A 57671-nucleotide genomic window follows, 5' to 3' on the forward strand; every position below is an offset into this window, starting at 1 on the left:
GAAGATATCATAAAAAAACTTCAAAAACATGAAATTTATACAATTGGAACTGCGACAACAGTTGAGGAAGCGATATTAGTGCAAGATCATGGTTTGGATGCAGTTGTAATGCAGGGAGAAGAGGCAGGCGGCCATCGTGGTTCATTTACTGAGCCTGAAGAATTAGTTTCTTTACAAGAACTACTCGAAGGCGTTAAAGAGAAAGTGAAAATTCCTGTAATTGCTGCAGGAGGAATTGCTACAAAAAAACAAATTCAAGCAGCTTTAGAATCAGGTGCAGATGTGGTTCAGATTGGAACAGCATTTTTGGTGAGTGAAGAAAGTGGAGCACCAGAAATCCATAAACAACAAATTTTAAATGCAGAAGAAAATGTAACAGCTTTAACAAAAGTCTTTTCAGGAAAACTAGCAAGAGGGATAGAAAATGATTTTATGGTTTTCATGGAAGGTAATAAGATTGCTCCTTACCCATATCAAAATGACCTAACTATTAGTATTCGTAGAAGAGCTCAGGAATTAGATATATATAGTTTAATGGCGATGTGGGCAGGAAGTAATTTACATTTGGCTGAAGCAGGGTCTGTTCAAGAAATTGTTAACCGTTTAACAAAATAAAATATGAAAAAAAGGAAAGGCAGATGATGTGTTTTGCCTTTCCTTCTTTAATAAGATTTTTAGTTTTGTATGCCTAAACACCCATAATATTATAGCCGCCATCTACATAAATCACTTCTCCAGTAACTCCACTAGATAATTGACTTAGCATAACAACAGTCATATTGGCAACTTCTTCAGGTGTAACATTACGTTTAAGTGGTGCAGTTTCTTCCATTTTGTTTAAAATCTGATTGAAAGAAGGCACACCTTTTGCAGCAAGTGTTTTAATAGCTCCTGCAGAAATAGCATTTACACGAATACCATCAGCACCAACATCAGAAGCCAAGTATCTTACAGAAGCTTCTAGCGCTGCTTTTGCAACACCCATTACATTATAACCTTCTAGCACTCGTTCAGCACCTAAGTAAGACATTGTAACGATTGAACCGCCTTCTGTCATATAAGGTCTTGCAGCGTTAGCAACAGCGATTAATGAGTAAGCACTTGTATCTTGTGCAAATGCGTAACCTTCACGAGATGTTTCAATAAAACGATTTTTTAAGTCTTCTGCATGTGCAAATGCAACTGAGTGAACAATCCCATGAATTGTACCAACTTTTTCACCAATTTCTTGGAATGCTTGTTGAATACTTTCATCACTATTTACATCACATTGCACCACATGTGGTTGCAAATCTTCATACTTAGCAAGTTGTTTTTCTAATTTCATTAAAGAGCGTTCTTTACGATATGTGAAAATAACGTTAGCGCCAACTGACATTAATGCTTTAGCAATTCCCCAAGCAATACTTCGATCATTTGCAACGCCCATTACCACGATATTTTTATCTTTTAATTGTAATAAATTATCCATAATAGCCTCCTGTAATAGTTACTATTAGTACCTGATACTAAAATAGTACCTTATACAGAGTGAGAATGCAATAAAGAAATTAATGTATCTTGAATACTAAATGTGTTTGAAGCTTATCAATAAAAAAACACATGAGAAAAGTCAATTCTTTTCCCATGTGCTTGTTGAATACTTTATTATAAAACTATTCGTATTTTAGTGCGTCGCCTTCGAAAGATTCATCTGCTACTTTAATAGAATCAGTTGGGCAACCTTCGAATGCATCTTCCATATCTTCCATTAAATCTTCTGGAACTTCAGTAGTACCCATGTTATTATCTAAAATAACGAAGGCAATACCTTCATCATCATAATCATAAATATCTGGTGCTGCTGCCCCACATGCACCACATGCGATACAAGTATCTTTATCAACAATGGTAAATTTCGCCATTCTACTTCTCTCCTTTTACGATCAATCCCTATAGCTACTTATTTATTCTAAAACGCTTTTCCTCACATTTCAACCTAAATTACTTTTTATCGGAGGAATCTTGATGTATCTACAGCAATTATTATTACATATTTTCCAAAAATTCAATGGTCAACGTTCAGAATCAGCAGCATATCATTTACTGCGTGGAAAACGTTCAGGGCAAACGATACAAGATGTTGGGACGTTTGGATTGCACGAATATTTCTGTATTATACCGAAGCTTTCAAAAGATAATTATAAGGATGCATTTGACCAATTAATTGAAAATGGCTGGATATTTTATGATGAAAATAAAATGTTACAACTATCGACAAGAGGAAAAGACGTTTTAGTAAAATCTCCTACATTTCACTTTAATGGTTGGTTTTATAGAGGAAATGAGCGTACATTCTTTAAACGATTATCATTAGTAGTACAGACATTATCACATATTCATGCTAAAGATTGGCGTTTTATACCCATACAAAAAGAGGAAGAAATCCAACAGTGGGTAAAAAATTTTTTAAAGCATCATGCATATAAAAATGTGGATTTTCGCTTACAATTAAGAGAAGAGATAGAAGTTTCATTCAAACAGTTACAAATTTCTGAGGAATCGAAGCAGATTGCCATGCTTCGATTGACTGGATATCAACTTACAGGTTGGACATGGCAACAACTTGCTAGGGAGTTTGATTGTTCGGAATTAGATACACAACTTATGCTTGTGGAGTTATTACATATATGGCTCGACTGTATTACTAATGCATCAAATCCATACCCTCTATTACACCAAATATCTGAAAATATAAGGATTGAACTCTTGTTAACAGATTCTACAAAAAAAACGGTAGATTTATATGAAAGAGGATATTCACTTGAACAAATCGCCTATATGCGTCACTTAAAATCGAGTACGATTGAAGATCATTTTGTTGAAATGGCTATGACGGACCCACGTTTTCCTCTTGTTCAATTTATAAAAGAAGAGGATGTTCAAAAAGTGATAAAAGTACTAAACGAAACAGGGAGTAAAAGATTAAAGGTAATACGTGAACAACTTCCGCAATTATCTTATTTTCAAATTCGTTTAGTCATCGCTGCAAAAGGAGGAAAATAATATGGTAGAGCTGGAGCAATTATTACAGCAATATTTTGGCTATACAACATTTCGACCAGGTCAAAAAGAAGTCATTGAAGCGGTGATTCAAGGGAAAGATGTCATTGCTCTTCTTCCAACTGGGATGGGAAAATCGCTTTGTTATCAGCTACCAGGATATATTTTAAATGGTCCTGTATTAATCATTTCTCCGTTACTTTCCTTAATGCAGGATCAGGTAGAACAGTTAAAGCGATTTGGAGAAAAACGAGTAATTGCGTTAAATTCGTTTTTGCAAGGTACCGAAAAACGGTTGGTATTAGAGAATCTTAGTAAATATCGCTTTATCTTTACTTCACCAGAGATGCTTGCAACGCAAGCTACTCAAAATGCTTTTCAAATGGTCCAATTCTCACTTATTGTTGTAGACGAGGCACATTGTATTTCTCAGTGGGGATTTGATTTTCGACCAGATTATTTGAAAATTTCGGAATGGATTCCAAAACAGCAACGTCCACCAATATTAGCATTAAGTGCAACAGCAACGAAGACAGTTGTGGAAGATATAAAAACATATCTAAATATGTCTAATCCATTTGAATATATTCATTCTGTAGAAAGAGCTAATCTACATTATGACGTTGTGAACACTCAATCTGTTGAAGAAAAATTTGAGTGGATTATCAATCATATAAGGCAAACGGAAGGACCAGGAATTATCTATTCTCAATCGCGGAAAAAGACTGTTGCCTATGCTGAAGCATTAATAGGCAATCATATTCGGGCAGCAGCATATCATGCAGGAATGGGGAATGAAGATCGTCAATTTATACAGCAACAGTTTTTATCAGGTGAATTGGAATGGATTTGTGCGACAACTGCTTTTGGTATGGGTGTTCATAAAGAAAATGTACACCAAGTTATTCATGATCATATTCCGGCGACAATGGCCAATTATATGCAAGAAGTAGGTAGAGCTGGACGTGACGGTGAAGATGCATTAGCAATCTTAGTATATAGCCCAAGAGATGAAGATTATACGCAATATGTAGTAACAGAAGATTTACCAGAGGCATTTCATGTTACATTATATGAAGAGTATGTAAGACGAGGGGAAAACCCGAAAAAAATGCTGGATATACAACAGATAAATGAAACAGGATATCGTGTACTATCTTATTGGATGGAACAGCTTCCTGCAGAAGAAGTTATCCAAAAATTAAACAGTCTAAAACAACAAAAAATTCAACAAATCATGCAAGTAGCGACTTTCATAAAAGGGGAGCATTGTATGCGTGAACAATTAGTTGCTTATTTTGATCAGGAATTGGAACAAAAACCTACAAATTGCTGTCATTATTGTGGAATAAAATATGATGATATTATTGATGAAAGAAGTTCGGATTATGGATATAAAGAACTATCTAACTGGGCGGAAAGACTCTGTTCAATACTTCCATAGTTGTAACTGAACGTACATTTACATTTTACTAGTAATTCGTCATAATAATGTTATATCAAAATTGGGGGGATATTGATGTCTCAAGAAGATTATCGTGAGAAAATTGAGGAACATCGACAAGCTGTTAATATTGAGCCTGAACATGAGACAAACCCTTCGAGAATGACTAGAAGTCAACTTCATGGCAATCAGAATAAGAAAAAAAAGAAAAATAATCGCAATAATAAATTACTAACGGTTTTAGCTTTTATTTTTATCTTAATTCCTGTGTCATTGCTTGTATACTTCGGTTATTTTGCTAAAGATCCTAATAGCGAAAAAACGGAGATTGATCATGGCGGAGTTCAAATAGAAACAAACGAAGATAACCCATCAAAAAAGATGATAAATACTTCAATTAACGAAGACAAGAAACTAACAGCTCAGGATCAAGCAAAAAAAGAAAATGCTGAGAAAATAGCTGCTGAGAAGAAAGCTGCTGAAGAAAAAGAAGCGCAAGAAAAAGCTGCTCAAGCAGAGAATGAAGCAGCAAAAGCACAAGAAAAGCAGCAACAAATCTATAATGAGGCAAAAGCTGCAGGACGTCTGTATAATGTCAAACAAGGTGAAACAATTAAAAGTATAGCAATTGATTTCTATGGTAGTGATGCTGGTATTGCCATTATTAAGGAAGCAAATGGTATTACAGGAGATAGTATTCCACCAGGTACAACGATTGCAATCCCTGAACAATAAAAAAACAGGTATGTGAAAGAGAACACATGCCTGTTTTTTTATTGTTCGTAAGCGTATAATATACAATTATGATAATTCGACAACATCTCTAAAAAAATTTAGAGATGTTTATTAATATAAGGAGTGACGGTTTTTATGCGTCAAGAAGATGCAATTATTGTCGGAGGTGGCCCTTGTGGCTTAGCGGCAGCTATGTCATTACAAGAAATTGGATTAAACCCCATTGTTATTGAAAAGGGTAATATTGTTAATGCAATCTTTAACTATCCAACTCATCAAACATTTTTTAGCTCAAGTGAAAAATTAGCTATTGGCGATGTGCCATTTATTATTGAACAACAAAAACCAAAGCGTAACCAAGCGCTTGTATATTATCGAGAGGTAGTAAAACGAAAAGATATCAAAGTTCATCGTTTTGAAAAAGTAGAAACGGTAATCCCTCAAAATGGTAAATTCATTGTTAATACCGATAAGGAAGTTTATGAAACTCCCTATGTAGTTATTGCTACTGGTTATTATGACCATCCAAATTATTTGAATTTACCAGGTGAAGAGTTGCCTAAAGTGAATCACTATTTTAAAGAAGGTCACCCTTATTTTGATACAGATGTTCTCATAATTGGTGGGAAAAACTCTGCAATTGATGCTGGACTAGCTCTTCATAAAGCAGGGGCTCGAGTGACGGTTGTTTATCGTGGGGCGGAATATTCCCAAAGCATTAAACCATGGGTATTACCCGATTTTGCAGTACTTGCAAGAGATGGTGAAATTAATATGATGTTCAATACGAATGTTATAGAAATTAAAGAGGATGAAGTAATTCTGATTCAAGAAGGCAAAGAAATTACTGTGAAAAATGACTTTGTATTTGCTATGACAGGTTATCATCCAGATCATACGTTTATTCAAAATATGGGAGTTACAGAAGACCAGGAAACTGGACGCCCTACATTTAACCCTGAAACAATGGAAACAAATGTACCAGGTTTGTTTATTGCAGGGGTCATTGCTGCTGGCAATAATGCAAATGAAATATTCATTGAAAATGGCCGATTCCACGGCGACTTAATTGCTAAATACATTCAAACAAAACAATAAAGTTATCAATATAAAAACATAAAAAAGCAAGGTATTTCTGAAGTGAATTTGCCTTGCTTTTATTTTATAGATTTTTTTATTGAAAGCATCTGCCGCTATTAGATAAAAAATTTCTTCACATCAATTGGTTTATGAACTTGGTTAAGCCCGATTAATAATTTTAAACGTGCTTTTTGTCCGCTCAATCCTGTTGCGAAAATAACACCCATATCTTCTAACATTTTACCGCCACCTTCGTAACCATATACACCCTGCGCAATCCCATTAAAACATCGAGATACAAGAACTACAGGGATCTGACGTTTTAATAATTCTTCTATTGTTGGTAAAACTGCTGGCGGAATATTTCCTTGTCCAAGTCCTTCCAAAACTACTCCATCATATTGATAATCAATTGCTGAACGAATTAAATCAGCATCCATACCAGCATATACTTTAAATAAAGCAACTTTTTTATCAAGATTTGAAACTTCTACATATTCTCTTTTCAATGGAGCTTGGTGAAAATGAATCATCGTTTTGGTAACAAGTCCAAGTGGACCATATTGTGGTGATTGAAATGTTGCAACTGAACTTGTGGAAGTTTTCGTAACGTTTACCGAAGAATGAAGTTCGTCATTCATCACTACAAGTACACCTTTATTTTTTGCATCTTCAGAAGAGGCTACGCGAACAGCTTCAACTAAATTGTATACACCATCTGCACCTAATTCATTTGATGAACGCATTGCACCTGTTAGTACAATTGGAATCTCTAAATCTGTCGTTAATTCAAGAAAATAAGCAGTTTCTTCTAAAGTATCTGTGCCATGTGAAATAACTACACCATCAATATTGTTTTTATCTACAGTATCTAATATAATATCTCGCAACTCTAGCATTTTTTGAGGAGTTATATGTGGAGAAGGTAGATTAAATGCCTCAAGTTCAATGATATGAGCGATTTTTTCTAACTTTTTACTTTCTTTTGTTAAAGGATTTGTTGAATCAGGTACAACAGCTCCAGATTCTTCGCTGACATGCATTGAAATAGTACCACCAGTATGAACAAGTAAAATCGTTTTTTTCATAACAAATCCTCCTTAAATTTTCTTTCTCAATCTTATAGAATGGTATAATATACGGAGATGGATTGAAAGGAGCAACTAAATGTTCGTACTCTTATCAGTATCCATTGCTCCTGCTCTAGCTCTCTTTAGCTTTTTCTATCTAAGAAATCAAATGGCAACGGAGCCTAGAAGAACATTGTTTCACACATTTTTATATGGTGCAATATTAACGTTTCCTATTTTATTTTTGCAATATGTTATTAAAGAGGAACAAATATTCCCTAACATTATCGTTCAAGATGTATTTTTTTCAGGAGTAGTGGAAGAATTTTTTAAATGGTTTATTTTAATGATAGCAATTTATCATCATATAGAATTCGATGATCCTTACGATGGCATTCTTTATGGGGTTAGTATTTCTTTAGGATTTGCAACAGTCGAAAACATCTTATATATGCTATCATTTGGCGTTAACACAGCATTTATGAGAGCATTGATGCCAGTTTCAAGTCACGCCTTATTCGGTGTAGTTATGGGGTATTATTTTGGAAGGGCTAAATTTTCAAAAAAAGACTTGTCAATACAATTTCGCATACTTGCCCTTTTTGCACCAATGATTTTGCATATTATTTATAATTTCATTTTCACTATCGAAGGAAGATGGACTTATATCATGATTCCTTTCATGCTTTTTTTATGGTGGTTTGCACTAAGCAAAGTAAAAAGAGCACATCAACATTTAGTACAAATGTTATTTGCAGAAAAAAGAATATAAATAGTATGAACTGAGAGTATAAAAATACTCTCAGTTTTTTTGTATAAAAAAAACATATTAAACCATGCTAAAGAAAAAGGAGATATGAAATGAGACGCTATAAAATTTTGGTAGTTCTGATTCTCAGTTTATTCCTGTCAAGTATAGTACCTCAAAATAGTGATGCTTTTTCGGATCAAGTTGTTTCTAGAGGTGCGTTTGGAGATGATGTGATTGAATTACAATCGAGGCTACAATATATCGGCTATTACAACGGTACGATTGATGGGAAATTTGGATATGGAACGTATTGGGCATTAAGGAATTTCCAAGAACAATTTGGTTTGCCTATTGATGGAATAGCAGGTACCACTACAAAAAATAAACTTAGTTCTGTTACCCAATATGATAAAGCTTTTGTAATGGATCAACTAAACAAAGGAAATAAATTTACTTATTATGGTGGAGATAAGCAATCTTCTTCGGGAACAGGCGCAGGAAACAATATGCAAGTGCCTAGCAAATTTACCAATGAAGATTTGCAATTAATGGCTAATGCAGTATATGGAGAAGCGCGAGGAGAACCATATGAAGGTCAAGTGGCTGTAGCAGCAGTTATATTAAATCGACTCGATAGTCCAGATTTTCCAAATACAATATCAGGAATTATATTCCAACCAAGAGCCTTTACAGCAGTTGCTGATGGTCAAATTTGGTTAACTCCAAACAAGCAGGCTATGGAAGCCGTTCTTGATGCTATGAATGGTTGGGACCCTTCACAACATGCATTATATTATTTCAATCCAAAAACAGCTACAAGTTCTTGGATTTGGACAAGAAAACAAATTACACAAATTGGCGAGCACATTTTCTGTATTTAAAGGAGGATAGGGATGAAAAAAACAATTTTTTTGTTAACGTATGCTTTCGTTGCTTGCCTCATATTTAGTTTTGCATCTAATCGAGAAAACAAGGAATTAAAGTATTTATTACACGGACAATATACTGGTAAAATGGCTGATGCTTCAACACAATTAAACGAATTACAACAAGCAGTTCAACAATCTCTATTATTCAAAGATCCTACTGCATTTCAAAATTCATTGCAGGACATTTGGCGATTATCTTCAGACATCCGCTACTCTATTGCAGATTTACCTTTAGATAGTGGATTTACAACGGAATGGATGAATTATCTAGGAAGATTAGGTAATAATGCGAAAATGACGTTAACCTCTCAAGAAAATGCTGCTAATTGGCATGATAACGCAAAACAAGTATCCAATAATTTAACGAGTTTTTCATCTGATTGGCAGATTGCAACTGCCCATATCTTACAAGCAGACAATGATTATAAACACTGGTTAGAAGAACAAACGACAGGTAAAGATTCATCAGGATTTAATAAGTTATCACAGTCTGTGAAAACTTATACAGAAAGTGATTTTCCTCTAACAGCAAGTGAGACAGACTATGAAAAAAAGAAAGAATTAAAAGAACTTAATGATAAGCTAATCACAAAAGACGAAGCAATTGAACGCTTTAAGGTAATGTTCCCTGAACTTGCAACTGCCACAATATCTGTAAACCAAAGTAAAAAGGGAGCACCATATCCTTTCTATAAAATTGTTTTTCATAAAGGAGAACGAACAGGATATGCGGACATTACTCAAAAAGGGGGATATCTACTCTCTTATATAGTGGAAAGACCTTTTGATAAAAAATCAAAGTCATTAGATCAGTTAAAACAATCTTCTGACCGACGATTAAAAGAATTAGGATATAAAGACGTAATCGAAACGGATGCAAGAGAAAATAGTGATGTTTGGCATATAACTTATGCAAGAGTAGATGAAAAGACGAAGGCAAAAGTTTACGCAGATGGAGTACAAGTGAAAATTGCAAAAGATACGGGTGAAGTAGTTGGCTTAAATGGAATTGAATATATCCAAAAAGAAAAACTTAAACCACAATTAATGAAGAAAATAAATTGGAATGAATTTTTCAATAATGAAGCAAAAGTTGTTAATGAAGACTTAGCATATACCGAAAATAAAGATTATGTAGAAAGACTATGTTATGAATTAACAGTCCGTATGGATGCATCTCCAGTTCCACATACTTACAAAATTCTAGTGGATACCGAGACGGGTGAAGTTATTAAGAATGAGAAGCTATCTTAGAGTTCATAGCCTATATTTTGATTAGATATAGCTAAATTGACTATTCCATGGCATAATAAATACAACTAAAGAATCATAAAGGGAGATTGCAATGGAATTGAAAATAGGCACAAATATTATTTTAGAATCAATTTCTTCAGAATCGTCTGAACGTTTTCGCTGCAAAATTGTAGAGCAAAAAAACAATGCGATCTATATAGACTATCCTATTAGTGTTGAAACAAATAAAACGTCTTTTCTACTTGAGGGTGGCCAATATCGAGCATCTTTTGTAGATGAATCAAAAGATGCACATGCGTTTAAAACCCAAGTATTAGGCAGGATCAAATCTAATATCCCAATGATTATGCTTTCTTTTCCTACAGATGATGAGATTATTAAAATTCAAAGACGTGAATTTGTAAGGGTCATTACTCCAGTTGATGTAGCTGTTGAATATGATAATCAATTTTTTCAGTTTATAACAGAAGATATTAGTGCAGGCGGTTTGGCTATTCTAATTAATCAACCTGTTCCTTTTAAAGAGAATGATGAATTACAAATTACAATTGTGTTACCGTTTAATAATTCAAATGATGGAATTAAGTATGTTCAAACAACAGCACGTTTAGTTCGATTTATTGAAAGAGATAATACGATTATTGCGCCACTTCAATTTACAAATACGGATGATATTGATCGACAAAACATTATTCGCTTTTGCTTTGAAAGACAGTTGCAAATTCGGAAAAAAGAAACCGTTTTTTAGTCCTCGATTTGAGGGCTTTTTTCTTTTGGAGTGAGAAAAAAAGATGAGTCTAGGAAGAACGAACCGCCTCCGCTTTTGATTGTCCAGCTGCGGTGGCTAGACTCTCGAGTCATTTCAGTCTCTCGGTCGAAAGCTGAAAAAACGCTTTCGATTCGAGCCTTCCAATGATTTTCGAGTCTGAACGAGCCGCCTTCGCTTTTCTTGATCCAGCTCCGGGCGCTTGCTACTCGAGACACTTCACCTCCTCGGTCGAAAGCTGAAAAGATGCTTTCGATTCGAAGGTTCCAGTGCTTGTCGCAGCAGAACGAGCGCCCTCTGCTTTTCTGTGTTACAATATTACGGAAAGAAAGGGTTGATACCGTGAAAAAGAATATTCAAATCGCTATTGATGGTCCTGCAGGGGCTGGTAAAAGTACAATTGCTAAGATTGTAGCAGAGAAACTAGGCTACACTTATATTGATACTGGTGCAATGTATCGTGCACTTACATTAAAAGGATTGAAAGAACATATAGATTTAGAGAATGCAGAAAGTGTAACCAATTTATTGGCTAAAACTACCATTGAACTAAAACCATCTGAACGAGGTCAACTTGTATACCTTGATGGACAAGATGTAACAAAAGAAATTCGTTCGAATGAGGTTACAGGAAATGTTTCACGAGTTGCATGTCATGCTACAATGCGTGAAATTATGGTAGAACTTCAACGTGGAATGGCAGAACTTGGTGGCGTAGTCATGGATGGAAGAGACATTGCTACAGCAGTATTACCTAACGCTGAATTGAAAGTTTTTATGTCAGCAACAGTAGTAGAACGTGCTCGTCGTCGTTATGAAGATAACAAGAAAAGAGGCATTGACTCTTCATTTGAAAAATTACAAGAAGAAATTGCTTTACGGGATAAAATAGATAGTGAACGTGAAGCATCTCCACTTGTGCAGGCTCCAGATGCAATTTTCCTAGATACTACTGATTTAACAATAACACAAGCAGCCGATGCTATTTTAAATTTAGCGAGTGAAAGGATGGCATAAATTATGGACTTTTATCAATTTGCTAAGTCTGTTGTTTTTACTGTGTTGAAGCCGATCTACCGTATGGAAGTTATTGGATTAGAAAACTTCCCTAAAGAAGGTGGAATTCTACTATGTTCTAATCATATCGATAATCTAGATCCACCAATTGTAGGTATCTGTGCTCCAAGACCTGTTAATTTTATGGCAAAAGAAGAACTTTTTGAAGTACCAATTTTAAAAAGTATCTTGCCAAAGGTTCATGCATTTCCAGTAAAACGAGGACTTAGCGATCGCCAAGCCCTCCGAATAGCAATCAATACCTTAAAAGAGGGTCAAGTTGTTGGTCTTTTCCCAGAAGGAACACGTAACAAAACTGGCAAACTTGGTAAAGGCTTCACAGGTGCAGGTTTTTTTGCATTACGAGGAAATGCGGATGTTGTACCATGTGCGATCATAGGTCCATATAAACCATTTCGAAAGTTAAAAGTTGTATTCGGTAAACCGATTGAAATTGAACCTTACCGTGAAGAAAAAGCTAAACCTGAAGAGGTAACTGAAGTCATAATGGCGAATATACAAACGTTATTAGACGAACATCACCCTGATAATAAAAAATAATTGTATTTAAAGGGTTAATTTTTGTCTTTACTAGCAAATTCTAATAAAATAGAAAGTGAACATTGTGAAGGAGGATTACATATGTCTGAAGAAATGAACTTAAACGAAGTAAAAGAAATCCGTGAAGGCGATATCGTTACAGGAAAAGTAAACAAAGTTGAAGACAAAGTTGCTATAGTAACAATCGCTGGTGCACCTTTTGATGGCGTAGTACCAATTAGTGAGCTTTCAAGCTTACATGTGGATAAAGCTTCTGACGCTGTCTCCGTAAATGATGAAATAGAATTATTAGTAACAAAAATTGAAGAACCTGATGATAATAACCCAGGACAATACGTACTTTCAAAACGTCAAGTAGATGCAAAACGCGCATGGAAAGTATTAACTGAAAAATTCCAAAATGGAGAAGTTATTGAAGCAGAAGTTAAGGACGTGGTAAAAGGCGGCCTAGTAGTTGACTTAGGCGTTAGAGGCTTTGTTCCAGCTTCCTTAGTTGAAGATCATTTCGTCGAATCATTTGATGATTATAAGGGAAAAACTTTAACTTATAAAATTGTAGAAATGGATCAAGAAAAAAATCGTCTAATCCTCTCACATCGTGCTGTTGTAGAGGCACAAAAAGCAGAGAATAAAGTAAATGTTATCAATAATATTCATGAAGGTGATGTTATTGAAGGCACTGTTCAACGCTTAGCATCATTCGGTGCATTTATTGATCTTGGTGGTGTTGATGGTCTTGTGCATATTTCACAAGTTTCACACGAACACATTGATGATGTTTCAACAGTACTTTCAGAAGGACAAAAAGTAAAAGTAAAAGTAATTTCAGTTGATCCTGAACAAGAACGTATCTCTTTATCTATAAAAGAAACTCTAGAAGGTCCATGGTCACATATAGAAGAAAATGCTCCAGTTGGTGCAGTATTAACAGGTACTGTAAGACGACTTGTTACATTCGGTGCATTTGTAGAAGTTTTCCCTGGTGTAGAAGGTCTAGTGCATATTTCTCAAATTTCACACAACCATATCTCAACACCACATGAAGTGTTAAAAGAAGGCCAAGAAGTTCAAGTAAAAGTACTTGCTGTCAACATAGGAGAAAAACGTTTATCTCTTAGCATCAAGGCTTTAGTCGAAAATGAGAACGAGCCAGAGTTGGAAGAGTTTGAATTCCCTGAAGAAACTACCGGCTTCTCGTTTGGTGATGTAATTGGTGATAAACTAAAAAATTTCAATAAATAAAAAATGAAAAGTAACAAGAGCAGGCGGTGGCTAATATGCTTTCGTCTGTTTTTTCTTGCATTACAGTCAAATTTTGATAAAATAAGTATACAAAATGACTTTAATTGTAGGTGATGGTGAACTTATCAGGTACCATCATCTTTTTTGTTGTATAATAACACTTATTAGAAGTCGGAAGGATGTAGAAAGTTATGACGAAACCGATCGTAGCAATTGTCGGCCGTCCAAATGTCGGTAAATCGACTATATTCAACAGAATCGTAGGAGAGCGTGTCTCAATCGTGGAAGATATTCCAGGTGTAACGCGTGATCGTATATACAGTTCTGCGGATTGGCTAACACATGAATTTAATATTATTGATACAGGTGGTATCGATATCGGAGACGAACCTTTCTTAGACCAAATTCGTCATCAAGCAGAAATCGCAATGGATGAAGCTGATGTCATTATTTTAATGGTCAATGGTCGTGAAGGCGTTACGTTAGCAGATGAGCATGTAGCGAAAATTTTATATAAAACAAAGAAACCAGTTGTTTTAGCAGTGAATAAGATTGATAACCCTGATATGCGTGATATGATTTATGACTTTTATTCATTGGGCTTTGGTGATCCATTCCCTATCTCAGGTTCTCACGGTCTAGGACTTGGGGATTTACTCGATGAAGTAGCAAAGCATTTTCCAAATGAAGATGAAGAACAATATGATGAAAATGTCATTAAATTCTCATTAATCGGCCGTCCAAATGTTGGTAAGTCTTCTCTTGTAAATGCATTTTTAGGTGATGAACGCGTTATTGTAAGTGATGTAGCAGGTACGACTCGTGATGCAATTGACTCTAACTATGAATATGATGGACAAGAATATGTCATCATCGATACAGCGGGTATGCGTAAAAAAGGGAAAGTGTACGAGTCTACAGAGAAATACAGTGTTCTACGTGCACTAAGAGCTATTGAACGCTCAGACGTTGTTCTTGTCGTTTTAAATGGCGAAGAAGGTATTCAAGAGCAAGACAAGAAAATCGCTGGATACGCTCACCAAGCAGGAAAAGCGGTTATTATTGTGATGAATAAATGGGATACCGTTGAAAAAGATGAAAAAACAATGAATGAAAAAACAAAAGAAATAAGAGAACAATTTCAATTTTTAGAATATGCACCAATTGTATTTGTTTCAGCAAAAACGAAAAAACGTGTGCATTCACTTTTACCAGTTATTAATCGTGTTAGTGAAAATCATGCAATGCGTATTCAATCTAGCATATTAAATGAAGTAATCTCAGACGCAGTTGCTCGTAATCCTGCACCAACAGATAAGGGGCGCCGCTTACGTATTTACTACGTAACACAAGTAGCTATTAAACCACCAACATTTGTGGTATTTGTAAATGATCCAGAGTTGATGCATTTCTCATATGAACGCTTCTTAGAAAACCGTATACGTGAAACATTTGATTTTGAAGGTACACCAATAAAATTAATCACTCGGGCTCGTGATTAATCATAAAAGAGGCCACTGAAAAAGTAAAAAAAGCTAGATTTTTATCATAAAAATCTTGTATTGCCATCTTAGTTGAAGTGGAACTAATTCCACTTCATTCAGGTAGAAGATATAAACTATAAATAATCGTATAACTATACTTTTTCAATGGCTTAATCATTAAAGAATATGTAGTCGAAGGGGGATTTCAACATGAATCGTGTAGCTGTCTTAGGAGCAGGTTCTTGGGGAACATCTTTAGCCATTGTCTTAGCAGAGAATGGCCATAATACTTTACTTTGGTCACATCGTAAAGAGCAAGCAAATGAAATTAATATCCAACATACAAATGCAAAATATTTACCAAGTACTATTTTGCCGAATAATTTAAAGGCTACTTCAGATATTGCTGAAGCTGTAGAACATGCAGAAATTATTGTAATGGCAGTGCCGACAAAGGGTATTCGAGAAACATGCCAAAAAATGTTACAAACATTAGATAAAGAAATTTTATTTGTACATGTTTCAAAAGGGATTGAACCAAATACATTATTGCGAATTTCAGAAATTATGCGTGAAGAAATTCCTGCAAAATATATTGAAGATATCGTCGTTCTGTCAGGTCCAAGCCACGCTGAAGAAGTTGTACAACATCATCCAACGACTGTTGCAGCAGCATGTGAAAATATAGAGAGTGCTGAAAAAATTCAAGATCTTTTCATGAATCAATACTTCCGAGTATATACAAACCAAGATGTAGTCGGCGTTGAAATTGGTGGAGCATTGAAAAACGTTATTGCATTAGCAGCAGGGGCTGTTGATGGTTTAGGATTTGGCGATAATGCCAAAGCTGCACTTATTACTCGTGGATTAGCGGAAATTTCACGTCTAGGCGTGAAAATGGGTGCTAACCCTTTAACATTTGCAGGACTAGCTGGTATGGGCGATTTAATCGTTACATGTACAAGTGTCCATTCCCGTAACTGGAGAGCCGGTAATATGTTGGGAAAAGGGTTAACTCTAGATGAGATTCTAGAGCAAATGGGTATGGTTGTAGAAGGTGTTCGAACAACGAAAGCAGCACATCAACTATCAGAAAAATACGATGTTTCTATGCCTATTTCTGAAGCTTTATATAGCGTATTATTTAATGGTGAAGATCCTCATGAAAGTGTAGAAAAACTTATGCTTCGTGAGAAAAAAGAAGAATTGGATGCGACTTACGAATAAAAAATGTCACAAAATTGTACGAATATTAGAAGGGCATTCTAGAATTAGCCAATTACTATACTAGTGCTCTATTAGAAAACAAGAGGTGAGCACGAGTCATCTCTTGTTTTTTTATGTTATACTGTCATCTGTGAGAAACGATCCTCGCTGTACATATGAAAGGTGGTTGTACTGTTGACAGATTTAGTGCTACTTGCAGGCACAGGTATATCGCCAATGGATATGATGTGGATATCCTTTTATTCTATCGGCTTTTTGCTGATTGCTTCAGGGTTGATATATTTAAGCAGACAAAAAATTAATAATAGGTTTTTAAGTACAATAGTGGCATTAATCGCCTATATTTTCCTCATCATTGGATTTTTAACCATGGTGTTTGTTGTTATGACTTTTTAATCATCAAATAAATGAGGGTAGTACATGAAAAAAATTAAATTATTATTATTTTTATCCATGATTACGATGTTACTGTCAGGTTGTATGTATCCTGATAAAGAAAAAGTGGAAAATCAGGTGCCAGATGAGGCACAATTATTAATCGTTCAAAAAGCAGTTGATCAATTTAGAAAAGATACGGGTGGCTTATTACCTATCCAAAACCGTGATCAAGATGTAGATCAATATATCAAGTACCCGATAAATTTTGAAAAGTTAACACAGGGATACATTGCCAAAGCGCCGGGGAATTCATTTGAAAAAGGCGGTATTTATCAATATGTAATCTGGAATGCAGAAAGCAAGAATCCAGAAGTTAAATTAGTAGATTTACGTGGTTCTGAAATGATTCGTGAATTGAATATTAAAAAAGGTGTTAATGGATTTGTGCCAATTTCAAGACAAATCAAAGATGATGTCTATCAATTAGATTATAAAAAAATGGGTTATAAACAAGCACCAACTGTTCCAAGTCCATATTCTAATACACAATTACCTTTAGTTGTTAAAGGCAGTGGTGAAATTTGTATCGATTATTCTATTGAATTACAGAGAATTCTTGATGAAGGAAAGGTTAAAGTAAAGAAAGGTGAAGATATCCGTTTTTTACTTTCGGATAAATATCCTATTCTACCAGCCTATTCTTTGCCATATACTGTAAATGATAAAAATGAAGTAGAATTTTTAACAAAATCGGATAAGAAATAGTCGATGCCCCTGTATTGCAATTTTTTGAAGTGGAATCAACGAAGACTCCTATAAAACAAGTTTTGAATAAAGTTTTACTTTATTCTTTAAAAGCGTTTCATGTCTTGTGCATGAAACGCTTTTTTTGTGCATAGGATATAGTGCTGAAAAAAAGGGGGAAGGATTATGTCACAAGAAGTGTACGAGCAAATGGCGACACGCACAAACGGTGATATCTATATCGGTGTTGTTGGGCCGGTAAGAGTAGGAAAATCAACGTTTACTAAACGTGTAATGGATATTATGGTATTACCTAACATGCATGATGAAAAGGAACGCCAACGGGCACAAGATGAACTACCTCAAAGCTCTCCAGGACCGGTTATTATGACGACAGAGCCTAAATTTGTACCAGCTAATGGTGCACAAATTTCAATTGGTGATCAAGAAATGCCGTTTAAAATTCGATTTGCAGATTGTGTTGGCTATATAATTGATGGGGTAAAAGGCTATGAGGATGAAAATGGTCCAAAATTGGTACATACCCCTTGGCATAATGAACCAATTCCATTCGAAGAAGCAGCTAAAATTGGAACAGATAAAATTATTAGAGAGCATGCTAATATCGGTGTAGTTATGACGACAGATGGTACAGTTAATGGTATCCCAAGAGAAGCTGTTCGCAAAGCTGAAGAAGAAATTATTGAACAATTACAGGAAATTGGTAAGCCATTTGTCATTGTTGTAAATAGTAAAATGCCTGCACATAATACTGCTAAAGAATTATGTCATGAATTACATGAACGATATAATGCACCCGTTATTTCAACTTCAGTTGACCAAATGTCTCTAAATGAAGTTCGACATATTCTAGAAGAAGCACTTTATGAATTTCCAATTGCGAAACTTGAAATGGATAAACCAGATTGGTTAGATGTTTTAGAGAGCAATCACGAATTAAACAAATTAATTAATCAATCGATTGATAATTGGAAGACTTCGGTTAAAAAAATTCGAGATATTGAACGCCTGACAAAGGAACTTTTACAAGAAGATTTTATTGCTTCTGCACAAGTAAAAAGTGTTGATGCAGGAATAGGCCATGCAGTTATTAGTCTGCAACTAAAAAATGAAATCTTCAAGAAAATCTGTGAAGAATGGTTAGAAGAACCAATCCTAAGTAAGAAAGATTGGTTATTATTTATTAAAGAATCGCAACAAGCGAGAAAATCCTACCAACGATTCCATAAAGCAATTGAGGAAGCTCACAAAGAGGGATACGGTGTTACTTTGCCAACGCTGCAAGAATTTGAGCCTACTAGACCGGAAATTATTAAACAAAATAATTTCTTTGGCGTTAAAATGGAAGTTAAGGCACCATCTTATCATATTTTGCGTATTGATATGGAAGCAGAGTTTGCTCCACTCATTGGATCAGAGTTTTATAGCCAGCAATTATTAAAAGATTTAACATACGCATATTTGCATGACCGCGATAAACTATGGGATACCCAAATATTCGGTACACCATTATTTGAAGTGATGAAAGAAAGTATCGCTTATAAAACGGATGCGGTACCTAAACATGCAAAAGCAAGAATGCGTCAAACTGTTGAAAAAATGGTAAATAAAGGTGAAATCGGAATGGTAACTTTTATCTTATAAACAAAAAAATATTTAATTTTAAGGTCTATTACCTATGGGTAAATAGACCTTTTTTTGTGGAATTTAGTTTTTATTTGCTTAAAGTTGGTAAAAGGAGTATAAATATTGTTGCACAGCGAAAAGGGTTGTGATAATCTTTTTACATGATTTAGTCCAGGCCCTTTGAGAGGAGGTGAATGGTGTGAATAAAACAGAATTAGTTAACTCTGTTGCAGAAACTGCAGATCTTTCTAAAAAAGACGCTTCTAAAGCAGTTGAAGCAGTATTTGAAACTATCCAAGAAGCTCTTGCGAAGGGTGATAAAGTTCAATTAATCGGTTTTGGTAACTTCGAAGTACGTGAACGTGCGGCTCGTAAAGGTCGTAACCCACAAACAGGTAAAGAAATCGAAATTGCTGCAAGCAAAGTACCTGCTTTCAAACCAGGTAAAGCGCTTAAAGATGCTGTAAAATAATACAAGCATCTGTTTTACATAGAGTAGCCAATTAGGCTACTCTTTTTTTGTTCTGTTAGGGTGTTCACAGAATTTTGTGAAATATAGTTGTAAAGTGGAGGTAAATGTCCCCGACACTTTTTCTGAAAAAACGTCGGATAATTCCACACAGAGAAAATATTTATAACTTATTTTATGAATGTGTCGTTGGATAGAATCGATGAAATGGAAATTGATAGTGAAAAAGTAATGGGGTCGGAAAAGTAAAATAGTAGCATACCTTACATAAATCAAACATAAGAACCTAGAATAATATTTCTGAGTGAAAACACTCAAAATCGATTTCATATTTTGCGAATGCAATGCTTGTATGGTACTCTCTTTTTAGACTCTTTATAGATATAATGGGGGATTTATGTTGATTGAAAAAAACTTAGAAAAAATAGATAATTCAACTCCGAATGTAGATTTAGAAAAAATAGAAAATGCTATAACGATGATTTTAGAGGCAGTAGGTGAGAATCCACTTCGAGAAGGCCTTTTAGATACACCAAAGAGAGTAGCAAAAATGTATGCGGAAATGTTCCAAGGGTTACATGAAGATCCAAGGCAATATTTTGAAACTGTTTTTCATGAAGGGCATGATGAAGTAGTCTTAGTTAAAGATATACCATTCTTTTCGATGTGCGAACATCATTTAGTACCTTTTTACGGCAAAGCACATATTGCTTATATTCCTCAAAATGGAGTAGTAGCTGGGCTAAGTAAATTAGCGCGAACTGTTGAAACTATTTCGCATCGTCCTCAATTACAAGAACGTATAACAGCCACTATTGTAGAAACGCTAATGGAAATGCTTAATCCACAAGGGGTTTATGTGGTTGTAGAAGCAGAACATATGTGTATGACAATGCGAGGAATTAAAAAGCCTGGAGCTAAAACTGTTACATCAGTCGCAAAAGGTATTTTTGAAAATGATGAAGTAAAACGTTCGGAAATATTATCGTTCATTCAAATGTCTTAAATCTCATGCCTTTTTATGATATGATGGATGGAGAAAAGTCGAAAAAAGGAGAAACTTCAAATGTCTCAAAATGATTATATTGTAATTCGTGCAAAAGAAGATGGAGTTCATGTTATTGGCTTAACTCGAGGAAATGATACAAAATTCCACCATTCTGAAAAGTTAGACGATGGCGAAGTGATGATTGCACAATTTACTGAGCATACTTCTGCAATGAAAATTCGTGGCAAAGCAGAAATCCAAACAGCTTTCGGGGTTGTTGAAAGCGATTCAAAAAAATAAAATAAAAAATATTTGAGATAAATAGATATTGTAAAATTAGACAACAGGAAACAAACTGAATGGAGAAAAGTTTATGAATGCAACGACTATTGAAGAGCAAGTATCGCAACTAAAAAATAATATTTTCACGCAATTGCATCATAGAACGCTCCTTCAATTTACGGGTCAGCCAGTTGTTGAAGATGATCTCCTGCTATATTTATTGTTACCAAAGATAAATGGTGAACAATGGTCCGAACAGCTAGATCAATCAGCGAGTGCAGTTGCAATGATTTATGCGGCTTTACATGGGCATGAACTAATCGACGAACAAGATGCCACATCTAAAAGTCAACAGCTTACAGTACTTGCTGGAGATTATTATAGCGGTATGTATTACACAACACTTGCTGCAATTCCAGATATTCAGCTGATCCGTTCTTTATCGGGAGCAGTCGTTAAAATTAGTGAATGTAAGACTGCTATTTATGAACCGGAAAAACGTAGCCTTGAAGAATGGCTTGAAGTTCTTCGGGTTATTGAAGCAATGGCTACCCAACAATTTATGAAACGTTATCATTTTGATTGTTATATTGAGATTGCAGAACTTGGTTTGGTTCTAGCAAGATTTAATCGAGAATTAAAGCACTGGCAAGAAACACATCAAAAGACACGTTTTATGAAAATTTTGGAGCAACAAGAAGAGTATGCTAGCAAGTCGTATGAGCAAATTCTTCAACATCAAATTTCTGATCTTTCATCTAAATTAATTCGAAGTATTACATCTTCTCCAATTCTACTAGATGAAGTGAAAACAATAATGTTGCAGCATGTTAAAAGTGATATGCGTGAACATCAAACGATGAGAGAAGGTTGACATAAGTGACACCAGAATCGAAAGAAGAACGTGTACATGAAGTTTTTGAAAACATTTCCGATAGTTACGACAAGATGAATTCTGTTATTAGTTTCCAAATGCATAAAAATTGGCGCAAAGATACGATGAACCGTATGGCAGTTAAACCAGGTTCTAAAGCTCTTGATGTTTGCTGTGGAACGGCAGATTGGACAATTGCATTAGCAGAAGCTGTAGGGGAAAATGGTCAAGTAGTAGGTCTAGACTTTAGTCAAAATATGTTGAATGTCGGAATAGAAAAAACAAAATCAATGAAACAAATTAAATTAATACATGGAAATGCGATGGAATTACCATTTCCGGATAATACTTTTGACTATGTAACAATTGGTTTTGGACTACGAAATGTTCCTGATTATATACAAGTACTTCGAGAAATGCATCGTGTTGTAAAACCAGGTGGTAAAGTGGTATGCCTTGAAACTTCACAATCAGAAATTCCAGGTTATCGACAATTATTTCGTTTCTATTTTCGTTATATTATGCCGATATTCGGCAAAATCTTTGCTAAAAGCTTTAAAGAATACTCATGGTTGCAAGAATCAGCAAATGACTTTCCAGGTATGAAAAAGTTAAAGAAAATGTTTGAAGAGGCTGGTTTGCAAAGAGTAACATATAAATCTTATAGCGGTGGAGCAGCTGCTATGCATATGGGCTTTAAGAAAGAAATCTAGTGTGGGAGAAGGTTTATACGCGTGGAAAAGATGAAGTTAAAACTTCTTTATGCTGATTTACAATCAGACATAAGAATCATCGAAAAAGAATTAGAAACAGCGTTGGATTCATCTTCACACTATTTGAAAGATGCCTCTTTTCATTTGCTGAAAGCTGGTGGGAAACGTATTCGTCCAGTTTTTGTTCTGCTAGGTGCAAAATTTGGTCAATATGATATTCAACAAATGAAAAGTGTAGCGGTACCGCTAGAGTTAATCCATATGGCTTCTCTTGTACATGATGACGTAATTGATGATTCAGAACTTCGAAGAGGACGGCCAACGGTAAAATCTCAATGGAATAATCGTGTTGCTATGTATACCGGTGATTTTATCTTTGCAAAAGCTTTAGAATACATGACCAAAATCGAGAATCCAAAGGCGCATGAAATTTTATCAAAAACAATGGTTGAAATTTGCCTTGGTGAAATTATTCAAATTGAAGATAAAATGCATTTGGATCAAAATATTAGAGATTATTTCCGTCGAATTAAACGGAAAACTGCTTTATTGATTTCGTCAAGTTGCCATTTAGGTGCGGTTGCTTCTGGGGCAGAAGACGAAGTTGCAAATCATTTAAAACGGTTTGGTTATTATGTTGGAATGTCCTTCCAAATTATTGATGATATTCTTGATTTAATAGCAACAGATAAACAATTAGGTAAACCAGCTGGCAGTGACCTTATGCAAGGAAATATCACTCTACCGGTTTTGTTAGTAAAAGATAATGATGAAATTCGCCCGTTAATTGATAAGGCATTAGATGGCACCATGAAAGAAGATGAAAGACAAGCTTTCTTGAAAAAAATTCGAAAATCAGATGCTATTGAGGAATCATACCGTATTAGCAATTTATACTTACAAAAAGCCCTAAAAGAAATAGATGCATTACCAAATAATTCTGTTAAGAAATCATTAAGAGATATTGCATTATATATGGGAAAACGTAAATTTTAACAGTAAATCTTGAACATTATGTCGTTCAATGATAATATTTTCAAGTGAGGGTTTAAACCCTAGATAATCTTAAGGAGTTGTAATTTTACAATGGCTATCCAAAAAACATTTTTAATGGTAAAACCAGACGGTGTTAAACGCCAATTAGTTGGTGACATCGTAGATCGTTTCGAACGTAAAGGTTTCGTACTTAAAGGTGCTAAACTTATGACAATCTCTCAAGAACTTGCTGAAAAACACTACGCTGAACACGCAGAACGTCCATTCTTTGGTGAATTAGTAGAATTCATCACATCAGGTCCAGTATTTGCAATGGTATGGGAAGGCGAAAATGTAATCGCTACTGCACGTCTTATGATGGGCGCTACAAACCCAGCTGAATCTGCACCAGGAACTATCCGTGGTGACTATGCAACTACTGTTTCAGAAAACGTTATCCACGGTTCTGATTCTCTAGCTTCAGCAGAACGCGAAATCGGTTTATTCTTCAAAGAAGAAGAATTACACTAGTCTTATATAAGAAAACTGTTCATCTTTTTGATGAGCAGTTTTTTTTTATAGGATATTTATTTGAATCAATTTCATAAAAATACATATAAAATAGTCGAACATTTCATGATATCCAATTATTCATTGCAACACATTCGACGACGCCCCCTCGAAAATGCATTCGTATTTCTTTCATACAATGTTAATTCAGTAAGGTTCATTCATAGCCTTACGGGAAAAGCTTGAGCTGAAAGCACGAAGAAGCGTAGTAAGGGTACTGAAAAAGTGTTTAAATACGAATATTAATAGTTATTAATCTGGTTTCTGCATGATGTGGAATTAGCTTCGCTTTCCGCGGGCGAACTGACGAGCCTCCTCGCTACGCTGTGGGGTCTCGTTTAGCTCGCTTTCCCGCAGGAGTCTTCGCTAATTCCACATCAAAAAGGATAGCTATACAAGATTTTTATATTATCTTTCATAATTTTTTACTTTTTCAACGCCCTCAACGTAGTGCTACTAAGTCGAAGTGTACTGCGAGATGCAGACTTTAATGAGGAGATTCGTGGAAAGTTCCATCTGTAGCGGAACATCTAAATCTAAATATGGAAAAGTAAAATGTATTGAAATGTACCTATTCAATAACCGAAAATGGATTTATGAGTTTGATTCATTTAGATACTCTAAGATTAATGCCATATACTAATGAATAGTTATCAATTGAGCGAAAGACAGGCGACTCCTGCGGGAAGAGCAAGCGAATCAAGACCCCGCACGAACGATTTTAAGGGACAAAGCCTAAGAACGCCACGTCCTGTGGCAACGGCTTCGTGACCAACATCGTGTTGGCCCGAGGAGGCTTGATGCTTGCCCGCGGAAAGCGCCTGTCTGTAGTGGAACAACCAAACTGAATAGTGAAAAGTTAATATGTTGAAATGTTCGTATTTAAAAATCGAAAATGGATTTATAAAATTTATTCATTTTAATAATCTCTCACCTGATGTTAGTGAGAAGCAGTAGAAAAGTACTCCTACACACCTGCTGAAAAAACAACTACCTTGACCCAGATTGAGTGAAAAGGGTACAGGTTTTTGAAGACATATCCCACATTTAATAATAAACCTCAATTTCTTCTATTTATGAATGATCATCTATTCGGTATAATAGATATAGGACTAAAGAGAGGGAAGAGACTCATATGACTGATTACGAAGAATTTATTACAAATATTAAACGTAAAACGGGCATTGACTTAAGCTTATATAAAGAAGCACAAATGAAAAGACGATTGACGTCTCTTTATGAAAAAAGAGGGTTCAAAAGCTTTAGTGAATTTTTTAATGGAATTGAAAAAGATCGTGAACTTCTCAATGAATTTTTAGATCGTATGACGATTAATGTGTCGGAATTTTATCGTAATGGTAAACGCTGGGAAGTGCTGAAAGACAAAATATTTCCTAGACTTCTACAAAGTAATAAAAAACTTAAAATTTGGAGTGCGGCATGTTCTACTGGTGAAGAGCCTTATTCTTTAGCGATGGTATTATCAAATTATTTGCCTTTATCACAAATTTCGATATTGGCAACAGATTTAGATGATAATGCAATAGCAAAAGCAAAAGCGGGCGTCTATCCAGAACGTTCTTTAGCTGAAGTTCCAGCTAATATTAAATCTAAGTATTTTGATCAAGAAGGCTCGTTTTATAAAGTTAAAGATGAGATTAAGCGAACTGTAACGTTCAAAAAGCATAATCTGTTAAAGGATTCTTATGATCAAAATTATGATTTAATTGTTTGCAGAAATGTTATGATTTATTTCACAGAAGAAGCCAAAGATCAAATTTATCACAGTTTTAGTAATTCTCTCCGTACAGGTGGAGTACTATTTGTTGGAAGTACTGAGCAAATCTTTAATCCATCAAGATATTCATTTGATATAGAAGATACATTCTTTTATAAAAAAATGTGAAAACTACATAGTATCAATACAAAATATTAAAGTCGCTTTTCGAATACTAACCGAAAAGCGACTTTAATATTAATTGTACGATTATTTTAAAAATTTCCGTTAACATACTGCTTTTTTACGGTAAAATATGTTATAGTGAAAAACATATACTTTAGCGAGTTGAAGGGAGAAAGTGTTATGCGATATTTAACAGCAGGAGAATCACATGGGCCACAACTAACAACCATTATTGAAGGGTTACCCGCTCAGTTACCAATAACAGCTGAAATGATTAATAAAGAGCTAAAACGACGTCAAGGTGGTCATGGTAGAGGACGCCGTATGCAAATTGAAACAGATACAGTAGAAATTACTTCTGGTGTTCGTCATGGCAAAACATTAGGCTCTCCAGTTGCTTTAGTTGTTAAGAATGATGATTGGACACATTGGACGAAAATTATGGGAGCAGAACCTCTTCCAGAGGATGTCGATCCAGATGATATAAAAAGAAAAATTACAAGACCACGTCCTGGCCATGCTGATTTAGTTGGTGGAATGAAATATGGACATCGTGATTTACGAAACGTTCTTGAACGATCTTCAGCTAGAGAGACTACTGTACGTGTAGCTATTGGTGCGGTGGCAAAGGCATTATTAAGTGAACTAGGAATAAGAATCGTATCTCACGTTACAGAAATAGGTGGGGTTATTGCAGATAGAGAAACAACTATTGGTAAATCAGCAGACGAAATTCGTGAAATTATAGAAGTAGATTCATGTTATTGCGCTGATCCAGTAGCATCAGCAAAAATGGTAGAAGCAATTGATGCAGCGAAAAAAGCAGGTGATTCAATAGGTGGTGTTGTAGAAGTAATCGTAGAAGGCTTACCGGCTGGGATTGGCTCATACGTACAATATGACCACAAATTAGATGCTAAATTAGCTGCTGCAATGTTAAGTATCAATGCTTTTAAAGGTGTAGAATTTGGCTTAGGTTTTGAAATGGCACACTTAAAAGGTAGTGAAGTTCATGATGAAATTCTTTGGTCTGAAGAAAATGGCTATACTCGCCGCACCAATCGACTAGGTGGACTTGAAGGTGGTATGTCTACAGGGATGCCAATTGTCGTTCGTGGCGTGATGAAACCCATTCCTACATTGTATAAACCATTACAAAGTGTAGATATCGATACAAAAGAACCGTTTAAAGCAAGTGTTGAACGATCAGATAGCTGTGCTGTTCCTGCAGCATCTGTTGTTGCTGAACATGTAATTGCATTTGAAATTGCAAAAGCAATCGTTGAGCAATTCCATAGTGATCAACTATCACAACTAAAAGCACAAATTGATGCAATGAAGCAATACACGAAGGAGTTTTAAAATGAATATTCCTGTAAAAGCAAAATCACATGCTTACGAAGTTCAAATTGGAAGTGGTAACTTAACGGAAGCTTTACAGACATTTGATAACATTATTGCTAAAGCAGATCGTTTAATTGTTTTTACAGATGAACATATTTGGCAAATTCATAAAGAGAAATTTACAAATGAGTTTCCATTTCCATTTGAAATTTATGTTTTACCAGGTGGAGAAGCTTGTAAAACATTTGAAAATTACTTTGCCGCCCAATCATTTCTACTTGAACAAAAATGTACACGTAAATCATTACTTTTTGCTTTTGGTGGTGGGGCTGTTGGCGATTTAACAGGATTTGTGGCAGCGACATTTATGAGGGGTGTTCCATTTATTCAAATTCCAACGACTATTCTTGCTCATGATAGTGCGGTAGGTGGTAAAACAGCTATAAACCATCCATTAGGAAAAAATATGATTGGTGCTTTTTATCAACCAGAAGGTGTCATATTTGATATTGATTATTTGGAAAGCCTACCGGAACGAGAAGTTCGTTCAGGTATGGCAGAAGTAATCAAACATGCTTTGATTTCTGACGAAGAATGGTTAAAACTGCTGATGGATTCTTCATCAATTCTTACTTTATCGAAAGAGAAGTTAGAGAAAAATTTGGAACAAGGTGTTCGTGTCAAAGCTAATATTGTGGAACAAGATGAGGAAGAGCACTCTGTTCGGAAATACTTAAACTTTGGTCATACATATGGTCATGCAATAGAGGCAGCATCCGGCTTTGGAACGTTAGCTCATGGTGAAGCGGTCATGATAGGAATGGTGTATGCTTTGCTTCTTAGCGAACGGTATGGTCAAATCAAACATGAATTCACAAAGCAATTTTTGAAATTTGCATTACGAAATGGCTATCCATTTGAAGCAGTAGCAAAATTCAATTTTGATGAACTATTAAGTTATTTGATGAAAGATAAAAAGGCAGAATATGGTGAACTACAATTTGTATTATTACAACAAGTAGGCCAACCATTTGTACAAAAGATTACTCAAGAGGAATGTCGTGAAATGGATCTTCTTTTAAGAGAATTGTTAGAGGGGGTAGCTTATGATTAGAGGTGTTAGAGGCGCCGTTACAATTAAGCGAGATGAAGCAACGCAAGTTTTACAAGAAACAACCAAATTAATGCAGGAAATTATAGCTGCAAATCATATAGATCCAGAAAATGTTGCTTCAGTTGTAATTTCTACAACACCAGATATCGTTTCTGCATTCCCCGCAAAAGCAGTTCGTACATTACCAAATTGGAGTTATGTACCTGTAATGTGTATGCATGAAATGAATGTTCCTGGCGCATTACCACTGTGTATTCGTATATTAGTACATCTAAATACTGAAATTACTCAAAAGGATATTCAACATATTTATTTAAATGAGGCCGTTAAATTACGACCAGATTTAGTAAAATAACTGATTTAAGATAGAGGAGGTATTCTAATGAAATGGAAAGAACAAATTAATGATATGAAGGCTTACCAACCAGGTAAGTCAATAGATGAAGTAAAACAGGAGTTCGGATTAGATGAAATAGTAAAATTAGCTTCTAACGAAAATCCATTTGGCTGTTCTCCAAAGGTACATGAATTTGTTGCGAAAGAATCCATTAACTTCGCGCTATACCCAGATGGTTATGCTACTGATATGCGAGCAACGATTGCAAAACACCTTGGCGTTTCAGGAGATGAACTCATTTTCGGTAATGGATCTGATGAGTTGATTAGTATCATTACTCGAGCTTTACTGCATCCTGGTGTAAATACAGTAATGGGTAACCCAACATTTTCTCAATATGCCTTAAATGCAAGAATTGAAGGTGCTGAAATTCGTGAAGTTCCATTAAAAAATGGTAACCATGATTTGGATGCGATGCTTGAAGCCATTGACAAAAATACTGCAGTAGTGTGGGTATGTAGTCCAAATAATCCAACGGGTGTTGTAGTAGAAGATGCACCATTAAAAGCATTCTTAGATCAAGTCCCACATGATGTCTTAGTTGTATTAGATGAGGCTTATTTTGAATATGTAACGAATAACAATCATAAAGACACTATTTCCTATATTCAAGAGTACCCAAATATCATTATTTTACGTACTTTTTCAAAAGCATACGGCTTAGCAGCATTCCGAGTTGGTTATGGTATTGCCAATAAAGATTTAATTGCTAAATTGGACCCAGTTCGTGGACCATTCAATAATACTGTATTAAGCCAAGCAGTTGTCCAAGTAGCATTACAAGACCAAGCGTATATTAAAAAATGTTGTGAGGAAAATATAAAAGGCAAAAAGCAATTTGAAGCATTTTGTGATGAACACGGATTACACTACTATCCAACCGACACAAATTTTATTTTAATGGAAGTTAAGACTGACAGTAATCTTGTATTCCAAAAACTTATGGAACGTGGATTTATTATTAGAAGTGGTAATGCATTAGGAACTCCTGGCTATATTCGTGTCACAATCGGTACACAAGCACAAAACGAAGGCTTACTAGCACAATTGAAAGCAATCTTAGAAAAAGAAGGCGTCTTAGCTTGAAGCAAACAGTCCTTGTTGTAGGGCTCGGTTTAATAGGCGGTTCAATTGCCTTAGCTCTTCAAAAATCACCGAATATCCGAGTAGTTGGATATGATGCAAATGATAAAACGCTTCAAAGTGCTAAAGTGTTAGGTGTTGTGCAAGATGTCACGAAACAACCAGAGGTCGCAGTGAAAAATGTAGATATCCTAATTTTTGCGACTCCTGTAAATGCCACAATTGAGTGGATGGAGAAATTGAAAACCTGGGATATACCTAAGAATTTGATTGTTACAGATACTGGAAGTACAAAATCACTGATCATGCAAAAAGCAGTTGAATTAAAAGAGTTAGGTATTACATTTATTGGAGGGCATCCAATGGCAGGATCCCATAAAAGTGGGGTACTAGCTGCAAAGCCATATCTTTTTGAAAATGCTTATTATATGCTGACACCACATGAAGATGAGGACAACAGAAAAGTTCAGCAATTAATAGATGTACTACAATATACCAGTGCAAAACTTATGACTGTTTCTGCGGATAATCATGATCAAATGACATCTGTAGTTAGCCATTTTCCACACATTGTCGCAGCTTCTTTAGTTCATCAATTAGCTCAAGAAAGCAAGGATAATTCATTGACAAAATTGTTAGCAGCTGGTGGTTTTAGAGATATTACAAGGGTCGCATCATCAAATCCGCTATTATGGCGCGATATAACACTACAAAATCGAAAACAAATTGCAACCCAACTTGCAAATTGGCAACAAGAAATGTTGAGAGTTCAAACATTAATAGAAAAAGGGAATGTTGAACAAATTGAATCTTTTTTTGCAGATGCAAAGAACTTCAGAGATGACCTTCCAGTGACTGCACAAGGGGCTCTTTATTCGACATATGATTTGTATATTGATGTACCTGACTACCCTGGTAGTATTGCTGAAATCACAGCATATCTGGCAGATGAACGAATTAGTATTACGAATATCCGAATTGTAGAAACGCGAGAAGATGTATTTGGTATATTAGTAGTAAGTTTCCAAAATGCAGAAGACAGAGAAAAGGCGGCTGCTTGTATCGAGCGACGCAGTCCATATGAGGTATATATATCATAAAGGAGGTTGCGTATAACTTGGCAGAAGTAAGATTAAATTATAAGAAGCCTACTTTGCATGGCAATATTACAGTTCCGGGTGATAAATCTATTTCTCACCGTTCCATTATGTTCGGAAGCATAGCAGAAGGACGTACTACAGTAAGTGGCTTTTTATTAGGTGATGATTGTTTAAGTACGATTGATTGCTTTAGAAAGCTTGGTGTTGAAATCGAGTTGGATGGAACAAATGTGGAAATCAATAGTAACGGAATGGGAAATTGGAAAGAACCAATCGATGTTCTGTATACAGGAAACTCTGGTACAACTACTCGATTAATGTTGGGGCTACTTGCTGGATCTAAAATACATTCCATCCTAAACGGAGATGCTTCTATCGGAAAAAGACCTATGAAACGTGTTATTACACCACTTCGTGAAATGGGTGCACAGATTACGGGAAGAATGGATGGCCAATATACACCTTTAGCTATAAAAGGTAGTCCATTATCTGCAATTGAATACACAATGCCTGTAGCTAGCGCGCAAGTAAAATCAGCTATTTTACTTGCAGGATTACAAGCAGAAGGAAACACTATTATTCATGAAAAAGATGTTTCTAGAGATCATACCGAAAGAATGCTACGGCAATTTGGAGCTGAGGTAATTGTAGAAGATGGTACGGTATCTTATAAAGGTGGACAAACTCTACAGGCAACACATGTAGATGTACCTGGGGATATATCTTCTGCAGCATTCTTTTTGGTAGCCGGTGCAATGGCAGAAGATAGCGAAATCACTTTGCATAATGTTGGTCTTAATCCTACACGAACAGGAATCATTGATGTGTTAACTGCAATGGGCGCTAATATGGAAATCATAGTAGATAATGAGGAAGCTGCTGAACCTACAGGTACAATTATGATTAGAACATCAGATTTAGAAGGTGTACAAATAAATGGTGATTTAATTCCTCGCTTAATCGATGAAATTCCCATTATTGCTTTACTCGCTACAAAAGCGAACGGAACAACAGTTATTCGAGATGCGGCAGAACTAAAAGTAAAAGAAACGGATCGTATTACAGCAGTCGTCGATGAATTGAAAAAATTAGGTGCAAATATTGAAGCAACTGATGATGGCATGATTATTCATGGAGGTTCTGAACTTCAGGGTGCATCACTCAAAACATATGGGGATCATCGAATTGGTATGATGGGAGCAATTGCTTCATTGGTATCAAATGGTGCTGTTGAATTAGATGATCCAGATTGTATTGCAGTATCATATCCAACATTCTTTGAAGACATTCAAAAGATAATAAAATAGTAAGTTCTAAAGAAGCTCTCCTATATTAGGAGAGTTTTTCCTTGTGTATAAAGCATTCGTCATGTAGCATAATGTTAAAAGCGTAGGCGGCTAATAATAGAGGAAGATAGCCTAAGTACGTTCACTGTGTTTGAACCCTCGAGGATCTAGTCTTAGAGCTAGATAATTTAAAAGCGGAACGTACCCGTTATGTAGTATAAATAGAAGAATCAGGTGACAAAATGGATATACAGAAAAAAATGATTGATGCAATTCAAAATGGTGACTTGGAAGGCATCCAAAATCTTCTCGAAGATTTTAAAATACAGGTAGACCCAGACATTCAGTATGAAGTAGTAGGTTTCCTTATGAACTTCGGCTTTTTAGAAGAAGCTGATGAATTATTAGAACATTTACTGTACTTGTTCCCAGATGAAGCACAACTTAAAATTGATCGTGCTACATTATTAATGGAGCGAGAACAGGAAGATCAAGCATTAAATTTATTAATGTCGATTAACCATGATGCACCAGAGTATCCTCAAGTTCTATTGGCTTTAGCTGATTATTATCAAATGCAAGGGTTATATGAAGTTTCAGAACAGCGTATAAATGAAGCATTAGAATTATTACCAGATGAACTATTGTTACATTTTGCAAAAGCAGAATTATTAATGGAAATGGGACGTTTTACTGAAGCTGCTCGCATATATCATGAATTATACGAAGAACAAACTGAAATAGCGGGAGTACGGTTAGTAGAGCGATTAGCAGAAGTACATCGTGCAGGTGCAGCATTTGAAGAGGCTTTGACTTTTTATATAAAAGCACTTGAGGAAAATACATCACCTGATTTACTATTTGGCGCAGCATATTCTGCATTTCAATCACAAATGTATGAAACAACCATCCGATATGCTGAAGATTTAAAAACATTAGATCCTGATTATTTCTCTGCATATCTACTGTTAGCACAAAGTTATGCAATGCTTGAGAACAATATAAAAGCTCTTGAAGTAATCAAAGAAGGTATAACTCGTGATGAATACGATAAAGAGCTATATTTATTTGCAGGGAAAATGGCTCTTAAAAACAGCCTACCTAAAGAAGCTGAACATTATTTGCGACAAGCAATAGCATTAGACAGTGAATATATGGAAGCAATCATTACGCTTGTTTCAATCCTTTCGAAAGAAGAAAGAGACGAAGAAATTGTTGAGTTAATAGAACAACTGGAACAAGAAAGTTTTGACTGGTCTACTTTATCTGCATTCGCTGCGATATCATATGACCGATTAGAAAATTATGAACGTGCATACGATTTTTATCAGTTAGCATATAATGATCATAAGGAAGATCCATTGTTCCTTGAAAAATATGCTTATTTCTTAATTGAAGATGGTAAACGCAAAGAAGCACAGGTAGTAGTCAATCAGTTAATCACATTGCAACCAGATGAACCGACTTGGCAAGACCTTTTACAAACGTTCGAATGAGAGGAGGCTCATTTAATATGACCGCATCCGTTTCTGTCTTGGACAAAAAAGAATTTGTCCGCTGGTTTTTAAAAAAATACCAAATGAAACGACGTGAGTGTGTATGGATTTTAAATTATCTGCTTGGTCATGATGAATTATTGGAACATATTCATTTTGTGGAAGAAGCACATTACTGCCCACGAGCAATGGTCATGTCAACAACAGATTCATCGGGCATACCATTTCGCTTCTATCGAGGTAATATTATGACAGCAGATGCGGAAAAATCCTTCCATGATTTAAGGCTTCATCCTGATGAGGAAATGTTCATACAATTGAATTTCCCCAAAGTACCACCTAGTCGTGAATACTTAACTGTATTAGAAGAAAATCCATACATGCCTAACTATTTACAAATTAGCGAATCAGATCGCCAATTAGCAGAGGAAATTTTACAAGACAGTATGAAAACATTCCAAGAGGAAGCAATTCTAAAACAAATTGATGAAGCCCTTGATCAAAATGACAAAGAGAAGTTTTACAAGTTGTCTGCATTATTAAATGTTATAAAAAATGTGGAAAAATAAAAACTTCATCCATCATTGGATGAAGTTTTACTTTTAGGAGGAATTTGGATGTTTTGGACAAGCAAAGATATTGAGGAGTTTATTAAACAAAAAGAATTTATTGACACAGCTATAGTTCCATTAGTAATGATAGAAGGGACAAATTTAGGTATAAAACAGAGTGCTTCTGGGGCAGAATTCTTAATGTCACTTACTAATTTTATTGAGCTACAATTCAAAGGACGAATTGTTTTATCTCCTCCAATTACATATACCAAGTCAATGTCAAGAAAAGAATTAATCACTGCTATTCGTGATGAATTTATAGCTGCTGGTTTTAAATATACTTTCTTTGTTACATCAGACCATGAATGGAATATAATTGTGCCAGATTTCGACATAATCTGGTTGCCATCTATTCCATTAGGTGATATGGATCAGAAGGTTAGACAATCAGTCCTAAGTGATCAGTTAAGACAGGTAATACCTATGTTATCTTCAAAATGGTCAGAACAGTAACTTTTTCTTTCAATAAATGTTCACAAATCTGCATAAAACAGTTGAATGCGTTATTGACCTAACATTTTACATGATATATCATAGATATGTCCTAGTATTACTATTTTGTATAAGTTTGTCTGTTGGACTTACCTGAAGTTAGAGGGGGGAAAAGGATGAGTAACAATCGTGTCTCAAGACGTCAATTTTTGAACTACACATTAACAGGTGTTGGTGGTTTCATGGCAGCTGGTATGTTAATGCCAATGGCTCGCTTCGCAGTCGACCCAATTCTACAAAAGAAAGCAGGCGGCGGCTTCATACTTACTGATAAAAAAGTTTCGGAACTTTCTGAAACTCCTGTAAAAGTAGATTTTTCATTCGAACAAGTTGACGCTTGGTACAAATCAGATGTTACAAACACAGCGTGGGTTTATAAAAATGGCGATGAAATTATCGCACTTTCACCTGTATGTAAACATTTAGGTTGTACAGTTAACTGGAATGGTACTCCAGAATTTAAAGACCAATTCTATTGCCCATGTCATGGTGGCCGTTATGAGAAAAATGGTAAAAACGTGCCAGGTACACCACCACTTGGTCCACTAGATGAGTATGAAGTAAAAGAAAAAGACGGTCTAGTTATGATCGGAAAAGTAAGAGCAAACACTTTAGTATAATTGTAAGGGGGTACGACAACAGTGCTTAATAAAATCTATGATTGGGTCGATGAACGACTTGATATTACACCTATTTGGCGTGATATTGCCGACCATGAAGTTCCAGAGCACGTAAACCCTGCACATCATTTCTCTGCATTCGTATATTGTTTCGGAGGGTTAACGTTCTTCGTTACTGTTATTCAAATCTTATCAGGTATGTTCTTAACAATGTACTATGTACCAGATATTGAAAATGCATGGAAATCAGTTTACTACCTACAAAATGAGGTAGCATTCGGTGAAATCGTGCGTGGTATGCACCACTGGGGCGCTTCCCTCGTAATTGTTATGATGTTCCTTCATACATTACGTGTATTCTTTACAGGTTCTTATAAAAAACCTCGTGAATTAAACTGGATTGTTGGGGTTCTAATCTTCTGTGTAATGTTAGGCCTTGGCTTTACAGGTTACCTACTTCCTTGGGATATGAAAGCATTGTTTGCTACAAAAGTAGGTATTCAAATTGCAGCATCCGTACCATTCATTGGTGAAGCAATCAAAATATTATTAGCAGGTGATTCTACAATCATCGGTGCACAAACATTAACAAGATTCTTTGCGATTCATGTATTCTTCTTACCAGCTTGCTTACTTGCTTTGCTTGCTGCACACTTTGTCATGATTCGAAGACAAGGGATATCTGGCCCATTGTAGAACTTACAATCTAGCCATTAATATTTCCTTAAGGAGGGGACAAAATGCATAAAGGAAAAGGAATGAAATTCGTAGGAGATACGCGCGTTCCTCAGAAGGACAACAAAAACGTATATCCACCAGATTATTCCGAATATCCTGGCAAAACAGAACCATTCTGGCCAGACTTCTTATTAAAAGAATGGATGGTTGGTGCGGTATTCTTAGTTGGTTATTTAATTTTAACAGTTGCTCATCCATCTCCATTAGAAGGACAAGCAGATCCAACAAACACAGGTTATATTCCAATGCCGGACTGGTATTTCTTATTCTTATATCAATTACTTAAATATGAATATGCTTCAGGTCCTTATAATACTATCGGTGCAATCGTTGTTCCAGCTATTGCAATTGGAGCATTAATGTTAGCACCATTCTTGGATAGAGGTCCAGAACGTAAACCAATTAAACGCCCGCTTCCAGTAGCATTTATGTTATTAGCACTTGCTTCTATGGTATTCTTAACTTGGGAATCAGTTGTAAATCATGACTGGGCTGCTGCTAAGAAACAAGGGCAAATCGTTAAAGCGGTTGAAATTAACCAAGAAGATCCAGGATACAAGGTATATGCTAAGCAATCTTGTATCAATTGTCATGGTGACAAACTTCAAGGTGGAGCAGGTCCTAATTTAACTAATACAGGCTTGTCTCCGGAAGAAATAGCTAAAATTGCTCATGAAGGTAAAGGCGGTATGCCAGCTGGGCAATACAAAGGATCAGATGAAGATCTTAAAAAATTAGCTACATTTATTTCAGGCTTAAAAGCTGAATAATAAATCGAAAGAAGAGTCAGGAGACTGGCTCTTTTTTTCTATCTTATTGTTAAATACTTATATATATAGTATGAAGAATCGTTTCATAATATATGTTAGATGCTCACACAATTTTGCGAATTACAGTAGTTAAGTGAAGGTGTCTACTCCGGTACTCTTGCCGAAAAAGGGCAGTTAAGACTTTCAGTGAACATTAGCGAGGGCACTGAAAAAGTAAAAAAATGAAAATCTATAATAAAAATCTGGTATAGCTATCTTTGTTGATGTGGAATTAGCGAAGACTCCTGCGGGAAAGCGAGAAAGATGAGACCCCGCAGTGAACGAAGTGAGCGAGGAGGCTCAACGCTCGCCCGCGGAAAGCGAAGCTAATTCCACATCATGTAGAAAACAGATTAATACTATCAATAATTGAGTTTAAACACTTTTTCAGTACCCCAAGCATTAGCGACTGGGCGGCTCGTCGATCAGTCGGCGGAAAAAGTGGAATAGGCACCGTAACGAGTTAGATAGTTGCTTTTGATGTTTTACCCCGATATTTAATATATAGCGTAAAACAACATAAAAAATATCAGCATTTTATTATACATATATATAGACGCACAATATTAAAAAAGGTTATAACATATTTAATAATAATTTTTTAAGGGGTTTGTGATGAATAATTTATTCTCATTTATTTGGAAGATATTATCGCATAAAGTTTTTCTTTGGATATTATTGATCGTCAATATTTTAGGGACAATCGGTGGGTATCTTTGGTATGGTGGGCAATTATCAATTACGGAACCTATTTTCTATATATTTGTTCCGGATAGTCCAACAGCAACTTTGTTTTTCTCTATTGCACTGATAGGTTGGATATTCGGTAAAAATTGGCGTCTAATAGAAGCATTGGCGCTCATTACATTAGTTAAATACGGTCTTTGGGCAGTAGTGATGAATCTATTAGCATTATTAGAGATGGGCTCTATTGGTTACCTTGGATGGATGCTTGTTATTTCCCATTTCGCGATGGCTGTACAAGCAATTTTATATATCCCAATGTATGATATTAAAATTACTCATGTTGCTCTTGCAGCAATTTGGACATTGCATAATGATGTAATTGACTATGTATTTGGTCAAATGCCTATTTATAGTATGCTTGCTCAGTATATGGCGGAGATTGGATATTTCACATTTTGGCTATCTATTGCTTGTATCACACTAGCATATTTTGTTTCACAAAAAAGGTTTTCATTTGCGACTCAAAATAATTACCTTTAAAATAAAATTAAGTTAGTAATAGGAGGTTGGTATTTTTGTCAGCAGCGATGTATATCATATATTTTCTTGTATTGATGTTGTTACCACTTTATGCTCAGCGTAAAGTGATGAAAACTTATCAACGTTATGCAGAAGTTCGTTCCACATCTGGTATGACAGGTGCAGAGGTTGCAAGAACTATTTTAGATAATAATGGGTTAAGTAATGTTCGAGTTGTAGAAACTTCAGGAGTTTTATCAGATCATTATGATCCCACTAGCCAAACAGTAGCACTATCTTCAAGTAATTACCATAATGCTTCAGTAGCTGGAACAGCGGTAGCAGCACATGAATGTGGTCACGCCATTCAACATAAGGAAGCTTACGCGTTCTTAACACTTCGTTCTAAATTAGTACCTGCAGCGAATATTTCATCAAATGCATCATGGATCTTTATTATGATCGGTATGATTGGTACAATAAAACCATTAATGCTTGTTGGTATTGTATTATTAGCAATCGGTGTACTATTCCAAATAGTAACTTTACCAGTCGAGTTTGATGCATCGAAACGAGCTCTTAACCAAGTTGTTAGTCTCGGTATCATTCGAAATGAAGAAGAACCTCACGCTAGAAAAGTATTAAGTGCAGCAGCATTGACATATGTAGCAGCCGCAGCAACAGCTGTTATGGAATTGTTACGCTTAGTGTTAATGTATACAGGTATGAATAACGATGAAGATTAGATTTTTCTAACATATAAAAGCCTCTATGATCAATAGCGTTGATCGTAGAGGTTTTTTGTTATGTGGGAATTTTTAGATCTATATAATGGGTTCTTTACATTTGAATAGGTATCTACATCAGTGAAGGTGAATGCATTCAACACTCTAATAGCTTTATAATTTATTCCAGTCCAAATAAAGATTCGGGAGGAAAAACAGGTAAAATAATAATGCATTTACTAAACATTTAATTGAAAGAAGCTCTCTGTACTGAAAATAAAGTACAGAGAGCTTCTATTATATAAGAGAGTCGTCCAATTAATTGGGGTTTTATTCATCTCTTATTATTTGATAATAAAAACCAATTCGCCGAATGGAATTTCATACTATTCAATTGGTTGTTTTTGATCATCTAGAGTAAATCCTTCACCACTTACATCATGGACTTCAGATAGAGATATGAAAGCATGGGGATCTACAGATAGTACAATACTTTTTAACTTAAACATTTCATTTTTTGCAACTACACAATAAATAACCTCACGATCTTCTTTCGTGTAATAACCATAGCCTCTCAAAAAGGTAACACCACGGTCCATTTGTTTTGCGATACGTTCTGCAATTTCATGGTTATTGTTTGAAATAATAATGGCTCCTCTTGCTGCATAGGCACCTTCTTGGACAAAATCAATTACTTGTGCAGTTACAAAGACACAGACTAGAGTATACATTACTGAACGAGCGTCTAGGAAGGTTATCCATGATAATAAAATGACAATTGCATCAAATATGAACATTGTCTTACCCATTGGCCAACCAAAGAATTTGTTGACAAGACGGGCAATGATATCTACTCCACCTGTTGTTCCACCTACACGGAAAATAATACCGAGACCTACACCAAGGAATACGCCTGCAAATAAAGAGACAAGGAACATATCATTGTGTAAATCAATATTAAACGTGTAAATTTGGAATATTTTCAAAAAAACAGATACGGAAACAGTGCCAATAATGGTATAGATAAAAGTTTTTTTACCTAGAATGCGCCACCCTATAATAAACATAGGTATATTTAAAACTAAGTTCAAAATAGCTGGATCCCACTGAAATAGGTTATATAAGATTAATGTGATACCGTTGAATCCGCCTTCACCTAAATGGTTTTGTATATTAAAATGAACAAAACCAAAACTAAAAATAGCAGCACCTAATATGATTAACAAAGTATTTTTAATTTTAATATTTGGCATACAAATTCACCCCAATTTTATGTTGTAGAGTATAATAACGATAAATGTGTAGAAAAATGAATGCATTTATCGAAATCATCAAGGATTAATGATACAGTAATAGTTAAAAGAGATTCCGTGTTTTTACATGGTTTGGGCATTTTTATTAACTTTACACAAGAATATATTATCATGTATTTTATGGGATTTGACAACTACTTCGTTGAAGGTTATATTCCTCCATTTGAGTTATAAGCACGATTAACAGAGGAATTAGGCGAATTATCTCGCGAAGTCCTAAATTTATATGGAACGATAAAGAAAAGCCGACAGAAGCTGTTAAATCTTTGGAAGAAGAGTTTGAATACATTTTATTTGTTTTAATTTGTTTTGCATACGGTAAAGATATTGATATGTCAAAAGCTTTACAAACTGTATTACTAAAATTTGAAACACGTGATCAAGATCGTTGGATTAGAAAGGAAGAAGAGTAATGACAATTCGAGTTGTAATTGCAGGGCCAAGAGGGAAAATGGGAAAAGAAGCAGTACACACAGTTATGAACGCTGAAAATATGGATTTAGTAGCAGTATTAGATCATAAAGATTTAGCGCCAAACTTAGCTCAATACGAACTATTTCCTGAACAATATGATGTACCTGTTTATACCGACTTACATACATTATTTGATGCAGTACAAGCAGATGTTTTTGTAGATTTAACAACACCTGTAGCAGGTTACGAGCATACGAAAACTGCACTTTTTGCAGGTGTTCGTCCTGTAATTGGAACAACAGGATTTACAGATGGTCAATTAGAAGAGATTAAGAATCTTGCAAAGACTTCAGAAGTAGGATGTATTATTGCACCTAATTTTGCCATTGGAGCCGTTTTAATGATGAAATTTGCCCAAATGGCCGCTGACTATTTCCCGGATATTGAAATTATCGAAATGCATCATGACAGAAAATTAGATGCCCCATCTGGAACAGCGGTAAAAACAGCACAATTGATGGCAGAAAATCGTCCTTCACATAAACAAGGACATCCAGAAGAGCATGAAACCATTGCGGGAGCAAGAGGCGCAGATTTTGATGGTATGCGAATCCATAGTGTACGATTACCAGGCCTTGTTGCACATCAACAAGTGCTATTTGGTGGTACTGGAGAGTTATTAACAGTACGTCACGATTCATTTGATCGAAAATCCTTTATGACTGGTGTAAAATTATCTATTGAAAAAGTAATGGATATAAAAGAATTAGTTTATGGTTTAGAAAACATTTTATAGAAGGTGAGTTTGATCCTTATGAAAATCGCATTAATTGCGCATGACAAGAAAAAAGATGATTTGGTGCAATTTGTGACAGCATATCGTGACATTCTAGCACAGCATGAGTTATTTGCTACAGGTACAACTGGACAAAGAGTAATTGATGCAACTGGCTTAGATGTGACGCGATTCCGTTCAGGTCCATTAGGCGGGGACCAACAAATTGGAAGTATGATTGCCAATAATGACATGGATATGGTCATTTTCTTCCGCGATCCATTAACTGCACAACCTCATGAACCAGATGTATCTGCATTAATCCGTTTAAGTGATGTTTATCAAATTCCATTGGCTACTAATATGGGCACGGCAGAAGTGTTATTAAAAGGATTACAAGAAGGATTTATCGATTGGCGTTTAATACAAGAACGCAGAAAATAGAAAGGGAGTGGTCGGATGAAAAAATTAAAAATCGGTATCACATGTTATCCGACCGTTGGAGGCTCTGGGGTTATGGCAACAGAGCTAGGTAAAATGTTGGCGGAAAGAGGTCACGAAATTCATTTCATTACTTCTAGTATGCCTTTTCGTTTAAATAAAATTTATCCAAATATTTTTTATCATGAAGTTCAAGTAAATAATTATTCCGTTTTTCAATATCCACCATACGATATTGCACTAGCGAGTAAAATGGCAGACGTGATTCAAAGTGAAGAGCTAGATGTATTGCATGTACATTATGCGATACCTCACGCGGTATGTGCAGCATTAGCACGTGATATGTCTGGACAAAATATTGGAATTGTCACTACTTTACATGGAACAGATATAACAGTTTTAGGATATGACTCTTCCTTAACAAGTGCAATTCGATATGGTATTGAAAAGTCAGATATAGTAACAGCGGTATCCGACTCATTGAAACAACAGACATATGATCTAATCGAAACAGCAAAACCGATTGAAACCATTTATAATTTTGTAGATGAACGTGAATATACACCAAAAGATGGAACTCAGTTAAAAAAGGATTTTGACATACTAGAAAACGAAAAAGTGTTAATACATGTTTCAAACTTTAGAAAAGTAAAACACGTACCGGATATCATTCGAACATTTATAAAAGTACGTGAAACTATGCCTGCTAAATTATTATTAGTTGGCGATGGTCCAGAGAAAAATCAAATCATGCATGAAGTGAAAAAGTGTGAATTTGCTTCAGATATTTTATTTTTAGGTAAGCAAGAAAATCTATCGGAGCTTTATGCAATGAGTGACTTAAAGCTATTAATGTCTGAAAAAGAAGCATTCGGGCTAGTTTTGTTAGAAGCGATGGCGTGTGGAGTACCAGGGATTGGGACGAATATTGGTGGAATTCCCGAAGTAATCGAGCATGGTGAAAATGGTTATATTGTGGAACTCGGCGATTATGAGAAGGCCGCACAATTTGCAATTGAATTGCTACAAGATGACAAAAAGTTACAGCAATTTAGAGAATCAGCTATTTATACTGCAAATCATAGATTCCATTCATCCAATATTGTTGAACAATATGAAGCGCTTTATGAAAAGGTGGCACGAAAACATGATTGAGCAAAAGGCATGGAAGGCTGCTTTTGAAGTAATTGCTTCACTTGAGGAAAACGGCTATGAGGCATTCATAGTAGGTGGTGCTGTTCGTGATTCATTACGAGGTCACACAGCGAATGATGTTGATGTTGCGACAAATGCAGTACCGGAAGAAGTGAAGACAGTTTTTTCTAGAACTGCAGATGTAGGTATTTCTCACGGTACTGTGCTCGTTATTCATCCTCTAAGTCCTGTTGAAGTAACGACGTACCGTACAGAGGGTACTTATCAAGACCATCGTCGTCCTGATGAAGTATATTTTGTTTCATCTTTAGCAGAGGATTTAAAGAGAAGAGACTTTACTATCAATGCAATGGCGATGTCAGGAAAACAAGAAATTATCGATTTATTTGGTGGTAAAGAAGATTTACAAAATGGTGTAATTCGAGCTGTTGGACAACCATTAGAGCGATTTAAAGAGGATGCTTTACGTATGCTTCGAGCTATTCGCTTTAGTGCACAACTAGGTTTTCGTATCGAGGAATCAACATTTAAAGCTATTTCAAAACAAGCACAAGATATTCACTTTATTGCTAAAGAACGTATTAAAGCTGAATTTGACAAAATTTTTGTTAGTGAACATCCAATAAAAGCAATGCAAAATATTCAACAATCAGGTTTAGCTGAATTTTTGCCAGGTGACTATGATCAAATAGATCGTTGGAAGAAATTCAAAGCTTGTACAGATGCATGGAAAGGTTGGGCGTATTTCTGTCTACTCCAACCAAATCAAGACATTGAAATTATGCGAGCTTTTAAATGCTCTAACAACGAGAAAAAACAAGTACAAGATATTATCGATGCACATCAATTGTTAATTTCTAATGGTTGGACAAAGAAACAGTATTTTGAATTTGACTTAGTCGTATTAAAAACGGCTCATGAATTTGCAAACAATCTGGGAAAAAATCCTGTACAACCGGAATCGATGGAAAATATTGAACAGATTAAAATGAATTTAGCGATTCAAAAGAAAACAGATTTAGCGGTATCAGGACATGATTTAATTAAATGGAGTGGTCAAAAAAGCGGACCATGGTTAAAAGAATCTCTTGAAAAAATACTAACAGAAATTCTTGAAAATCGGCTGCTAAATGACCAACAACAAATAAAGGAATGGTTTTTAAGTGAACGTACCTATTAATTATGAACTAGTAAAGCGTTTATCTGCCGCGAATGGCAAACCAATTTCTGGTCAACAATTAGCAGATGATTTAAATATTTCAAGAACGGCAATATGGAAACATATGAAACAGTTAGAAGACGAAGGATATAAATTTGAATCCATTCGAAAAAAGGGGTACATCATGATTTCAACACCAGATACATTAGACCCTGCTAAAATAACGGCAGCACTTGAAACAGAGGAATTCGGGAAAAAAATTATTTATGAAAAAACCCTTACGTCTACTCAAACAATTGCGCACCAACAAGCACAAGAGGGTGCACCGAATGGAACAGTGGTTATTTGTGAGGAACAAACAGAAGGTAGGGGGCGCTTAATGCGTCCATGGAAATCACAAACGGGGAAAGGTATTTCTATGAGTATTATCTTGCGCCCCGATGTTCCGCCTTACCAAGCACCACAGTTTACCTTAGTAGGAGCTGTAGCGGTAACATGTGCTATCCGAGATGTGACAGGGGTACGTCCAGATATTAAATGGCCTAATGATTTATTGATTAAAGGCTTGAAATGTACAGGAATCCTAACCGAAATGCAAGCAGATCCAGATCGCGTAAATGCGATTATCATGGGAATTGGCATTAATGTGAATCATGAATATGAAGATTTTGATGATGAGATAGCAAATCTAGCAACATCATTAAAAATGACTACAGGTAAGCAGATTGATCGTGCTGAACTTGTTGCGAAGATTCTTTATTATTTAGAAAAGCTCAGCAATCAGTATATTGAAGAAGGTTTTGAAAATATTAAAGGATTATGGGAAGAATATTCTTGTACAATTGGCAGCCGAATTAAAGCGACAACTATACGTAATGTTTTTGTTGGAAAAGCAATCGGCATTACGAATGATGGTATTTTACAATTACAGCTTGACGATGGATCGATTGAAAACATTTATTCTGCAGATATTGAACTTCAAAAATAAATATTGTTTATCGTTTTAAATATTGATATAGTGTTATCACAGGACAGTATCCATTTGGAATTGTACCTCAATTAATCATTTTTAACACTATAACAAAAAATATCTGCCTTGATCTTTTTTAGACAGGGACGGAAGAAAACGATTTAATGTCAATGATTACACCACCCTTCTGTCCATTTTTAGACAGAGGGGTTTTCTTGTTTTCTTCCTCAAAAATGGAGGAGATAGAATGAAAAGTACAACTGAATTTCGAAAGATGAAAGAGCGTAACGAAAAAATAGTAATGTTAACAGCTTATGATTATCCTTCTGCGATGCTTGCTGAAAATGCTGGCGTTGATATGATTCTAGTTGGCGATTCGCTTGGAATGGTCGTTTTAGGCTATGATTCGACAGTTAAAGTAACATTGGATGATATGATTCATCATGGGAAAGCTACTAGAAGAGGCGCTCAGGATACTTTCATTGTTGTGGATATGCCATTTGGGAGCTACCATGGTGATGCTACAGAGGCACTAAAAAATGCAGTTCAATTATTTCAACAAACAGGTGCAAATGCTTTAAAAGTAGAAGGTGCTGGTCCTTTACTTAATTCCATTAAAACAATGATTTCAGCTGGTATACCAATTGTAGGTCATTTAGGATTGCAACCACAGTCTGCGGAGGTACTTGGTGGCTATAAAGTACAAGGAAAAACAGCTGAAACAGCAGAACAGTTATTAGAGGATGCATTAGCACTTGAAGAAGCAGGTGTTTGCGCAATTGTTTTAGAATGTGTACCTCATCAATTAGCTGGATTAGTATCGGCAAAATTGAATATTCCTATTATTGGAATTGGTGCAGGGCAAGAAGTTGACGGACAAGTATTAGTATTCCATGATGTGTTAGCATATGGGAACCATCATGTACCAAAATTCGTAAAAACTTTTGCGAAAGCGGGAACGGTTATAGAACAAGGGATTGCATCATACCTAGATGAAGTAAAACAAGGTTTATTCCCTACAACACAACATCAATTTTCAATGTCAGAAGACGTGCTTGATCAATTATATGGGGGCATTAAAAGATGAAAGTGATCACAACCATCAATGAACTTCAACAAGAGCTGGAAAAACATCGCGTATTAAATAAAAAAATTGCATTGGTTCCTACTATGGGCTATTTACATGAAGGACATATGACATTAGCGAAAGCTGCAAGACAAGAAAATGATCTTGTTGTGATGAGTGATTTTGTAAATCCAACACAATTTGGGCCAAATGAAGATTTTGAAAGTTATCCTAGAGATTTAGATAGGGATGAAAAAATCGCAACAGAAGTGGGTGTAGATTATTTATTTGCCCCAACCGTAGATGAAATGTATCCAGATGATGGAGGAATTCGAATTGAAGCAGGTCCAGCTTCTAAAATTCTTTGTGGCGCAACAAGACCAGGGCATTTTAACGGAGTTTTACAGGTAGTTTCAAAGCTATTTCATATCGTTCAACCGACGAATGCTTATTTTGGACAAAAAGATGCACAACAATTAGCATTAATCCAACTTATGGTTAGAGATTACAATTTTCCGGTAACAATTTGTAGCGTTCCAATTGTTCGAGAAGAGGATGGGCTTGCGAAAAGTTCTCGAAATGTCTTTTTAACAGATGCAGAAAGAGAGCAAGCACCCGTAATACAGCAAGCATTACAACAAGCAAAAGCTGATTTCCTAAAACATCATGATAAAGAACAAGCCATTCAAATTGCGATTACTATGATAGAAAATCAAACATCTGGACATGTTGATTATTTAGAATTACGTAGCTATCCAAATTTACAAGAGATACATCCTGAAACAAATCAGTTTTTACTTGCGACAGCAGTGTATTTTTCAAACGTAAGATTAATCGATAATATACTTTTTTCTAATGAGGAGATAAGATAATGCTAAAAATGATGATGACTTCGAAACTCCATCGTGCTACTGTAACACAAGCCGATCTGAATTATGTTGGTAGCATTACAATTGATGCTGATTTATTAGATACAGTTGGAATTTTGCCAAACGAAAAAGTTCAAATCGTCAATAACAATAATGGTGCACGATTTGAAACATATACGATTGCAGGTGAACGTGGCTCGGGCGTTATTTGCCTAAATGGAGCGGCTGCTCGATTAGTTCAGCCAGGTGATATAGTGATTATTATCGGTTATGGGTATATGACGGTAGAAGAGGCAAAAAATCATCAGCCTACTGTTGCAATCCTAGATGAAAATAATAAAATAAAGCAATTGATTAATTATGAACCTGAAGCAACTGTGATGATATAGTTGAATAAATGAAAGAAGCTTAGTGTCGTTCGGATACTAAGCTTTTTTATTTCTTTATTTAATTAAATCAAGATTATCAAAAAAAGTAGAAAAGTGGAGTTGAATCCCCGATACTCCGGCTGAAAAAACGATTGCCGAGACCTCAAAGAGAATATTTTCTGCAACGAAGCTAGCAAAGCAGGAGTAAGCACCTGAACTAGATCATTCATTACCAAACAATTTTGATAGGACTATTAAATTATTTATGGATGGTTTTGTGCTCAAATTACATGAAATTTTATTCTTGATAAATGATCTTTTCTCAAACTCAGCTATTCCTCTCAAAATATGATAAAATCTTCATTATAACAAGTACGGAAAGTTGTGAAGAAAAAATGGAAAGTCAAACTTACGCCATTGTCGATTTAGAAACAACGGGTCATTCCTCACAACAAGGAGACCGGATTATTCAAATCGCCGTAGTCTTGATGAAAGATTGGAGAGTTATCTCAACATACTCTTCTTTTGTGAATCCAGGTAAGAAAATACCTTACTTCATTCAAGATTTAACGCATATTACAGACAAAGATGTTCAAAATGCTCTTCCTTTTGAAGAACAAGCTGAGCAAATATATGAAATTCTGCAAGATACAGTTTTTGTTGCGCATAATACAGATTTTGACTTACCATTTCTACAGGCAGAATTTAAACGAGTAGGTTTACCGAAATGGTTCGGAAAACATATGGATACTGTTGAGTTATCGAAAATTCTTTTTCCGTCTGCATATAGTTTTAAATTACAAGATATCTCGATGGAACTAGGTATCCAATTAACAAATGCTCATCGTGCAGATGATGATGCATTAGCTACAGCTCATTTATTAAAAGCGTGTTGGGAAAAGCTTTTATCATTACCAAAAGCTACGATTGAGCAACTACATCAGAGATCATTTAACTTAAAATCCGATTTATCTCAACTGTTTTTAGATGCAATTCATATAAAAAGAAATCGGCCTAACGACACAGAAAGTCATTTATATTATCGTGATATTGCTTTAAGACAACCTAAAGTAACAGATAAAACAGATAGCGAAAATCTTTATTATCCTTCTACTTTTCAAGAAAAGGAAAAATTATTTGAAGCAGCATTCGATAGATTTGAAGTACGTCCAGACCAATTCAAAATGATGGATGCAGTGTGGCAATCACTCGTTACAAAACAAGAAATAATGACGGAAGCTTCGACTGGGATTGGCAAGACACTTGCTTATTTGATTCCATCTATTATTTATGCTAAAAAGAATCGTTGTACTGTGGGAATTAGTACGTATACCTCGCATTTATTGGATCAATTATTACAAGAAGAATTACCGAAAGCAGAAGCTATATTAAGAACTAAGGTTTCTATAGCTGTTGTGAAAGGTATGGAACACTATGTTGATGTTGACCGTTTTTGTGATCTTCTACAAGTAAGGGATGATTCTTATGATGAAAACTTTACGAAGATGCAAATGATTGTTTGGTTACAAGGTACAGAAACAGGTGATCTTGGTGAAATAACATTATCTGGAGGCGGACAGTATTTTATCGATAAAATTCGCCGAACTCAAACAACGGTTGAAACTCATCATAAGAATGCATTCGATTTCTATATGCAAGCACTTTCGTATTGTAAAGAAGCAGACTTAGTTATAACGAATCATGCAATGATATTAGCAGATCTAGGTAGGGAAAATCCTGTATTAAAGCACTTGAATGGTTGGATATTAGATGAAGGTCATCAATTTTTACAGGCAGCAACATTAAAAGACGAGAAGATTTTCTCCTATACACAATGGAAGTATTTATTTGGTCAAATAGGATCTGCGGAAACACATAACATTGAACATCCATTTTATCTTGGTATGAAAGAAGAAGATAAGATTCCTTTTAGACAATTAACAGCTTTAGAAGCACAATTTCAAGATATGGTTAATCTGTTTGATCGTGCAATTAATCAACTAATACAGAAGTTTCAATTACAAAAAAATAAAAGTCGACAACATAAGCAAAGTTTTTTATTATCAAACATCGAATTAACGCAACCTTTTAGTGAAGAATTTAGTCGTAAAATTACACACTGGCTAAAACTTGCTGATTCTATAACAACAACCTATTTGAGGTATCCAGATGAATTGTCAATAAAACATAAAGCAAATCTAACGGATTGGCAATATCAGCTAAGAGAACTAAAAATACGTTCTGCAGAATGGGATGCTATTTTCTTACGACACCAAGTAAACGATAGTGCTTGGCTGGAAATAGATACCAGAAGTTTACCAGGAAGTCTTCATATATATAAAAGACCGGTTCGAGTAGAAGATTCAGTTACGAATGTCTTACAATCTTTCCGTCATAAGACAGGGATTGTTTGGACTTCTGGTACATTGACAGTACCCAATGACATGCGTTTTATCGCGCAACAACTAGGATTATCAGATCATGTCCCTCTTTATCAATTTCAAGCACCAAAATCTTATTATGATGGTGCAAATGTATATATAGTGGATGATATGCCTGATATAAAGAAGGTAACACAGACCGCATATATTGAAGCAGTAGCAGAAGCCATCGTACAAACTGTAATAGCAACTGAAGGTCGATGTTTTGTATTATTTACAGCTCAAGATATGCTCCGTAAAACAGTCGAATTAATTCAAGAAACAGGTACATTAGACGACTATATGCTTTTTGCTCAAGGAATATCCTCAGGTAGCCGTATGCGTTTGTTGAAAATGTTTCAACGATTTGAACATTCTGTTTTGTTTGGCACGAATAGTTTTTGGGAAGGTGTAGATGTACCAGGTGATGCATTATCAGCTGTCATTGTTGTACGTTTACCATTTTCTTCACCAGAAGATCCGTTTTTTAAGGCAAGATCCGAGCGGTTAACAAGCAGAGGTTTGAATTCATTTTACAAGTTATCTTTACCAGAAGCTATTTTACGATTTAAACAAGGTTTTGGTAGATTAATCCGTTCTTCACATGATAAAGGAGTGTTTATAGTCCTTGATCGACGCATTGAAACGAAGTCATATGGACCGGAATTTATCAAGGCATTACCTGACATTCCAGTAAAAAAAGTATCACTTGAACATATGGTCTTCGAATTAGAAGATTGGTATAATAAAAAATAAAAGCGGAACGTATCAAGCCCTCGACTAGCGGTGGTAGACTCGAATTGAAAGCGTCTTATTAGCTTTCGACCGAGAGAGTGTTTCAAGAAAGATAACGTAAACCGTCGAGTCCTTCGACAAAAGCTATAGAGATGGTTCACTACATGTGAACCATCAAGGGGCTTGTGTTTGTAACTAGATAAGAATAAAAGCGGTAAAGGCTCGTTTATACGGGATAAACGAAACATAAGGTGATATAATGAAAAACTGGATAAAGTTCTTCTCTATTTTTTTACTAATATTATCATTAGTACTTATTGGTATAGTAGGGTGGAAATCTTTTGCACCGATTTACAGTACAGAAAAGACTGCAAAAGCGGCTGTTTTGCAAAATCAGCAGTTAAAATCGGTGAGTGATACTTATGTGTATCATGGTAAAGATTCATATGTAACGGTTATTGGTGAAGATAGTAGTGGTAAGGAAAAAGCTGTTTTTGTTCCACAAGATAATCGTAAAGAAAAGCCAACGGAAGTTTTCATGAAAGACGGAATTTCAAAAAAAGAAGCTGTTGCCGAAGCATCCAAAAACGGTGATGTGAAGAAGATTCTTCATACAAAACTTGGTATAGAAAAACCAGGAGTCGTGTGGGAGATTACTTATATTAATAAACAAGATAAACTCAATTATGTTTACATTATGTTCGATGATGGACGTTGGTGGAAACGAATTTCGAATTTATAAAATTTATAAGTATAATAAGGTTAGTCAATAACCTAACTTTAAAACTACTTACGAAATAACACCAGGCTAAGTAACATCGTTATGTCAGTTCTATCTTAAATTATATGAAATTTAACTAGTAATTTAACTCGTTTGTTTTATGTAAATAAGATTTATTTGAAATGGCAAAATTTTATGTTGGAATGATATTCTAATCATTTTACACGAAATTTATGGAAAACTTGTATATAATGGTGTTAAGAACTTATCAATTGCAGCTACTTATTTAAGAGTACATAGCAATTGAAATTAGCGGAACTCAAGATACCGTAGAACAAATGAGAGATACAAGGAATCGTGTTTAATTTATAAGTTTTACAAAAAATAATTTAAATTCTGTTTTTCCTTTTTTCGAGTGACATAGTTTATGAAATCTCATTGTCTAAAATAACTTGAATACACATTATTGGGCTACCTAATAGATGTTTGAAATACTGGAGGATAATATGAAAAAAATTACAATTCAAGATATGCCAAAACATGTCGGCGAAACTGTAAAAATTGGCGCTTGGTTAGCAAATAAGCGCTCAAGCGGTAAAATCGCATTCTTACAATTACGTGATGGATCAGGCTTTGTTCAAAGTGTTGTCGTAAAAGCAGATGTTTCAGAAGAGACTTTCTCTACTGCAAAATCAATTCATCAAGAAACTTCTCTATATATTGTAGGTGAAGTAACAGAAGATTCTCGTTCATCATTTGGTTATGAACTCCAAGTTAAAGAAATCGAAGTTATTTCGGAAGCTAATGATTATCCAATCACACCGAAAGAACATGGTGTCGAATTTTTAATGGATAATCGCCATTTATGGTTACGTTCTAAAAAACAACATGCTAATATGACAGTACGTAACGAAATTATTCGCGCAACTTATGAATTCTTTAACGACAATGGCTTCAAAAAAGTAGATCCACCAATCTTAACTGGTTCGGCTCCTGAAGGAACTTCTGAATTATTCCATACAAAGTATTTTGATCAAGATGCATTTCTTTCTCAATCTGGTCAACTTTACATGGAAGCAGCAGCTATGGCAATGGGGAAAGTATTCTCATTTGGTCCAACATTCCGTGCTGAAAAATCTAAAACTCGTCGTCACTTGATCGAATTCTGGATGATTGAACCAGAAATGGCATTTGTTGAACATGATGAATCTCTTGAAGTTCAAGAACAATTTGTATCATACATCGTTCAATCAGTTCTAAAAAATTGCAAATTAGAATTAGAAATACTTGGTCGTGATACGTCTAAACTTGAAAAAGTACAAGCTCCATTCCCACGTATTTCTTATGATGATGCGATTGAATTATTACATGAAAAAGGCTTTAATGATATTAAATGGGGAGAAGACTTCGGTGCGCCACATGAAACAGCAATTGCTGAACATTTTGACAAACCAGTTTTCATCACTTGCTACCCAGTAGGTATTAAACCATTCTACATGCAACCACATCCTGATCGAGATGATGTTGTTCTTTGTGCAGATTTAATCGCTCCTGAGGGATATGGTGAAATTATTGGTGGTTCTGAACGTATTTGGAACTATGATTTAATGAAAGAACGTATTGCAGCACATGGCCTAGATGAACAAGCATATGCATGGTATCTTGATTTACGTAAATATGGATCAGTGCCACACTCTGGCTTTGGTTTAGGACTAGAACGTACAGTTGCTTGGATTACAGGTGCAGAACATGTACGTGAAACAATTCCATTCCCACGTTTATTGAACAGAATTTATCCATAAGTACAAAAAAATATGTTATCTTTAAAACATTAACAAAAAACAAGAAGGATTGCTTAAGCAATTCTTCTTGTTCAATTTAAAATAAAGGGGAGTTCGACGATGATGAATGAAGCAGAGCGGCTCCAAACTTGGATTGAGCGGGGAAGTGTCAATATTTCTCAGCTTTTTTTTCAGTTTTATAAGGAGTTGCAAATTTCAGATACTGAAGCCATGCTAATTATGCATTTGAATGCTTTTCTTGAAGATGGAAATGAATTCCCTACGCCTGCTAATATTACACAACGTATGAATTTGACTGAAGATAGGATTTCCGAAAATTTGCAACGTCTAATGCAAAAAGGATTTATGGAAATTCACCAAAAGTTAGATGATCAAGGTGTGCTATACGAAGTCATTAATTTAATGCCACTGTGGAGAAGACTTCTTGATTGTGTAGTAGTTAAAAATGAAAAAAATGAAAAAGAAATGACAAAGTTAAAAGAAGGAAACTTATTCCAACTTTTTGAACAAGAGTTTGGACGTTTTTTATCTCCAATGGAAACTGAAATGATTTCTATGTGGTTAGATCAAGATGAACATTCTCCAGAAGTCATCCGCAAAGCATTAATGGAAGCAGTTTTATCACAAAAGCTTAGTTTACGTTATATTGATCGAATTCTTTTTGAATGGAAAAAGAATAATGTTAAAACAACAAAAGACGCAGATAACGTATCAAAGCAATTTCGTAAAAATACTATACAAAAAAATACAGCTCAACCTGAGAAAAAAGGAACAGATCAAAAACCACCATCGAGTAACGTCCCTTTTTACAATTGGTTAGATCGTCATCAGTAAAAGGAGGATTGTAAATGTTATCGAAAAAGCAATGGGAATTTTGTTTAGATGAAATGGAAAAAATGTTCCCTGAAGCACACTGTGAATTAATACATGACAATCCGTTTGAACTGACAATCGCAACATTACTTTCAGCACAATGTACAGATGTATTAGTTAATAAAGTAACTGCTACCTTATTTAAAAAATATAAAAAGCCTGAAGACTATTTAGCTGTTCCATTAGAAGAACTTGAACAAGATATTCGTTCAATTGGATTATATCGAAGTAAGGCTAAAAATATTCAAAAACTGTGTCAACGATTACTTGATGAATATAATGGTGTTATTCCAAATTCACGTGAAGAGCTAGTTACATTACCTGGGGTAGGGCGTAAAACTGCCAATGTTGTATTATCTGTTGCTTTTAATCAGCCGGCTTTGGCAGTTGATACGCATGTAGAGCGTGTTACAAAACGTTTAGGGCTTTGTAAATGGAAGGATAGCGTTTTAGAAGTCGAACAAACTGTAATGAACAAGACTCCAATGGAAAAATGGTCTAAAACGCATCATCAGTTGATTTTCTTTGGTCGCTATCATTGTAAAGCACAAAACCCCAATTGTAACGCATGCCCATTATTTGATATTTGTCGAGAAGGGCAAAAGAGAGCAAAGAAAGGTCTTGTGAATAGATGATTGAATGTAAGAAAGAGGCCATTACAAAAGAAATTGTGGATGCTTGGATGAATCAGTGGGAAACATTTCGTCAATCCATACATCAATCTCATTCAGCAAGAGATGGCAATGCGAAAGAAATCATGTTAAAAGCTATTCAATTATATGAATCTTTCGTGGTAAGCGCATCTGTTGGACACGATGTGTTTCAAGAAAATGAGCAATATGAAATTTTACCAATTAATGCAGTAGAGCGATTATCTTTTATTAAGACACGTCCGGGACAATATGCATGTTATCGTCAATTGGATGAGTTATTTCTCGAAACGAAAAAAAGATGTGCAAGATTGCGTTTGAAACTGTAATAAAAGAATGAGAAAAGTTAGAACCAACGAAATTTGTTTCGTTGGTTCTTTTCGTAATATGGTATTAGATATTTACAAGAAGCTGTTTTCGCAATTTTAAGCGCTTGTTAATCGTGAAATCACAAGTGTATTTCAAGAAATTTCAAATTACCTTCCAATTATATGAAAGTGAAAAAAGGGGCTACCCAATAATCGGTCAACACCGATTCTTTGGGTAAGCCCCTTTCTTATTGTTGTTTTTGAGTTTGATCAGTTGGAGTATACCCATTCAAACTGTTTGTATTAGCTTTATTCTTTCCATTGCCATTTGCGTTTCCGTTTCCATTTCCTCTTCCATTGCCGTTACCTTGATTTTGTTGCCCTGGTGGATTATTTTGGTCTGGATTCGTATTGTCACCATTACTATCTGTATTACCCTGATTGTTACCATCTGTTGGTGGATTAGGGTTTTCTGATTGATCAGGAGGCGTTGGAGTCTCTGATTGATCAGGTGGCGTTGGATCAGGTTCAGGAGTTGGTGCTTGTATCTGTATAGATGTCGTTGCAGCATCACTTGTTTTGTCTCCAGCAACAGCTACGACAGAGAATAAATAGGTTTTGCCATCTTCTGCTCCATTATACGTAAACGAATTAGAAGAAGTTTCAGTAAGTGCTTGAGAACCTCCACCATCGACTGAAACAGAGACTTTGAATTTTGGTGCTTGGTCTCCTGAAGCTTTATGAGACCAAGTTAAATTAATAGCTTTAGAATTGGCATCATAACTGGCTTTCAAACCAGTTGGTGCATTTAGCTTTTGATTATCTTTATTTTCAACTGGAGGAGTATATGATACAGGTTGTTGCCCTTTTACATATAACTCATTACCTACTCGAACAACAGAATTTGGTTGTTGGAAATTAGGAGTTTGCGTATATGCTGAAATTTGTGACATAACGGTTCTAAATAATTGCTGAGGAAGAACACGTTCTGCGCTGGTAGTAATTGGGACTTTGTAATCTGCATATCCACTCCAAACAGCAATAGAGTATTTGGATGTATATCCAGCAAACCATGAATCTGGAACAGCTGAGTCAGGAAGTCCATAATCACTGAATTGTTGAGAACTATAGTTAGTTGTACCAGTTTTACCTGCAACATCTAAACCAGGAATTCCAGCAGCAGTACCGGATGCACCGTATTTATAACCTACTACATCACGTAACATATCTGTCACCATATAAGCTGTATAATCGCTCATTGCAGGTACAGGGTCTGGTGTGTAGGATTTAGCTGTTTTTCCATCACGATAGACAATTTTCTTAATAGCATGTGGTTTTGTATAAATACCATTATTACCAAATGCAGCATAAGCACCTGCCATTTCAATTGGAGATAGGGTAATTTTACCACCACCGATTGCATCAGATTCCGTAATGTTATTCGCATCAATACCAAGATTTTTTACAAATGCTTTCGTTTTATCCGTACCGACTTCTTTGAACGTTTTAACAGCAGGGATATTACGAGAATTATATAAAGCTTGTCGAATCGTTATTGTACCTTTGTATTGATGGTCAAAGTTATTAATTTGTTGATCAGTACCTGTATAGGTCATTGGTTCATCCACAATTGTTTTACCTGTAGACCATTTTAGATTTTCAATTGCTGGGCCATAATCGATTAATGGTTTCATGGTAGAACCAGGTTGTCGATTAGTTAATGCTTCCGCATAGTTAAATCCACGTTCAGGACCGTAATCACGTCCACCACCAACTGCAACAATTGCGCCAGTTTGCGTATCAATAACTGAAAGACCTGCTTGTATATCTTTTGTAGGGAAGTTGGCAGCATTATTCATCGTTTTTTCGACGATTTTTTGAGCATTAGGATCTAATGTTGTATAAACATTAACACCTTCTTCTAATGCTTTCTCATCACCATTCTCCGCTAATTCTTTTAATACGACATCGATATAGGCATCATATTTGGATGTAGAAGCGGTTTTTCGTTTGCTTTCAGGAAGAAGCCCTTTTTTAACATCCACTTTTTGTGCAGCTTCCATTTGTTCTTTGGTAATTTTTTTATGTTGGTACATTAAACCTAAAACAATATTACGTCGTTTTTCTGCACGTTCAGGATTTTTAAAAGGATTGTATGCGTTTGGTGCTTGTGGCATACCAGCTAAAAGTGCTTCTTCATCTAAGGTTAAGTCTTTTAAATCTTTACCATAGAAGTATTTTGCTGCAGTACCGAAACCATAAATACGACCAGACATTAAGACTTTGTTAAAGTACATTTCAAAAATTTCTTCTTTTGAATATTCACGTTCAAGCTGAACTGATAAATAAGCTTCTTGTGCCTTACGTTTTAATGTCTTCTCACCAGTTAAAAATGAGTTCTTAATTACTTGCTGGGTTAATGTA

General features: G+C 35.3%; 58 protein-coding genes and 1 pseudogene (2 of these 59 cut by a window edge). 54 read left to right on the forward strand and 5 right to left on the reverse strand.

The window, feature by feature from the left end; genetic code table 11:
• On the forward strand, window positions 1-615 hold the 3' portion of the coding sequence (locus ABE048_RS03365) for an NAD(P)H-dependent flavin oxidoreductase (protein WP_430309121.1). The gene continues 396 nt to the left of window position 1, outside the view; only the last 615 of its 1011 coding nucleotides appear in the window; its start codon lies beyond the left edge, outside the window; it ends in the stop codon at window positions 613-615.
• A 73-nt stretch (window positions 616-688) separates the two neighbouring features.
• On the opposite strand, the gene ABE048_RS03370 is transcribed toward ABE048_RS03365, so the two are convergent.
• Window positions 689-1471 (reverse strand): enoyl-ACP reductase FabI, encoded by a 783-nt coding sequence (locus ABE048_RS03370; RefSeq protein ID WP_430309122.1) that lies wholly within the window; start codon window positions 1469-1471, stop codon window positions 689-691.
• 184 nt (window positions 1472-1655) lie between these two features.
• On the reverse strand, window positions 1656-1904 hold the full coding sequence (locus tag ABE048_RS03375) for a ferredoxin (RefSeq protein ID WP_430309123.1): 249 nt from the start codon (window positions 1902-1904) through the stop codon (window positions 1656-1658).
• A 103-nt stretch (window positions 1905-2007) separates the two neighbouring features.
• Here ABE048_RS03375 and ABE048_RS03380 point away from each other — a divergent pair, with 103 nt between their 5' ends.
• The 4 genes from ABE048_RS03380 (at window position 2008) to ABE048_RS03395 (ending at window position 6319) form a co-directional block, all read left to right on the forward strand.
• Complete coding sequence (locus ABE048_RS03380; protein WP_430309124.1) at window positions 2008-3045, forward strand: helix-turn-helix domain-containing protein; 1038 nt, start codon at window positions 2008-2010, stop codon at window positions 3043-3045.
• A gap of 1 nt (window position 3046) precedes the next feature.
• A complete protein-coding gene (locus ABE048_RS03385; RefSeq protein ID WP_430309126.1) occupies window positions 3047-4486 on the forward strand; it encodes a RecQ family ATP-dependent DNA helicase in 1440 nt (479 codons plus the stop codon).
• 75 nt (window positions 4487-4561) lie between these two features.
• The gene (locus ABE048_RS03390; RefSeq protein ID WP_430309128.1) at window positions 4562-5221 is read left to right on the forward strand and encodes a LysM peptidoglycan-binding domain-containing protein; all 660 of its coding nucleotides are present in this window, start codon (window positions 4562-4564) and stop codon (window positions 5219-5221) included.
• Window positions 5222-5356: 135 nt separating this feature from the next.
• The gene (locus ABE048_RS03395; protein WP_430309130.1) at window positions 5357-6319 is read left to right on the forward strand and encodes a YpdA family putative bacillithiol disulfide reductase; all 963 of its coding nucleotides are present in this window, start codon (window positions 5357-5359) and stop codon (window positions 6317-6319) included.
• A gap of 98 nt (window positions 6320-6417) precedes the next feature.
• Here ABE048_RS03395 and ABE048_RS03400 read toward each other — a convergent pair whose 3' ends face one another.
• Window positions 6418-7389 carry an asparaginase gene (locus tag ABE048_RS03400; protein ID WP_430309131.1) on the reverse strand — a complete coding sequence of 324 codons (972 nt, stop codon included), beginning with the start codon at window positions 7387-7389 and terminating at the stop codon, window positions 6418-6420.
• A 79-nt stretch (window positions 7390-7468) separates the two neighbouring features.
• Here ABE048_RS03400 and prsW point away from each other — a divergent pair, with 79 nt between their 5' ends.
• From prsW to ABE048_RS03570, 34 genes are all read left to right on the forward strand, one after another.
• Window positions 7469-8143, forward strand: coding sequence for a glutamic-type intramembrane protease PrsW (prsW, locus tag ABE048_RS03405; RefSeq protein ID WP_430309133.1), 675 nt, complete (start codon window positions 7469-7471; stop codon window positions 8141-8143).
• A gap of 89 nt (window positions 8144-8232) precedes the next feature.
• Window positions 8233-9003 (forward strand): spore cortex-lytic enzyme, encoded by a 771-nt coding sequence (sleB, locus tag ABE048_RS03410; protein WP_430309134.1) that lies wholly within the window; start codon window positions 8233-8235, stop codon window positions 9001-9003.
• 12 nt (window positions 9004-9015) lie between these two features.
• Window positions 9016-10305, forward strand: coding sequence for a PepSY1/2 domain-containing protein (locus ABE048_RS03415; protein ID WP_430309136.1), 1290 nt, complete (start codon window positions 9016-9018; stop codon window positions 10303-10305).
• Between the two features lie 91 nt (window positions 10306-10396).
• Window positions 10397-11053, forward strand: a complete 657-nt coding sequence (locus tag ABE048_RS03420) for a flagellar brake protein (RefSeq protein ID WP_430309138.1) — start codon at window positions 10397-10399, stop codon at window positions 11051-11053.
• A gap of 360 nt (window positions 11054-11413) precedes the next feature.
• Window positions 11414-12088, forward strand: a complete 675-nt coding sequence (cmk, locus tag ABE048_RS03425; protein WP_430309140.1) for a (d)CMP kinase — start codon at window positions 11414-11416, stop codon at window positions 12086-12088.
• Between the two features lie 3 nt (window positions 12089-12091).
• On the forward strand, window positions 12092-12688 hold the full coding sequence (locus ABE048_RS03430; protein ID WP_430309142.1) for a lysophospholipid acyltransferase family protein: 597 nt from the start codon (window positions 12092-12094) through the stop codon (window positions 12686-12688).
• 81 nt (window positions 12689-12769) lie between these two features.
• The gene (gene rpsA / locus ABE048_RS03435) at window positions 12770-13930 is read left to right on the forward strand and encodes a 30S ribosomal protein S1 (RefSeq protein WP_430309143.1); all 1161 of its coding nucleotides are present in this window, start codon (window positions 12770-12772) and stop codon (window positions 13928-13930) included.
• A 191-nt stretch (window positions 13931-14121) separates the two neighbouring features.
• The gene (gene der, locus ABE048_RS03440) at window positions 14122-15432 is read left to right on the forward strand and encodes a ribosome biogenesis GTPase Der (protein ID WP_430309144.1); all 1311 of its coding nucleotides are present in this window, start codon (window positions 14122-14124) and stop codon (window positions 15430-15432) included.
• A gap of 192 nt (window positions 15433-15624) precedes the next feature.
• Window positions 15625-16641 (forward strand): NAD(P)H-dependent glycerol-3-phosphate dehydrogenase, encoded by a 1017-nt coding sequence (locus tag ABE048_RS03445; RefSeq protein WP_430309146.1) that lies wholly within the window; start codon window positions 15625-15627, stop codon window positions 16639-16641.
• Window positions 16642-16815: 174 nt separating this feature from the next.
• A complete protein-coding gene (locus tag ABE048_RS03450) occupies window positions 16816-17037 on the forward strand; it encodes a DUF2768 domain-containing protein (protein WP_430309148.1) in 222 nt (73 codons plus the stop codon).
• 24 nt (window positions 17038-17061) lie between these two features.
• Window positions 17062-17784 carry a hypothetical protein gene (locus tag ABE048_RS03455; RefSeq protein WP_430309149.1) on the forward strand — a complete coding sequence of 241 codons (723 nt, stop codon included), beginning with the start codon at window positions 17062-17064 and terminating at the stop codon, window positions 17782-17784.
• 165 nt (window positions 17785-17949) lie between these two features.
• Window positions 17950-19428, forward strand: coding sequence for a stage IV sporulation protein A (spoIVA, locus tag ABE048_RS03460; protein ID WP_430309151.1), 1479 nt, complete (start codon window positions 17950-17952; stop codon window positions 19426-19428).
• A gap of 181 nt (window positions 19429-19609) precedes the next feature.
• Window positions 19610-19882 carry an HU family DNA-binding protein gene (locus ABE048_RS03465; RefSeq protein ID WP_397537661.1) on the forward strand — a complete coding sequence of 91 codons (273 nt, stop codon included), beginning with the start codon at window positions 19610-19612 and terminating at the stop codon, window positions 19880-19882.
• A 400-nt stretch (window positions 19883-20282) separates the two neighbouring features.
• Window positions 20283-20885: a GTP cyclohydrolase I FolE gene (gene folE, locus ABE048_RS03470; RefSeq protein WP_430309230.1), complete on the forward strand. Its 603-nt coding sequence runs from the start codon at window positions 20283-20285 to the stop codon at window positions 20883-20885.
• Window positions 20886-20945: 60 nt separating this feature from the next.
• The gene (mtrB, locus tag ABE048_RS03475; RefSeq protein WP_430309152.1) at window positions 20946-21167 is read left to right on the forward strand and encodes a trp RNA-binding attenuation protein MtrB; all 222 of its coding nucleotides are present in this window, start codon (window positions 20946-20948) and stop codon (window positions 21165-21167) included.
• A gap of 73 nt (window positions 21168-21240) precedes the next feature.
• A complete protein-coding gene (locus ABE048_RS03480; protein ID WP_430309153.1) occupies window positions 21241-22023 on the forward strand; it encodes a heptaprenyl diphosphate synthase component 1 in 783 nt (260 codons plus the stop codon).
• A 5-nt stretch (window positions 22024-22028) separates the two neighbouring features.
• Window positions 22029-22736 (forward strand): demethylmenaquinone methyltransferase, encoded by a 708-nt coding sequence (locus tag ABE048_RS03485; RefSeq protein ID WP_430309155.1) that lies wholly within the window; start codon window positions 22029-22031, stop codon window positions 22734-22736.
• A gap of 21 nt (window positions 22737-22757) precedes the next feature.
• Entirely contained in the window at window positions 22758-23732 is a 975-nt protein-coding gene (gene hepT, locus ABE048_RS03490; protein ID WP_430309156.1) for a heptaprenyl diphosphate synthase component II, read from the forward strand.
• Window positions 23733-23822: 90 nt separating this feature from the next.
• Entirely contained in the window at window positions 23823-24242 is a 420-nt protein-coding gene (gene ndk, locus ABE048_RS03495) for a nucleoside-diphosphate kinase (protein WP_430309158.1), read from the forward strand.
• A gap of 1174 nt (window positions 24243-25416) precedes the next feature.
• Complete coding sequence (locus ABE048_RS03500) at window positions 25417-26187, forward strand: CheR family methyltransferase (RefSeq protein ID WP_430309159.1); 771 nt, start codon at window positions 25417-25419, stop codon at window positions 26185-26187.
• A gap of 177 nt (window positions 26188-26364) precedes the next feature.
• Window positions 26365-27546 carry a chorismate synthase gene (aroC, locus tag ABE048_RS03505; RefSeq protein ID WP_430309160.1) on the forward strand — a complete coding sequence of 394 codons (1182 nt, stop codon included), beginning with the start codon at window positions 26365-26367 and terminating at the stop codon, window positions 27544-27546.
• Between the two features lies 1 nt (window position 27547).
• Window positions 27548-28642 (forward strand): 3-dehydroquinate synthase, encoded by a 1095-nt coding sequence (gene aroB / locus ABE048_RS03510; protein ID WP_430309161.1) that lies wholly within the window; start codon window positions 27548-27550, stop codon window positions 28640-28642.
• The gene (gene aroH, locus ABE048_RS03515; RefSeq protein ID WP_430309163.1) at window positions 28635-28997 is read left to right on the forward strand and encodes a chorismate mutase; all 363 of its coding nucleotides are present in this window, start codon (window positions 28635-28637) and stop codon (window positions 28995-28997) included. The genes aroB and aroH overlap by 8 nt, the downstream gene beginning before the upstream one ends.
• Window positions 28998-29024: 27 nt before the next feature.
• Window positions 29025-30125, forward strand: a complete 1101-nt coding sequence (hisC, locus tag ABE048_RS03520; protein WP_430309164.1) for a histidinol-phosphate transaminase — start codon at window positions 29025-29027, stop codon at window positions 30123-30125.
• Window positions 30122-31222 (forward strand): prephenate dehydrogenase, encoded by a 1101-nt coding sequence (locus tag ABE048_RS03525; protein ID WP_430309165.1) that lies wholly within the window; start codon window positions 30122-30124, stop codon window positions 31220-31222. The genes hisC and ABE048_RS03525 overlap by 4 nt, the downstream gene beginning before the upstream one ends.
• Before the next feature lie 17 nt (window positions 31223-31239).
• Complete coding sequence (gene aroA, locus ABE048_RS03530) at window positions 31240-32529, forward strand: 3-phosphoshikimate 1-carboxyvinyltransferase (RefSeq protein WP_430309166.1); 1290 nt, start codon at window positions 31240-31242, stop codon at window positions 32527-32529.
• A 221-nt stretch (window positions 32530-32750) separates the two neighbouring features.
• Window positions 32751-34004: a tetratricopeptide repeat protein gene (locus ABE048_RS03535; protein WP_430309167.1), complete on the forward strand. Its 1254-nt coding sequence runs from the start codon at window positions 32751-32753 to the stop codon at window positions 34002-34004.
• A gap of 17 nt (window positions 34005-34021) precedes the next feature.
• Complete coding sequence (locus ABE048_RS03540) at window positions 34022-34573, forward strand: ReoY family proteolytic degradation factor (RefSeq protein ID WP_102692508.1); 552 nt, start codon at window positions 34022-34024, stop codon at window positions 34571-34573.
• 48 nt (window positions 34574-34621) lie between these two features.
• Window positions 34622-35071, forward strand: a complete 450-nt coding sequence (locus ABE048_RS03545) for a DUF2487 family protein (RefSeq protein ID WP_430309168.1) — start codon at window positions 34622-34624, stop codon at window positions 35069-35071.
• A gap of 155 nt (window positions 35072-35226) precedes the next feature.
• Window positions 35227-35730, forward strand: a complete 504-nt coding sequence (locus ABE048_RS03550; protein ID WP_430309169.1) for a ubiquinol-cytochrome c reductase iron-sulfur subunit — start codon at window positions 35227-35229, stop codon at window positions 35728-35730.
• A 21-nt stretch (window positions 35731-35751) separates the two neighbouring features.
• Window positions 35752-36426, forward strand: coding sequence for a menaquinol-cytochrome c reductase cytochrome b subunit (gene qcrB, locus ABE048_RS03555; protein ID WP_430309170.1), 675 nt, complete (start codon window positions 35752-35754; stop codon window positions 36424-36426).
• A gap of 44 nt (window positions 36427-36470) precedes the next feature.
• Window positions 36471-37238 carry a c-type cytochrome gene (locus ABE048_RS03560; RefSeq protein ID WP_430309171.1) on the forward strand — a complete coding sequence of 256 codons (768 nt, stop codon included), beginning with the start codon at window positions 36471-36473 and terminating at the stop codon, window positions 37236-37238.
• A gap of 654 nt (window positions 37239-37892) precedes the next feature.
• Window positions 37893-38504 carry a DUF1405 domain-containing protein gene (locus tag ABE048_RS03565; protein WP_430309172.1) on the forward strand — a complete coding sequence of 204 codons (612 nt, stop codon included), beginning with the start codon at window positions 37893-37895 and terminating at the stop codon, window positions 38502-38504.
• A gap of 47 nt (window positions 38505-38551) precedes the next feature.
• Window positions 38552-39229: a zinc metallopeptidase gene (locus ABE048_RS03570; protein ID WP_430309232.1), complete on the forward strand. Its 678-nt coding sequence runs from the start codon at window positions 38552-38554 to the stop codon at window positions 39227-39229.
• Window positions 39230-39594: 365 nt separating this feature from the next.
• Here the strand turns inward: ABE048_RS03570 and ABE048_RS03575 are convergent, their stop codons facing one another.
• The gene (locus tag ABE048_RS03575) at window positions 39595-40461 is read right to left on the reverse strand and encodes a YitT family protein (protein ID WP_430309173.1); all 867 of its coding nucleotides are present in this window, start codon (window positions 40459-40461) and stop codon (window positions 39595-39597) included.
• Between the two features lie 171 nt (window positions 40462-40632).
• Between ABE048_RS03575 and ABE048_RS03580 the strand changes: the two are divergent.
• The 15 genes and pseudogenes from ABE048_RS03580 (at window position 40633) to ABE048_RS03650 (ending at window position 55268) form a co-directional block, all read left to right on the forward strand.
• Window positions 40633-40934 (forward strand): annotated as a pseudogene (locus ABE048_RS03580) (MazG nucleotide pyrophosphohydrolase domain-containing protein).
• Window positions 40934-41731, forward strand: a complete 798-nt coding sequence (gene dapB / locus ABE048_RS03585; RefSeq protein ID WP_430309174.1) for a 4-hydroxy-tetrahydrodipicolinate reductase — start codon at window positions 40934-40936, stop codon at window positions 41729-41731. Before ABE048_RS03580 ends, dapB begins: the two are co-directional and overlap by 1 nt.
• Before the next feature lie 18 nt (window positions 41732-41749).
• Complete coding sequence (gene mgsA, locus ABE048_RS03590) at window positions 41750-42154, forward strand: methylglyoxal synthase (protein WP_430309176.1); 405 nt, start codon at window positions 41750-41752, stop codon at window positions 42152-42154.
• Window positions 42155-42169: 15 nt separating this feature from the next.
• Complete coding sequence (bshA, locus tag ABE048_RS03595) at window positions 42170-43306, forward strand: N-acetyl-alpha-D-glucosaminyl L-malate synthase BshA (RefSeq protein WP_430309178.1); 1137 nt, start codon at window positions 42170-42172, stop codon at window positions 43304-43306.
• Window positions 43299-44486 (forward strand): CCA tRNA nucleotidyltransferase, encoded by a 1188-nt coding sequence (locus ABE048_RS03600; RefSeq protein WP_430309179.1) that lies wholly within the window; start codon window positions 43299-43301, stop codon window positions 44484-44486. Before bshA ends, ABE048_RS03600 begins: the two co-directional genes overlap by 8 nt.
• A complete protein-coding gene (locus ABE048_RS03605) occupies window positions 44470-45453 on the forward strand; it encodes a biotin--[acetyl-CoA-carboxylase] ligase (protein ID WP_430309181.1) in 984 nt (327 codons plus the stop codon). The genes ABE048_RS03600 and ABE048_RS03605 overlap by 17 nt, the downstream gene beginning before the upstream one ends.
• A gap of 229 nt (window positions 45454-45682) precedes the next feature.
• On the forward strand, window positions 45683-46522 hold the full coding sequence (gene panB, locus ABE048_RS03610; protein WP_430309183.1) for a 3-methyl-2-oxobutanoate hydroxymethyltransferase: 840 nt from the start codon (window positions 45683-45685) through the stop codon (window positions 46520-46522).
• Window positions 46519-47373 carry a pantoate--beta-alanine ligase gene (panC, locus tag ABE048_RS03615; RefSeq protein ID WP_430309185.1) on the forward strand — a complete coding sequence of 285 codons (855 nt, stop codon included), beginning with the start codon at window positions 46519-46521 and terminating at the stop codon, window positions 47371-47373. Before panB ends, panC begins: the two co-directional genes overlap by 4 nt.
• Entirely contained in the window at window positions 47373-47759 is a 387-nt protein-coding gene (gene panD / locus ABE048_RS03620) for an aspartate 1-decarboxylase (RefSeq protein WP_430309186.1), read from the forward strand. Before panC ends, panD begins: the two co-directional genes overlap by 1 nt.
• Before the next feature lie 374 nt (window positions 47760-48133).
• Window positions 48134-50914, forward strand: a complete 2781-nt coding sequence (gene dinG, locus ABE048_RS03625; protein ID WP_430309187.1) for an ATP-dependent DNA helicase DinG — start codon at window positions 48134-48136, stop codon at window positions 50912-50914.
• Between the two features lie 238 nt (window positions 50915-51152).
• Window positions 51153-51635 carry a DUF5590 domain-containing protein gene (locus ABE048_RS03630; protein ID WP_430309189.1) on the forward strand — a complete coding sequence of 161 codons (483 nt, stop codon included), beginning with the start codon at window positions 51153-51155 and terminating at the stop codon, window positions 51633-51635.
• A gap of 485 nt (window positions 51636-52120) precedes the next feature.
• Window positions 52121-53416: an asparagine--tRNA ligase gene (gene asnS, locus ABE048_RS03635; protein ID WP_430309190.1), complete on the forward strand. Its 1296-nt coding sequence runs from the start codon at window positions 52121-52123 to the stop codon at window positions 53414-53416.
• A gap of 99 nt (window positions 53417-53515) precedes the next feature.
• A complete protein-coding gene (locus ABE048_RS03640) occupies window positions 53516-54250 on the forward strand; it encodes a DnaD domain protein (protein ID WP_430309191.1) in 735 nt (244 codons plus the stop codon).
• Between the two features lie 14 nt (window positions 54251-54264).
• Window positions 54265-54924 (forward strand): endonuclease III, encoded by a 660-nt coding sequence (nth, locus tag ABE048_RS03645; RefSeq protein WP_430309192.1) that lies wholly within the window; start codon window positions 54265-54267, stop codon window positions 54922-54924.
• The gene (locus ABE048_RS03650; RefSeq protein WP_430309194.1) at window positions 54921-55268 is read left to right on the forward strand and encodes a YpoC family protein; all 348 of its coding nucleotides are present in this window, start codon (window positions 54921-54923) and stop codon (window positions 55266-55268) included. Before nth ends, ABE048_RS03650 begins: the two co-directional genes overlap by 4 nt.
• A gap of 227 nt (window positions 55269-55495) precedes the next feature.
• On the opposite strand, the gene ABE048_RS03655 is transcribed toward ABE048_RS03650, so the two are convergent.
• Window positions 55496-57671, reverse strand: the 3' portion of a protein-coding gene (locus tag ABE048_RS03655; protein ID WP_430309195.1) for a PBP1A family penicillin-binding protein. Its footprint extends 467 nt past the window's final position; the window shows 2176 of its 2643 coding nt (coding positions 468-2643); the start codon falls outside the window, past its right edge; its stop codon occupies window positions 55496-55498.

Source organism: Rummeliibacillus pycnus (assembly GCF_050459865.1).
Taxonomy (GTDB): Bacteria; Bacillota; Bacilli; order Bacillales_A; family Planococcaceae; genus Rummeliibacillus; species Rummeliibacillus pycnus_B.

Coding starts and splice junctions, on each gene's coding strand:
- ABE048_RS03370 (WP_430309122.1), bottom strand. CDS start 1,471: ATGGATAATTTATTACAATTAAAAGATAAAAATATCGTGGTAATGGGC.
- ABE048_RS03375 (WP_430309123.1), bottom strand. CDS start 1,904: ATGGCGAAATTTACCATTGTTGATAAAGATACTTGTATCGCATGTGGT.
- ABE048_RS03380 (WP_430309124.1), top strand. CDS start 2,008: ATGTATCTACAGCAATTATTATTACATATTTTCCAAAAATTCAATGGT.
- ABE048_RS03385 (WP_430309126.1), top strand. CDS start 3,047: ATGGTAGAGCTGGAGCAATTATTACAGCAATATTTTGGCTATACAACA.
- ABE048_RS03390 (WP_430309128.1), top strand. CDS start 4,562: ATGTCTCAAGAAGATTATCGTGAGAAAATTGAGGAACATCGACAAGCT.
- ABE048_RS03395 (WP_430309130.1), top strand. CDS start 5,357: ATGCGTCAAGAAGATGCAATTATTGTCGGAGGTGGCCCTTGTGGCTTA.
- ABE048_RS03400 (WP_430309131.1), bottom strand. CDS start 7,389: ATGAAAAAAACGATTTTACTTGTTCATACTGGTGGTACTATTTCAATG.
- prsW (WP_430309133.1), top strand. CDS start 7,469: ATGTTCGTACTCTTATCAGTATCCATTGCTCCTGCTCTAGCTCTCTTT.
- sleB (WP_430309134.1), top strand. CDS start 8,233: ATGAGACGCTATAAAATTTTGGTAGTTCTGATTCTCAGTTTATTCCTG.
- ABE048_RS03415 (WP_430309136.1), top strand. CDS start 9,016: ATGAAAAAAACAATTTTTTTGTTAACGTATGCTTTCGTTGCTTGCCTC.
- ABE048_RS03420 (WP_430309138.1), top strand. CDS start 10,397: ATGGAATTGAAAATAGGCACAAATATTATTTTAGAATCAATTTCTTCA.
- ABE048_RS03430 (WP_430309142.1), top strand. CDS start 12,092: ATGGACTTTTATCAATTTGCTAAGTCTGTTGTTTTTACTGTGTTGAAG.
- rpsA (WP_430309143.1), top strand. CDS start 12,770: ATGTCTGAAGAAATGAACTTAAACGAAGTAAAAGAAATCCGTGAAGGC.
- der (WP_430309144.1), top strand. CDS start 14,122: ATGACGAAACCGATCGTAGCAATTGTCGGCCGTCCAAATGTCGGTAAA.
- ABE048_RS03445 (WP_430309146.1), top strand. CDS start 15,625: ATGAATCGTGTAGCTGTCTTAGGAGCAGGTTCTTGGGGAACATCTTTA.
- ABE048_RS03455 (WP_430309149.1), top strand. CDS start 17,062: ATGAAAAAAATTAAATTATTATTATTTTTATCCATGATTACGATGTTA.
- spoIVA (WP_430309151.1), top strand. CDS start 17,950: ATGTCACAAGAAGTGTACGAGCAAATGGCGACACGCACAAACGGTGAT.
- mtrB (WP_430309152.1), top strand. CDS start 20,946: ATGTCTCAAAATGATTATATTGTAATTCGTGCAAAAGAAGATGGAGTT.
- ABE048_RS03480 (WP_430309153.1), top strand. CDS start 21,241: ATGAATGCAACGACTATTGAAGAGCAAGTATCGCAACTAAAAAATAAT.
- ndk (WP_430309158.1), top strand. CDS start 23,823: ATGGCTATCCAAAAAACATTTTTAATGGTAAAACCAGACGGTGTTAAA.
- ABE048_RS03500 (WP_430309159.1), top strand. CDS start 25,417: ATGACTGATTACGAAGAATTTATTACAAATATTAAACGTAAAACGGGC.
- aroC (WP_430309160.1), top strand. CDS start 26,365: ATGCGATATTTAACAGCAGGAGAATCACATGGGCCACAACTAACAACC.
- aroB (WP_430309161.1), top strand. CDS start 27,548: ATGAATATTCCTGTAAAAGCAAAATCACATGCTTACGAAGTTCAAATT.
- aroH (WP_430309163.1), top strand. CDS start 28,635: ATGATTAGAGGTGTTAGAGGCGCCGTTACAATTAAGCGAGATGAAGCA.
- hisC (WP_430309164.1), top strand. CDS start 29,025: ATGAAATGGAAAGAACAAATTAATGATATGAAGGCTTACCAACCAGGT.
- ABE048_RS03535 (WP_430309167.1), top strand. CDS start 32,751: ATGGATATACAGAAAAAAATGATTGATGCAATTCAAAATGGTGACTTG.
- ABE048_RS03540 (WP_102692508.1), top strand. CDS start 34,022: ATGACCGCATCCGTTTCTGTCTTGGACAAAAAAGAATTTGTCCGCTGG.
- ABE048_RS03545 (WP_430309168.1), top strand. CDS start 34,622: ATGTTTTGGACAAGCAAAGATATTGAGGAGTTTATTAAACAAAAAGAA.
- ABE048_RS03550 (WP_430309169.1), top strand. CDS start 35,227: ATGAGTAACAATCGTGTCTCAAGACGTCAATTTTTGAACTACACATTA.
- ABE048_RS03560 (WP_430309171.1), top strand. CDS start 36,471: ATGCATAAAGGAAAAGGAATGAAATTCGTAGGAGATACGCGCGTTCCT.
- ABE048_RS03565 (WP_430309172.1), top strand. CDS start 37,893: ATGAATAATTTATTCTCATTTATTTGGAAGATATTATCGCATAAAGTT.
- ABE048_RS03570 (WP_430309232.1), top strand. CDS start 38,552: ATGTATATCATATATTTTCTTGTATTGATGTTGTTACCACTTTATGCT.
- ABE048_RS03575 (WP_430309173.1), bottom strand. CDS start 40,461: ATGCCAAATATTAAAATTAAAAATACTTTGTTAATCATATTAGGTGCT.
- dapB (WP_430309174.1), top strand. CDS start 40,934: ATGACAATTCGAGTTGTAATTGCAGGGCCAAGAGGGAAAATGGGAAAA.
- mgsA (WP_430309176.1), top strand. CDS start 41,750: ATGAAAATCGCATTAATTGCGCATGACAAGAAAAAAGATGATTTGGTG.
- bshA (WP_430309178.1), top strand. CDS start 42,170: ATGAAAAAATTAAAAATCGGTATCACATGTTATCCGACCGTTGGAGGC.
- ABE048_RS03600 (WP_430309179.1), top strand. CDS start 43,299: ATGATTGAGCAAAAGGCATGGAAGGCTGCTTTTGAAGTAATTGCTTCA.
- panB (WP_430309183.1), top strand. CDS start 45,683: ATGAAAAGTACAACTGAATTTCGAAAGATGAAAGAGCGTAACGAAAAA.
- panC (WP_430309185.1), top strand. CDS start 46,519: ATGAAAGTGATCACAACCATCAATGAACTTCAACAAGAGCTGGAAAAA.
- panD (WP_430309186.1), top strand. CDS start 47,373: ATGCTAAAAATGATGATGACTTCGAAACTCCATCGTGCTACTGTAACA.
- dinG (WP_430309187.1), top strand. CDS start 48,134: ATGGAAAGTCAAACTTACGCCATTGTCGATTTAGAAACAACGGGTCAT.
- ABE048_RS03630 (WP_430309189.1), top strand. CDS start 51,153: ATGAAAAACTGGATAAAGTTCTTCTCTATTTTTTTACTAATATTATCA.
- asnS (WP_430309190.1), top strand. CDS start 52,121: ATGAAAAAAATTACAATTCAAGATATGCCAAAACATGTCGGCGAAACT.
- ABE048_RS03640 (WP_430309191.1), top strand. CDS start 53,516: ATGATGAATGAAGCAGAGCGGCTCCAAACTTGGATTGAGCGGGGAAGT.
- nth (WP_430309192.1), top strand. CDS start 54,265: ATGTTATCGAAAAAGCAATGGGAATTTTGTTTAGATGAAATGGAAAAA.
- ABE048_RS03650 (WP_430309194.1), top strand. CDS start 54,921: ATGATTGAATGTAAGAAAGAGGCCATTACAAAAGAAATTGTGGATGCT.